The 57,671-nt window shown below is 71.7% G+C and carries 47 protein-coding genes and 1 tRNA gene (2 of these 48 cut by a window edge); 21 read left to right on the forward strand and 27 right to left on the reverse strand.

Annotation, left to right across the window (positions count from 1 at the left end):
• The 3 genes from dacB to tilS all read left to right on the forward strand — a co-directional run.
• Positions 1 to 545, forward strand: partial view of a D-alanyl-D-alanine carboxypeptidase/D-alanyl-D-alanine endopeptidase gene (gene dacB / locus Aru02nite_RS36975; RefSeq protein ID WP_239077030.1) — the 3' end only. 3,292 nt of this gene lie to the left of the window's left edge; the window shows 545 of its 3,837 coding nt (coding positions 3,293–3,837); its start codon lies beyond the left edge, outside the window; it ends in the stop codon at positions 543 to 545.
• Between the two features lie 322 nt (positions 546 to 867).
• A complete protein-coding gene (locus Aru02nite_RS29620) occupies positions 868 to 1,920 on the forward strand; it encodes an Rv3626c family coenzyme F420 biosynthesis-associated protein (RefSeq protein WP_203663215.1) in 1,053 nt (350 codons plus the stop codon).
• Between the two features lie 8 nt (positions 1,921 to 1,928).
• On the forward strand, positions 1,929 to 2,879 hold the full coding sequence (gene tilS, locus Aru02nite_RS29625) for a tRNA lysidine(34) synthetase TilS (protein ID WP_203663220.1): 951 nt from the start codon (positions 1,929 to 1,931) through the stop codon (positions 2,877 to 2,879).
• On the opposite strand, the gene Aru02nite_RS29630 is transcribed toward tilS, so the two are convergent.
• A complete protein-coding gene (locus tag Aru02nite_RS29630) occupies positions 2,869 to 4,335 on the reverse strand; it encodes a sugar porter family MFS transporter (RefSeq protein ID WP_275408746.1) in 1,467 nt (488 codons plus the stop codon). The two genes, tilS and Aru02nite_RS29630, sit on opposite strands and share 11 nt — an antisense overlap.
• Positions 4,336 to 4,531: 196 nt before the next feature.
• On the opposite strand from Aru02nite_RS29630, the gene Aru02nite_RS29635 reads away from it, so the two are divergent.
• The 4 genes from Aru02nite_RS29635 (at position 4,532) to Aru02nite_RS29650 (ending at position 8,851) form a co-directional block, all read left to right on the forward strand.
• A complete protein-coding gene (locus Aru02nite_RS29635; RefSeq protein WP_203663224.1) occupies positions 4,532 to 5,713 on the forward strand; it encodes an ROK family transcriptional regulator in 1,182 nt (393 codons plus the stop codon).
• On the forward strand, positions 5,713 to 7,215 hold the full coding sequence (locus Aru02nite_RS29640) for a sulfatase family protein (RefSeq protein WP_203663226.1): 1,503 nt from the start codon (positions 5,713 to 5,715) through the stop codon (positions 7,213 to 7,215). The genes Aru02nite_RS29635 and Aru02nite_RS29640 overlap by 1 nt, the downstream gene beginning before the upstream one ends.
• 36 nt (positions 7,216 to 7,251) lie before the next feature.
• Entirely contained in the window at positions 7,252 to 7,893 is a 642-nt protein-coding gene (locus Aru02nite_RS29645) for an L-threonylcarbamoyladenylate synthase (protein ID WP_203663329.1), read from the forward strand.
• A 331-nt stretch (positions 7,894 to 8,224) separates the two neighbouring features.
• Entirely contained in the window at positions 8,225 to 8,851 is a 627-nt protein-coding gene (locus Aru02nite_RS29650) for an Rv0361 family membrane protein (protein WP_203663228.1), read from the forward strand.
• 48 nt (positions 8,852 to 8,899) lie between these two features.
• Here Aru02nite_RS29650 and Aru02nite_RS29655 read toward each other — a convergent pair whose 3' ends face one another.
• Both Aru02nite_RS29655 and Aru02nite_RS29660 read right to left on the reverse strand, forming a co-directional pair.
• Complete coding sequence (locus tag Aru02nite_RS29655) at positions 8,900 to 11,059, reverse strand: FUSC family protein (protein ID WP_203663230.1); 2,160 nt, start codon at positions 11,057 to 11,059, stop codon at positions 8,900 to 8,902.
• A gap of 27 nt (positions 11,060 to 11,086) precedes the next feature.
• Positions 11,087 to 12,583: a potassium/proton antiporter gene (locus Aru02nite_RS29660; RefSeq protein ID WP_203663233.1), complete on the reverse strand. Its 1,497-nt coding sequence runs from the start codon at positions 12,581 to 12,583 to the stop codon at positions 11,087 to 11,089.
• 232 nt (positions 12,584 to 12,815) lie between these two features.
• Here Aru02nite_RS29660 and Aru02nite_RS29665 point away from each other — a divergent pair, with 232 nt between their 5' ends.
• Positions 12,816 to 13,475 (forward strand): ACT domain-containing protein, encoded by a 660-nt coding sequence (locus Aru02nite_RS29665; protein WP_203663235.1) that lies wholly within the window; start codon positions 12,816 to 12,818, stop codon positions 13,473 to 13,475.
• 182 nt (positions 13,476 to 13,657) lie between these two features.
• On the opposite strand, the gene Aru02nite_RS29670 is transcribed toward Aru02nite_RS29665, so the two are convergent.
• Together Aru02nite_RS29670 and Aru02nite_RS29675 are read right to left on the reverse strand one after the other, a co-directional pair.
• Positions 13,658 to 15,208, reverse strand: coding sequence for a S53 family peptidase (locus Aru02nite_RS29670; RefSeq protein WP_203663237.1), 1,551 nt, complete (start codon positions 15,206 to 15,208; stop codon positions 13,658 to 13,660).
• Between the two features lie 139 nt (positions 15,209 to 15,347).
• On the reverse strand, positions 15,348 to 16,865 hold the full coding sequence (locus Aru02nite_RS29675; protein WP_203663239.1) for an MDR family MFS transporter: 1,518 nt from the start codon (positions 16,863 to 16,865) through the stop codon (positions 15,348 to 15,350).
• Positions 16,866 to 17,190: 325 nt separating this feature from the next.
• Here Aru02nite_RS29675 and Aru02nite_RS29680 point away from each other — a divergent pair, with 325 nt between their 5' ends.
• Positions 17,191 to 17,748 (forward strand): TetR/AcrR family transcriptional regulator, encoded by a 558-nt coding sequence (locus Aru02nite_RS29680; protein ID WP_203663241.1) that lies wholly within the window; start codon positions 17,191 to 17,193, stop codon positions 17,746 to 17,748.
• An 87-nt stretch (positions 17,749 to 17,835) separates the two neighbouring features.
• Here the strand turns inward: Aru02nite_RS29680 and Aru02nite_RS29685 are convergent, their stop codons facing one another.
• The 3 genes from Aru02nite_RS29685 to Aru02nite_RS29695 form a co-directional block, all read right to left on the reverse strand.
• A complete protein-coding gene (locus Aru02nite_RS29685) occupies positions 17,836 to 20,430 on the reverse strand; it encodes an MFS transporter (RefSeq protein WP_203663243.1) in 2,595 nt (864 codons plus the stop codon).
• Positions 20,427 to 20,963, reverse strand: a complete 537-nt coding sequence (locus Aru02nite_RS29690) for a MarR family winged helix-turn-helix transcriptional regulator (protein ID WP_203663244.1) — start codon at positions 20,961 to 20,963, stop codon at positions 20,427 to 20,429. The genes Aru02nite_RS29685 and Aru02nite_RS29690 overlap by 4 nt, the downstream gene beginning before the upstream one ends.
• 130 nt (positions 20,964 to 21,093) lie before the next feature.
• A complete protein-coding gene (locus Aru02nite_RS29695) occupies positions 21,094 to 22,158 on the reverse strand; it encodes an aldo/keto reductase (RefSeq protein ID WP_203663246.1) in 1,065 nt (354 codons plus the stop codon).
• Between the two features lie 139 nt (positions 22,159 to 22,297).
• Between Aru02nite_RS29695 and Aru02nite_RS29700 the strand changes: the two genes are divergently transcribed.
• Positions 22,298 to 23,788, forward strand: coding sequence for a peptide MFS transporter (locus tag Aru02nite_RS29700; protein WP_203663248.1), 1,491 nt, complete (start codon positions 22,298 to 22,300; stop codon positions 23,786 to 23,788).
• 52 nt (positions 23,789 to 23,840) lie between these two features.
• Here Aru02nite_RS29700 and Aru02nite_RS29705 read toward each other — a convergent pair whose 3' ends face one another.
• The 7 genes from Aru02nite_RS29705 to Aru02nite_RS29735 form a co-directional block, all read right to left on the reverse strand.
• Positions 23,841 to 25,187: an ABC transporter substrate-binding protein gene (locus Aru02nite_RS29705; protein WP_203663250.1), complete on the reverse strand. Its 1,347-nt coding sequence runs from the start codon at positions 25,185 to 25,187 to the stop codon at positions 23,841 to 23,843.
• A 159-nt stretch (positions 25,188 to 25,346) separates the two neighbouring features.
• A complete protein-coding gene (locus tag Aru02nite_RS29710) occupies positions 25,347 to 26,162 on the reverse strand; it encodes a carbohydrate ABC transporter permease (protein WP_203663251.1) in 816 nt (271 codons plus the stop codon).
• Entirely contained in the window at positions 26,159 to 27,115 is a 957-nt protein-coding gene (locus Aru02nite_RS29715; protein ID WP_203663252.1) for a carbohydrate ABC transporter permease, read from the reverse strand. The genes Aru02nite_RS29710 and Aru02nite_RS29715 overlap by 4 nt, the downstream gene beginning before the upstream one ends.
• Positions 27,116 to 27,324: 209 nt before the next feature.
• Positions 27,325 to 28,605, reverse strand: coding sequence for an outer membrane protein assembly factor BamB family protein (locus tag Aru02nite_RS29720; protein WP_203663253.1), 1,281 nt, complete (start codon positions 28,603 to 28,605; stop codon positions 27,325 to 27,327).
• 94 nt (positions 28,606 to 28,699) lie between these two features.
• Complete coding sequence (locus tag Aru02nite_RS29725) at positions 28,700 to 32,617, reverse strand: ABC transporter ATP-binding protein (protein WP_203663254.1); 3,918 nt, start codon at positions 32,615 to 32,617, stop codon at positions 28,700 to 28,702.
• A 76-nt stretch (positions 32,618 to 32,693) separates the two neighbouring features.
• Positions 32,694 to 34,145: an MFS transporter gene (locus Aru02nite_RS29730; RefSeq protein ID WP_203663255.1), complete on the reverse strand. Its 1,452-nt coding sequence runs from the start codon at positions 34,143 to 34,145 to the stop codon at positions 32,694 to 32,696.
• Positions 34,146 to 34,198: 53 nt separating this feature from the next.
• On the reverse strand, positions 34,199 to 34,384 hold the full coding sequence (locus tag Aru02nite_RS29735; protein ID WP_203663256.1) for a hypothetical protein: 186 nt from the start codon (positions 34,382 to 34,384) through the stop codon (positions 34,199 to 34,201).
• 193 nt (positions 34,385 to 34,577) lie between these two features.
• Here Aru02nite_RS29735 and egtB point away from each other — a divergent pair, with 193 nt between their 5' ends.
• From egtB to Aru02nite_RS29760, 5 genes are all read left to right on the forward strand, one after another.
• Complete coding sequence (gene egtB / locus Aru02nite_RS29740; protein WP_203663259.1) at positions 34,578 to 35,873, forward strand: ergothioneine biosynthesis protein EgtB; 1,296 nt, start codon at positions 34,578 to 34,580, stop codon at positions 35,871 to 35,873.
• On the forward strand, positions 35,873 to 36,610 hold the full coding sequence (gene egtC, locus Aru02nite_RS29745; protein WP_203663261.1) for an ergothioneine biosynthesis protein EgtC: 738 nt from the start codon (positions 35,873 to 35,875) through the stop codon (positions 36,608 to 36,610). Before egtB ends, egtC begins: the two co-directional genes overlap by 1 nt.
• Entirely contained in the window at positions 36,607 to 37,584 is a 978-nt protein-coding gene (egtD, locus tag Aru02nite_RS29750; RefSeq protein ID WP_373325013.1) for an L-histidine N(alpha)-methyltransferase, read from the forward strand. The genes egtC and egtD overlap by 4 nt, the downstream gene beginning before the upstream one ends.
• Positions 37,585 to 37,962: 378 nt before the next feature.
• Positions 37,963 to 38,670, forward strand: coding sequence for a hypothetical protein (locus tag Aru02nite_RS29755; RefSeq protein ID WP_203663263.1), 708 nt, complete (start codon positions 37,963 to 37,965; stop codon positions 38,668 to 38,670).
• Between the two features lie 95 nt (positions 38,671 to 38,765).
• Positions 38,766 to 40,085 (forward strand): protoporphyrinogen/coproporphyrinogen oxidase, encoded by a 1,320-nt coding sequence (locus tag Aru02nite_RS29760; protein WP_203663265.1) that lies wholly within the window; start codon positions 38,766 to 38,768, stop codon positions 40,083 to 40,085.
• 8 nt (positions 40,086 to 40,093) lie between these two features.
• On the opposite strand, the gene Aru02nite_RS29765 is transcribed toward Aru02nite_RS29760, so the two are convergent.
• Positions 40,094 to 40,483, reverse strand: coding sequence for a VOC family protein (locus tag Aru02nite_RS29765; protein ID WP_203663267.1), 390 nt, complete (start codon positions 40,481 to 40,483; stop codon positions 40,094 to 40,096).
• Between the two features lie 120 nt (positions 40,484 to 40,603).
• Here Aru02nite_RS29765 and Aru02nite_RS29770 point away from each other — a divergent pair, with 120 nt between their 5' ends.
• Positions 40,604 to 40,831, forward strand: a complete 228-nt coding sequence (locus tag Aru02nite_RS29770; protein WP_203663268.1) for a hypothetical protein — start codon at positions 40,604 to 40,606, stop codon at positions 40,829 to 40,831.
• 207 nt (positions 40,832 to 41,038) lie between these two features.
• Here the strand turns inward: Aru02nite_RS29770 and Aru02nite_RS29775 are convergent.
• A tRNA-Thr gene (locus tag Aru02nite_RS29775) sits at positions 41,039 to 41,111 on the reverse strand.
• Positions 41,112 to 41,324: 213 nt separating this feature from the next.
• Between Aru02nite_RS29775 and Aru02nite_RS29780 the strand changes: the two genes are divergently transcribed.
• Complete coding sequence (locus Aru02nite_RS29780; protein WP_203663269.1) at positions 41,325 to 42,416, forward strand: ABC transporter ATP-binding protein; 1,092 nt, start codon at positions 41,325 to 41,327, stop codon at positions 42,414 to 42,416.
• A 210-nt stretch (positions 42,417 to 42,626) separates the two neighbouring features.
• On the opposite strand, the gene Aru02nite_RS29785 is transcribed toward Aru02nite_RS29780, so the two are convergent.
• The 3 genes from Aru02nite_RS29785 to cysS all read right to left on the reverse strand — a co-directional run bounded on the left by Aru02nite_RS29785 (position 42,627) and on the right by cysS (position 48,215).
• Positions 42,627 to 45,329 carry an Hsp70 family protein gene (locus Aru02nite_RS29785; RefSeq protein WP_203663270.1) on the reverse strand — a complete coding sequence of 901 codons (2,703 nt, stop codon included), beginning with the start codon at positions 45,327 to 45,329 and terminating at the stop codon, positions 42,627 to 42,629.
• Between the two features lie 406 nt (positions 45,330 to 45,735).
• Positions 45,736 to 46,791, reverse strand: a complete 1,056-nt coding sequence (rlmB, locus tag Aru02nite_RS29790; RefSeq protein ID WP_203663271.1) for a 23S rRNA (guanosine(2251)-2'-O)-methyltransferase RlmB — start codon at positions 46,789 to 46,791, stop codon at positions 45,736 to 45,738.
• Complete coding sequence (gene cysS / locus Aru02nite_RS29795) at positions 46,791 to 48,215, reverse strand: cysteine--tRNA ligase (protein WP_203663272.1); 1,425 nt, start codon at positions 48,213 to 48,215, stop codon at positions 46,791 to 46,793. The genes rlmB and cysS overlap by 1 nt, the downstream gene beginning before the upstream one ends.
• Before the next feature lie 100 nt (positions 48,216 to 48,315).
• On the opposite strand from cysS, the gene Aru02nite_RS29800 reads away from it, so the two are divergent.
• Positions 48,316 to 48,957, forward strand: coding sequence for a helix-turn-helix domain-containing protein (locus tag Aru02nite_RS29800; RefSeq protein ID WP_203663273.1), 642 nt, complete (start codon positions 48,316 to 48,318; stop codon positions 48,955 to 48,957).
• Positions 48,958 to 48,991: 34 nt separating this feature from the next.
• Here Aru02nite_RS29800 and Aru02nite_RS29805 read toward each other — a convergent pair whose 3' ends face one another.
• The gene (locus Aru02nite_RS29805) at positions 48,992 to 50,380 is read right to left on the reverse strand and encodes a class II fumarate hydratase (protein WP_275408747.1); all 1,389 of its coding nucleotides are present in this window, start codon (positions 50,378 to 50,380) and stop codon (positions 48,992 to 48,994) included.
• A gap of 163 nt (positions 50,381 to 50,543) precedes the next feature.
• A complete protein-coding gene (locus tag Aru02nite_RS29810; RefSeq protein ID WP_203663275.1) occupies positions 50,544 to 51,011 on the reverse strand; it encodes an Lrp/AsnC family transcriptional regulator in 468 nt (155 codons plus the stop codon).
• A 338-nt stretch (positions 51,012 to 51,349) separates the two neighbouring features.
• Here Aru02nite_RS29810 and Aru02nite_RS29815 point away from each other — a divergent pair, with 338 nt between their 5' ends.
• Complete coding sequence (locus Aru02nite_RS29815; protein ID WP_373325008.1) at positions 51,350 to 51,562, forward strand: BldC family transcriptional regulator; 213 nt, start codon at positions 51,350 to 51,352, stop codon at positions 51,560 to 51,562.
• Between the two features lie 61 nt (positions 51,563 to 51,623).
• Here the strand turns inward: Aru02nite_RS29815 and Aru02nite_RS29820 are convergent, their stop codons facing one another.
• The 4 genes from Aru02nite_RS29820 to Aru02nite_RS29835 all read right to left on the reverse strand — a co-directional run bounded on the left by Aru02nite_RS29820 (position 51,624) and on the right by Aru02nite_RS29835 (position 55,303).
• The gene (locus Aru02nite_RS29820) at positions 51,624 to 52,307 is read right to left on the reverse strand and encodes a UbiX family flavin prenyltransferase (RefSeq protein WP_203663333.1); all 684 of its coding nucleotides are present in this window, start codon (positions 52,305 to 52,307) and stop codon (positions 51,624 to 51,626) included.
• 217 nt (positions 52,308 to 52,524) lie between these two features.
• On the reverse strand, positions 52,525 to 52,704 hold the full coding sequence (locus Aru02nite_RS29825) for a hypothetical protein (protein WP_203663279.1): 180 nt from the start codon (positions 52,702 to 52,704) through the stop codon (positions 52,525 to 52,527).
• A 257-nt stretch (positions 52,705 to 52,961) separates the two neighbouring features.
• Entirely contained in the window at positions 52,962 to 53,867 is a 906-nt protein-coding gene (gene mqnP, locus Aru02nite_RS29830; protein WP_203663281.1) for a menaquinone biosynthesis prenyltransferase MqnP, read from the reverse strand.
• The gene (locus Aru02nite_RS29835) at positions 53,846 to 55,303 is read right to left on the reverse strand and encodes a menaquinone biosynthesis decarboxylase (RefSeq protein WP_203663282.1); all 1,458 of its coding nucleotides are present in this window, start codon (positions 55,301 to 55,303) and stop codon (positions 53,846 to 53,848) included. The genes mqnP and Aru02nite_RS29835 overlap by 22 nt, the downstream gene beginning before the upstream one ends.
• 183 nt (positions 55,304 to 55,486) lie before the next feature.
• On the opposite strand from Aru02nite_RS29835, the gene Aru02nite_RS29840 reads away from it, so the two are divergent.
• Both Aru02nite_RS29840 and Aru02nite_RS29845 read left to right on the forward strand, forming a co-directional pair.
• A complete protein-coding gene (locus Aru02nite_RS29840; protein ID WP_203663283.1) occupies positions 55,487 to 56,218 on the forward strand; it encodes a TMEM175 family protein in 732 nt (243 codons plus the stop codon).
• A 103-nt stretch (positions 56,219 to 56,321) separates the two neighbouring features.
• Positions 56,322 to 57,185 (forward strand): hypothetical protein, encoded by an 864-nt coding sequence (locus Aru02nite_RS29845; protein WP_203663284.1) that lies wholly within the window; start codon positions 56,322 to 56,324, stop codon positions 57,183 to 57,185.
• A gap of 8 nt (positions 57,186 to 57,193) precedes the next feature.
• Here the strand turns inward: Aru02nite_RS29845 and Aru02nite_RS29850 are convergent, their stop codons facing one another.
• Positions 57,194 to 57,671, reverse strand: the 3' portion of a protein-coding gene (locus tag Aru02nite_RS29850; protein ID WP_239077032.1) for a UDP-N-acetylmuramate dehydrogenase. Its footprint extends 590 nt past the window's final position; 478 of the gene's 1,068 nt are visible here — the last part of the coding sequence; its start codon lies off the right edge, out of view; the stop codon is at positions 57,194 to 57,196.

Genomic DNA, 57,671 nt, shown 5'->3' on the forward strand with positions numbered 1-57,671 from the left:
CGCCGCCGCTGCTGCACCTCGTCGAGATGATGCTCCAGCGCAGCGACAACGTCATCGCCGAAGCGCTCGCCCGGCAGGTCGCACTCGCCCGCAACCAGCCCGCCACGTTCGCCGGTGGCGCCGCCGCCACCATCGCCGTCATGCACGACCTCGGCCTGCCCGTCAACGAGATCCGGCTCTCCGACGGCAGCGGACTCTCCCGCCGCAACCGCATCTCCCCCGAATTCCTCACCGACCTCCTCGCCACCGTCACCGACGGCAAACACCCCCGACTGTGGCCCGTGTACACCGGGATGCCCGTCGCCGGATACACCGGCACCCTGTCCGACCGGTACGTCGAAGGCTCCGACCGGTCCGCCGCCGGACTCGTACGCGCCAAGACCGGCTCCCTCAACGGCACCAGTACGCTCGCCGGACTCGTCATGGACGCCGACGGGCGACTGCTGGCGTTCGCGATGATGGCCGAAGGTACCGGCGACAACATCTCGGCCGAGGCTGCGCTCGACGACGCGGCGACGGCACTTGCCGGGTGCGGGTGCCGCTGAGGGCCGTCTCGGGGTGGGGTGTGGCGGCGTGGCGGTGACCGCGTCGGAGTTGATGATCTTGGCGCCGCTGAACCACATTGTTCAACAAGTCACCAATTGAACAATGAGACAATTGACTTGTTGAACAATGACACAATTGGACAATGCCCGAAACGCGGCAAAAGTCGTCCAACCTCGCAGCCCAGCGACACACCCACACCCCCAGACCCCGAGTCCGCATCTGCCCGACAAGCCCAACCATCCCCACACCTCGTCGGGTACCCGACGGGCCCGGCCGCGGCGATGTTGGGCGTGGGCACCCGCCGACACGTACCGTTGGACCATGACGCAGTTTGTGGACTGGGACCTCGCGGTCGCGACCGCCGGGACCATCTCGAAGGCGGGGCCACGGGTCAGCTACGACGAGGCGGCCGAGGTCGTCGGGGAGCTGCGTCGCCTGACGGACGAGGCGGCCGGGCACGTGGTGCGGACGACCGGGTTGGACAGCAAGGTGAGTCATCCGCCGGTGCGGGTGGTGGACCGGGCGGACTGGGCGAGCACGAATCTGTACGGCTTGCGTGACGTGATGACGCCGTTGATGGAGCGGGCGTTGGCGGGTCGTGAGCCGAGTGCGTTGGCGCAGTCGGTGGGGTCGCGGTTGACGGGCGTGCAGGCGGGCACGGTCCTGGGGTACTTGTCGGGCAAGGTCCTGGGGCAGTACGAGGTGTTTTCGGGTGAGCCGGGCAATCTGCTGCTGGTGGCGCCGAACATCGTGGAGGTGGAGCGCCGGCTCGGCGCGGAGCCGCACGATTTCCGGCTGTGGGTGTGCCTGCACGAGGTGACGCACCGGACGCAGTTCACGGCGGTGCCGTGGCTCCGGCAGTACTTCATGGATCAGGTCGGCGAGTTCGTGGACGCGGCGCGGGCGGATTCGGAGCAGCTGGTGGACCGGATCCGGCGCGGGGTGGCGTCGTTGGCGGATGCGGTGCGGTCGCCGGAGAGTCGGGCGAGTGTGCTGGATCTGGTGCAGACGCCGGCGCAGCGCGAGGTCGTGGACCGGCTGACGGCGTTGATGACGTTGTTGGAGGGGCACGCGGACTACGTGATGGACGCGGTGGGTCCGCGGGTGGTGCCGTCGGTGGAGGAGATCCGGAGCAAGTTCAACCGGCGGCGCGAGGCGGCGAATCCGGTGGAGCGGGTGATCCGCAAGCTGCTCGGCATCGACGCGAAGATGCGGCAGTACGCCGAGGGCAACAAGTTCGTGACGGCGCTGGTGGACCGGGTCGGCATGGATGGTTTCAACCGGATCTGGTCGTCGGCGGACACGTTGCCGCTGCTGGCGGAGATCACCGACCCGGACGCGTGGCTGCGCCGGGTGCACGGCGCCGACGCCTGACGGCGGGCATGGCGCGGGTTCCGGGGGCGACGGCTGCGGTCCGCCGTGCCGTACGGCGGGTGGTGGCGGACGCGGACGGCACGGTGCTGGTGGCCTGTTCGGGTGGCGCGGATTCGTTGGCGTTGGCTGCTGCGACGGCGTTCGTGGCGCCCCGGGCGGGGTTGCGGGCGGGCCTGGTGACGGTGGATCACGGCTTGCAGGAGGGTTCGGCGGCGCGGGCCGCGGGTGTGGCGGGGTGGGCGCGGGCGGCGGGTCTGGCGCCGGTCGAGGTGGCGACGGTGGCGGTGGGCCGGGCGGGTGGTCCGGAGGCCGCGGCCCGGTCCGCGCGGTACGCGGCGCTCGACGACGCCGCCGACCGGCTCGATGCCGTGGTGCTGCTGGGGCACACCCGCGACGACCAGGCCGAGACGGTACTCCTGGCGTTGGCGCGGGGTGCGGGTCCGCGGGGGCTGGCCGGGATGGCGGCGGCGCGCGGTCGGTACCGGCGGCCGTTGCTGGATCTGCCGCGGGCGACGACGGCGGCGTCGTGTGCGGAGTTGGGCCTGATCCCGTGGGAGGACCCGCACAACACCGACCCGGCGTACGCGCGATCCCGGTTGCGGTCGGCGATGGACGAGCTGGAGTCGTTGCTGGGCAAGGGTTTCCGGACGAACCTGGCCCGTACGGCGGGGTTGGTGGCAGCGGACTGCGCGCTGCTGGACGAGCAGGCCGCCACCCTTCTGTCCACTGTGGACACCGGTACCGGGTTGGACGTGGCGGCGCTGGCGGCGGCACCGGCGGCGTTGCGTACCCGGGTGTTGCGGGCCTTCGCGCTGCGGTTGGGGGCGCCCGGCTCGGCGCTGACCGCGGCGCACGTCGCGTCGCTGGACGCGCTGCTCACCGACTGGCACGGCCAGGGCCCCGTGTACCTGCCGGGCGCGATCACCGTGCACCGCCGCGCCGGCCTCCTCAGCCCCTGACCGTGGTACGCGGGCGGTCCCAGCGGGCGCCGTTGGTCCAGTACCGGTGGATCTCCTCCAGGGGGCGGCCCTTCGTCTCGGGCGCGAACCGGACGACGAACGCCAGCGCCGCGGCGCAGAGTACGAAGAAGATGCCGAAGGTGGTGGCGCCGCCGAGCGCGGTCAGCGCCGACAGGAACGTCATGGTGATGACGAAGTTGGCGAGCAGGTCCACGGCGAGGAGGGTGGACGCGCCGGTGGAGCGCAGTGGCGCGGGCAGGGCCTCGGAGGCGTAGACCCAGACGAGGGAGCCGAAGCCGGCGGAGTAGCCGATGCGGAAGACGATGACGCCGAGGACGGCGATCGCCGCCGGTACGCCGGGTCCGACGCCGAGGCCGAAGACGAGCGCGAGGACCACGTTCGCGGCGGCCATCAGGCTGATGCCGGTGATGAGGGTGGGCCGGCGGCCGGCGCGTTCGACGAGGAACAGCGCGGTGATCTCGCCGATGATCGCGGCGAGCTGCACCAGCGAGGTCACCAGGATCGCGGACCGGTCGCTGGTGAACCCGACCGCCTTGAAGATCATCGGACTGTACGCGACGATCGCCGCGATTCCGGTGATCTGTACGAAGAAGCCGAGGCCGACGACGAACACCCCGGCCCGCCGGAACGGTCGCCGGAACAGGTCCCGGAACGTTCCGCGGTCGTGGGCGGCCAGCGCGGCGCGGATCTCGGCCAGCTCGGTCGCCGCCTCCTCCGCCGACCGGGTACGCCGCAGCGCCGCCGCCGCGGCCTCGATGTTGCCGCGCATCACCTGCCAGTGCGGGGTTTCCGGCAGCCGCGCGACGAGCAGCGTGACCAGTACGGCGGGGATGCCGGAGACGCCGAGCATCCAGCGCCACGCACCCGCGCCGGACAGCGCCAGATCGGTGAAGTACGCGGAGGCGATGCCGAGGGTGGTGGCGAGCTGGTAGGTGACGAGGAGCCGGCCACGGATGCGTACCGGGGCGGACTCGCCGACGAAGATCGGCGCGGCGACGATCGACACGCCGACCGCGACGCCGAGCAGGAACCGCGCCACCAGCAGCACCGGGTACGTCGGCGCGAAGCCGCTCGCCGCCGCGAACACCGCGTACCCGCAGGCGACGGCGACCATGGTACGGCGGCGGCCGAGCTGGTCGCAGAGGCGGCGAGCGGCGAGCGCGCCGAGGATCGAGCCGACGGTGACGGCCGCGGTCACCATCTCCTGGTCGAGCGTGCTCAGGCCGAAGTCGGTCTTGACGAAGAGCAGCGCGCCGGCCATGGCGCCGGTGTCGTACCCATAGATGAGGCCGACCGCGGCGGCGGCGAGCCCGACGAAGGCGGCGACGAACGTCGGGCGTCGGCCGGGCGGTACGGGCCGGGCGGCGCGCGGTTCGGCGGTCATGGCGTCCTCGATTCGCTCTCCCGGACCACTGTCGCCCGGTCTCCGGCGCACCGTCGAGCCGGCGGGGCGGGGCAGCGACCGACGTCACGGTGTGTGTCTGGGCCAGTGTCGAGGCGGCCTATTTTTCTGACAAGTAGTTGTACATAATTAGTTTGTCATCGCGTCGCCCCATGGTGATCACCCCGTGGTACGGGCTAGATTGGCCGCCAGATTCTGCGTACTGAGTTGACGGAATGGGGGCCGGGGCGTGGACAACCGGGCCCACTTCCTGCGATTGGCGCACACCGAGCGCATCGTCGGCCTGCTCCGGCAGGGGCCGGTGAGCCGGGCCGAGCTGCAGGCGCGTACCGGGCTGTCGCGGGCGACGGTGTCGGCGATCGTGGCGGAGCTGCGCCGGGACGGCGTCGTCGCCGCCCGCCCCGACCCGCACGAACGCACCGGTCCGGGCCGTCCCGCCGAGCTGATCGGCCTCGCCGACCGCAACGCCCGTACGGTCGGGGTCGCGTTCTACCGCGACGGCCTGCGAGTCGCGCTCGGCGACGCGCTGCACCAGATCGTCGGCGTCGCCGAACGACCCTTCGCCCGGAGTACGGGGTGGGCGGAGCGGGGCGCGGTCGCCGTCGAGACGCTGCGCGAGCTGTGCGTGGAGTACGAGGTGACGCTCGCCGGGGTGGACGGCGTGGGGGTGGGGGTGGTCGGCCCGGTGGCACCGGGGCGGCTCGCCGGGCGCTGGCGGGTGGCGGTGGACCGGCTCGCCGAGGCCGTCGGCGCGCCGGTGTACGTGGACAACAACGTACGGCTGGCGGCGCTCGCGGAGACCATCTGGGGCGCCGCCGCCGGCCACGACTCCGCCCTGTACCTGCACGTCGGCGAGGGTGTCGGCGGCGGCCTGGTGCTCGGCGGACGGCTGTACCGGGGGGACAGCGGCGCGGCCGGCGAGTTCGGCCACGTGACCGTCGACCCGGACGGGCCGCGCTGCCACTGTTCCCGCCGCGGCTGCCTGGAGCTGTACGCGAACGTGCCGGCGATCCTGTCCGCGGCGGGGCGGAGGGGCGCGCGGGCCCGCGACATCGAGGCCGGGTACGGGCTGGCCGAGGCGCTCGCCGACCCGGCCGTCGACGCGGCGCTGCGGCGGGCCGCGGAACACGCCGGCACGGTGGTCGCCGCCGCGCTCGCCACCGTGGACGTACACCACGTGGTGGTGGGTGGGTTGTTCGCCGCGGCCGGCGAGCACGTCCGCCGCACCTTCGCCGACACCGTCCGCTCCCGGGTACTCGCCAGCGTCGCCGAACGGCTCCGGGTCGTACCGGCCGCGTTGGGTGCGCCGGGTGGCGCGCTCGGTGCCGTCGCGCTGGTGCACCACAGTTCCCCGCTGCTCACCGGGTACGAGCCGCTTCGCCACTCCATCACCGAAAGGCGTACCACCTGATGCCGCACAACGTGCTGTTCCTGATGACCGACCAGCACCGGACCGACGCGATCGGCTGCTACGGCAACCCGCACGCGCGTACGCCGAACCTGGACGGGCTCGCCGAGTCCGGCACGCTGTTCCGCAACGCGTTCACGCCCACCGCGATCTGTACGCCGGCGCGGGCGAGCCTGCTGACCGGGCAGGCGCCGTTCCGGCACCGGCTACTGGCGAACGCCGAGTGGAACACCGGCTACCTGACCGAGCTGCCGGAGGGTACGCCGACGTTCTCGGAAGCGTTGCGCGGCAACGGATACAACGTGGGGCTGATCGGCAAGTGGCACGTCGGCGAGCGGCTCGGCCCCGACGCGTACGGCTTCGACGGGCCGCACCTGCCGGGCGCGATGAACCCGATCCTGGCCAAGGAGTACAAGGCGTGGTTGGCGGAGCGGGGGCTGCCGGAGCCGGCGATCACCGATCCGGTGCGTGGGACGCTGCCCGGCGGTCGGCCCGGGCACCTGCTGGCCGGGCGGTTGCGGCAGCCGGTGGAGGCGACGTTCGAACACTTCCTGGCCGACCAGGCGATCGACCTGCTCCGCCGGTACGCCGCGGACGGGCGGCCGTTCCACCTGTCGCTGCACTTCTTCGGCCCGCACCTGCCGTACCTGATCCCGGACGAGTACTACGACCTCGTGGATCCGGCGACGGTGGAGCTGCCGGCGTCGTTCGCGGAGACGTTCGCGGGCAAGCCGGAGGTGCAACGCAACTACTCGACGTACTGGTCGGCCGACTCGTTCGACGCGGACGAGTGGCGCAAGCTGATCGCCGTGTACCACGGGTACGGGGCGATGATCGACGCGGAGATCGGCCGGGTCCTGGCCGTGCTGACCGAGCTGGGGTTGGACGACGACACGGCGGTGTTCTTCACCGCCGACCACGGCGAGTTCACGGGCGCGCACCGGCTCAACGACAAGGGCCCCGCCATGTACGACGACATCTACCGGATCCCGTTCCTGCTGCGGGTTCCGGGCGCCGCGGCCGGGCGTACCGACGAGCGGTTCGTGACGTTGACCGACGCGACCGCGACCATCCTCGACCTCGCCGGCCTCGACCCCGACCTGTGCCCCGACGCCCGCCCGGCCGGCTGCCCGCCCGACGGCCGCAGCCTCCTCCCCCTGGTACGCGACGAGCCGGTGGACGGCTGGCGGTCCGAGCTGGTCGCCGAGTTCCACGGGCACCACTTCCACTACCAGCAACGGATGCTGCGGGACGAGCGGTACAAGCTGGTCGTGAACGCCGAGTCGGTGAACGAGCTGTACGACCTGGTCGCCGACCCGTACGAGCTGGTGAACGTGTACCCCGCCCCGCACCTCGCCCCGGTACGCCGGGACATGCTGCGGCGGCTGCACACCGCGCTGACCGAGCGCGGCGACGACGTGTTCGCCCGGTGGATGCTCGCGATCAGCGACCTCGACGTACCGCTGGCGAACTCGTCCCGGTCCGACTTCGGCAGCCTGGAGTGACGTGAGGGCCCACGGCGTGGAAGACTCGCGGTCGTGATGCGCTACGACTGCCGCACCCTGGCCGAGCGGGACCAGGGCATCGCCGCCGCGGTGGAGGCCGTCAAGTCCGGCCAGCTCGTCGTCCTGCCCACCGGCACCATGTACGGGGTCGGCGCGAACGCGTTCGACGCCGACGCCGTCGCCGGGCTCCGTCGCCTCAAGGGCCACGGGCGGGACGTCGCGTCGCCGGTCATGGTCGGCTCCCAGCAGACCCTCGACGGTCTCGTACTCTCCCTGCCCCAGGCGGCGCGCGAGCTGGTCGAGGCGTTCTGGCCGGGCGAGCTCAGCATCATCGTCGAGCACGCGCCGAGCCTGTCCTGGGACATCGGCGACACCGACGGCACGTTCCTGGTGCGGCAGCCGCTGCACCCGGTGGCGCTGGAGCTGCTGCGCGAGACCGGGCCGATGGTCGTCGTCGGCGCGGCGCTCGCCGGCCAGACCCCGCCCACCACCGCCGAGCAGGCGCAGGAGCAGCTCGGCTCCGCGGTCAGCGTGTACCTGGAGGCCGGGCCGCACGGCGAGCCGGTGCCGTCGACGATCGTCGACTGCGCCGAGGACCCGCCGCTGCTGCTCCGGCCCGGCACCCTGACGTTCGAGACGCTGCGCGGCGTCGTACCGGAACTCTCGGAAAGTTCCTGACCCTGGCCTGTACCAGGCGGCACCCGTCGGCGACGATGGGTCCTCGGCCTCCCATCCCAGCTCGCGAACGGCGGAGAACGACGTGACGTACCCACCCGGTCAATACGGACAACCCGACCCGTACGGTCAGCAGCCCGGGTACGGCCAGCCCCAGCAGCCGTACGGCCAACCGCAACAGCCGTACGGGCAGCCGCCCGCCTCCGGCCAGCAGCCGTACGGGCAGCCGCCCGCCTCCGGCCAGCCCGCGTACGGTCAGCCCCCGGCCTCCGGCCAGCCGTACGGTCAGCCCGCGTCGGATCCGTACGGTCAGCCCGCGTACGGGCAGCCGCCGGTGTCGTCGCAGCCGGCCGACCCGTACGGGCAGCAGAGCGCCCCGCCCGGCTACGGCGCCCCGACCAGCGGCGCCGCCGGCTACGGCCAGCCCGGCTACGGCCAGCCGCAGCAGCCGGGCTTCGGCCAGCAGCCGGGGTACGGCCAGCCCGGGATGCCGCCGTACGGTGCGCCGCCGAAGAAGAAGTCCAACCTGCCGCTCGTCCTCGGCCTCGGTGGCGGCGGCGTCGCGCTGGTCATCGTCATCATCGTGGTCGCGGTGGTCGTGTTCAGCGGTGGCGGCGGGGCGAGCAGCCCGACCGACGCGGTCAGCACGTACCTGAACGCGGTGTTCAAGGACAAGGACGCCAGCGCGGCGAAGGACGTGCTGTGCGCCAAGGAGAAGAACACGACCGACGCCGACCCGGAGAAGGTCAGCGGCGAGATCGAGTCCGGCGCCGGTGGCAAGAGCGTCGACGTCACCTGGAGTACGCCGACCGAGTCGAGCCGCAGCGGTGACAACGCCGAGGTGAAGAACGTCCTGACGATGACGATCTCCGGCCAGGGCACCGACTTCGACACGACCTGGAAGGTCGTCAACGAGTCCGGCTGGAAGGTCTGCGACATGAACCTGGAGATGAAGAAGTAGCGGAAGCACCCGACAGCGGGTCCGTCCACACCGGGCGGGCCCGCTTCGTCACACCTGGCCCAGCGAACGGTCCGCCGGGGCCGGGCCGGTCGCGAGCTGCCGCGCCGCGCGTACCTCGGCGGCGATGGGGGCCAGTACCTCGTCGCGCGGGGTGGGGATCTCGTCCGGTGAACGCCGCTCCCGCAGCGCGGTCGCCAGGTCGCGCAGGTCCGCGACCAGCAGGTTCACCGAGTCGCTCGACGGCGGCCGCGGCCCACCGTCCGCGCCCCGCCGACCCGCCGGCGCGCCCTGCCGCGCCACGCCCTCCGCGCTCACCCGCGTACCCCCCGCCGCGGCCTCCGTCGGCTGTTCCCGCCCGTCGTCGTCCCCGGCCCGCTGCTCCTCGCCGGTACGGCGGCGCACGGCGGCCTGCGCGCGGGCCGCGTCCCGGGTACGGATGGCAACCTCGGTGACCGCGTCGACCGCCCGTTCGAGCTGCACGATCATCGGCCACCACGCCGCCGCCCGGGTACTCACCGGCGGTGGCTCGGCCAGCTTCTGCTGGAACGACGTGCGCACGTCCGACAGCGTCCGGTACGTGCGGCGGCGCTGCGCCCGGGCCGCGGACGTCTCCGCGCCGAACGCCTCCCGCAGGTACGTCGCGAGTTCGTCGACCGCGTCGGCGACCTGCGGGCCGAGGTGCACCCGCCACGTCTCCGGCCACAGCAGGTACCCGAAGACGAGGACGATCGCGCAGCCGGTGAGCGTGTCCAGCAGCCGGGTGACGACGATCTCCGGCCCCTGGTTGGCACCGAAGTCGACCAGGAGTACCGCGAGCGGGGTCAGGAAGATGGCGAACATGCCGTAGTTGCGGCCCATCACGATCGGCAGCAGCCCGGCGGCGACCGCGATGAACGGCAGCAGCCACGCGCCCTTCGGCACGACCACCAGCAGCCCGGCGCCGATGAGTACGCCGAGGAGGGTGCCGAGGCCGCGCTGCACCGCGCGGGCGAACACCGAGCCGAAGTCCGGCTTCAGCACGATCGCCACCGTCAACAGCACCCAGTACGAGCGTTCGAGGGGAAGCGCGCCGCGCAGGATCTCGGCGAGCGACATGCAGAGCACCAGCCGCACCGCGTACTGCCAGGTGGTGGGGCCGGTGAGGACCCGGTCGGTGAGGCGGATCAGGCGTTCGCGCGGGGTGGGCGGCAGCAGCGTCGTCTTCGCGGCCTCGTGGTCGGGCTTCAGGCGCTCGCGGACGTCGGCCATCCCGTTCCGCAGCGCCCGCAGCCGGTACGAGTCCGGGCTGCGCAGCGCGGCCGGCATCGGTGGCGGCGGCCGTTCCGCGCTGATCGCGTCCGCCACCGCCCGGATCCCCGCCGGTACGTCGGGCGGCACGCCGCGGCCGGAGTGCGCGATCGCGACGCTCGCCTCCACCACCGGTGTCGCCGCGTTGAGCAGCGCCGTCAGCTGCCGGAACGTCGGGTTGCGGCCGGCCGACCGGGACCGCCCCGACAGCAGCGCGTCGTACGCGGTGTTCATGGTGGTGGTGAGGCGTTGCCGGGCGTCGGCCATCCCGTCGGTACCGGTCGCGTCGAGCAGGTCGGCGACCCCGCGGTACACGTCGGCGACCGCCTCGCGCTCCGGCGTACGGGTGCCGCCGACGAGCGCGACGACCGTCGACAGCAGCATCGCCCACGCCGCGCCCACCAGGTACAGCACCGGCAGCAGCAGCGGCGGGAACGGGACGGTCAGCCCGGACGCGATCGACACGTACACGAGGAGTTGGAGGCCGGCCATCGACGTCGCCGCGTTGATCACCGACAGCAGCGCCGACGCCAGCGACGCCAGCGCCACCACCAACACGGACAACCATCCGGTACCGGCGGCCAGGTGCCCCAGGTACATGCCGACGGCGCCGGCGATCCCCGCACCGAGCTGGCGTACCAGGCGCATGCGGATCGGGCCGCCGCGGTCGGCGATCGACGCGGCCATCGCGCCCATCGCGGCGAACAGGCCGAGCGGCGGCTGGCCCACCGCGATGCCCACGGCCAGCGGGGTGGGGATCGCGACCGCCACCCGCACCACGTCTGGCCACGAGATCGCGGCCGGCTTCAACCGGACCAGTTCGACCATCCAGTCGGGGGCGGCCAGCTCGATCCGCTCCCGTACGCCGCGCACCGGCGCGTCCGCGTCGCTGGCCACGGTGTCCCCTCCGCGGTCGCCCATCCGGTGGTCCTCACCTCCCGTCCATGATCACAGAATCCGGCCGCGGGCGCGCCGCCAGCGGGCGCGCGGACCGTCCCGGCCGACCGCGCGCAGCCGCTGCTCCACCTCCGGCCGTACCCGGTGGGTGGTCATCACGAGCAGCTCGTCGCCGGCGCGTACCGGGGTGCGCTCGTGGGGTACGAACGCGCGGCCGGCGCGGACCACCATCGTGACCACGGCCGGGTCCGGCAGCCGCAGCTCCCAGATCTCCACGTTGCGCAGCCGGGACCGGGGCGAGACGACCACGTGAATCAGGTCCGCGTCCAGTACGTCCAGCGGCGCGGACTCCAGTTGCAGGTCGCGGGTCGGGTCGCGGGACACCAGCCCCAGCGCCCTCGCCACCGGCGCCAGCGTCGGCGCCTGTACCAGCGTGAACGCCACCACCAGGACGAACACGATGTTGAACAGCCGTTCGCTGCCCGACACCGCCGCCACCACCGGGAACGTCGCCAGTACGATCGGCACCGCGCCGCGCAGCCCCGCCCACGACAGCAGCGTCTGCTCCCGCCACGGCACCCGGAACGGCAGCAGCGACACCGCCACCGACGCCGGCCGCGCCACCAGCAGCAGTACCAGGCCGATCAGCAGCGCGGGGACGACCACCGCCGGCAGCTCGCCCGGCGACACCAGCAGCCCGAGCATCACGAACAGCCCGATCTGGGCGATCCAGCCCAGCCCCTCCGCGAACGACCGCACCGCCCGCCGGTGCGGCAACCCCGCGTTGCCGAGCACGATCGCCGCCAGGTACGCCGACAGGAAGCCGCTCGCGTGCACCGCACCCGCCGCCGCGAACGCCGCCAACCCCATCGTGAACGTGGCCAGCGGGTACAGGCCCGACGCCGGCAGCGACAACCGCCGCAGCCCGTACGCCCCGACCACGCCGAGGGCCAGCCCGATCACCGTGCCCGCCCCCAGCTCGTACGCCAGGTCGCGGAGGGCGGTGAGCGGCGTGTGCGCGGTGACCGGCACGCTGAACGCGAGTACCAGGATGACCGTCGGCGCGTCGTTGAAACCGGACTCCGCCTCCAGCAACCCGGACAACCGGGGCGGCAACGGCAGCGCCCGGAGTACGGAGAAGACGGCGGCGGCGTCGGTGGACGCCACCACCGCGCCGAGCAGCAGCGCGATCTGCAGCGACACCCCCAGCAGCAGCCACGCCCCGACCGCCGTCACCACGACGCTCACCACCACGCCGACCGTGGCGAGCGTCGCCGCACGCCCGAGTACGGGGCGGATCGTGTGCCAGTCCGTCGACAGGCCGCCGTCGATCAGGATCACCGCGAGCGCCGCGATCCCCAACGCCTGCGCCACCCGCGCGTCCGAGAACCGTACGCCGAGGCCGGATTCGCCCAACACCAACCCGATCCCCAGGTACGCCAGCAGTACCGGCAGACCCACCCGGCTCACCAGCCGCGCCGCCGCGATGCTCGCCACCACCACGAGCGCCGCGACGAGCAGCACCAGGTACAGCTCGTGCAGCGTCATGGAGGTCCCCTCGCCGTCGCGGTGAACCCACCGTACTGAGCGCGGGCCGTTCGTCCGGACGGAAACGACACCGTGCCGGTATGCGCGGATGGTCCGAACAGACGGTTCCGGACCCTCGTCACCGGCCGTAAATTCGAAGAAGGTCCGGCCGTGTCACGCGGCCGGAACGGCTCCGTAACAGCGCCTGGCGAGCATGCGTACGGCCGACACGGGCAGTGGGGAGGGAGCGTCGATGTTGACCAGGATGCGGATCAGGCTGCCGGACCGCCCCGGTGCGCTCGGCCGGGCCGCGGCCGCACTCGGCACCGTAGGAATCGACATCCACCAGGTGCAGGCCCTCGAACGCGCCGCCAACCGCGCCATCGTCGACCTCGTCGTCGCCCTGCCCGCCGCGATGCTCCCCGGCGCCGTCGCCCGGATCCTCGCCGAGATCCCCGGCGTACGCGTCGAAGGATCCTGGCAGACCAGCGACTCCCTCGACCTCGACACCGACATCGAAGTACTCGCCGAGACCGTCGCCAACCCCGGCCGCGCCCTGCACGTCCTCGTCGACGCCGCACCCAAACTCCTGCACGCCCACTGGGCCGCCGCCCTCGCCGTACCGGGCGGCGACGTCGTCCACGCCAGCTGGCGTACGCCCAAGATTGGGTCCGTCGAACTCGGCACCCTCCGGCCCCGCGCACTCACCGCACCCGACGGCAGCCGACTCGCGCTCGCGCCCCTCGGCAGCAGGTACGCCATCCTCGTCGGGCGGCGCAACGCTCCCCCGTTCCACCCCACCGAGCTGCGCAAACTGTCGGTCCTGGCGGACGCCACCGCCAGGGTACTCACGGGGGTGCCGGAGCAGCGGCGCGGCGGGCTGAGTCTGGTGAGGCCGTCGACGCAGGGGTGAGTGCGGGTCGGCGGGCGGCGGGGTGACGCCGATGGGCGGTACGACCGATCGTTGATCGATTGTCCAATCGTCTCATTGTTCAACTGTTGAATTGTTCAACTGTCCAATTGTTGAACAGTTGAACAGTTGAACAATGAGCCAGTACGAAACCGTGCGATCACCCCAAGCAACCGACCCCGTCGCTACACCGACCCGCCCAGTACGGCCCCCAACGCCGACCCGTCCGGTACTCCGAGCCCCGTGCACGCGTCCCACCCGGGCCCGGCCTGGTAATCGCCGTTGTCTCCGCTGACGACGTCCCGGAATCCGGGCGCGGCCGTACCCGGGGCGGCCTTCGCGTACAGCGCGGGTTGTGCCTGGCCGAACCGCTTTCCGGTCTGTTGTGCGATCCGGGCGAGGAGTGCGGCCCAGAGTGGCGCGACGGCGCTGGTCCCGCCGATGACGTACGACTTGCCGTCGACGAGTACCTGGTATCCGGTGGCGGGGTCGGCGTTGGCGGCGACGTCGGGTATGCCGCGCCCGGTGCCGCCGCCGGCCCCGGTGGGTACGCCGGCGTTGGCCTGCCAGGTGGGCTGGTCGAACGTGTCGCTGATGCCGCCGCCGGTGGCGCCGCCTTGCGCGCCGCCGTTCCAGACGGTTTCGGAGGTGACGGTGCCGGTGGTGGGGTCGGCGGTGAGGCTGGTGCCGCCGCAGGCGAGTACGTGGGGGCTGGAGGCGGGGAAGTCGGTGTGGGGTTTGCCGTCGGTGGCCCCGTCGGAGCTGCCGTTGTCGCCGGAGGCGGCGGTGACGGTGACGCCGAGGGCGCCGGCGTCGGAGAGTACGGCGTCGAAGCTGGTGCGGGCCTGCGCGCTCCAGGAGTCTTCGCTGGCGCCCCAGGAGATGCTGACGGCGATGGGGCTGGGGTCGGCGTGGATGGCCTGGCTGAGCGCGTCGAGGAAGCCCTGGTCGGTGTTGGGCGCGAAGTAGACGGTCTGGTGGGCGCCGGGTGCGAGGCCGCCGACGACTTCGATGTCGAGGAGCACTTCGCCGTCCGCGCCGTTGGGGTCTCCTCCGGGTACGTTCTTGCCGCCGTCGACGCCGACCGCGGTGACGGTGGGTGTGGCGATGCCGAGGCCGCGGAAGTACGTGTCGAGGTCGGTCTGGCCGAAGCCGCCGCCGAGTTCGATGATGGCGACGGTCTGCCCGGTCCCGTCGGTACCGTCGGGGAACTTGTAGATGGCGCCGAGCTGCGGCGGGGTGTACGAGACCTGTCCGGCGGCGGCCGCGGCGACGCGGTGCCGGGTGCGCGCCTGTGGCCGGTCGTCGAGTCCGAGTACGGCGAGGACGACGTCGGCGAGTTCGGCGGGCATCCGCAGTTCGCCTTCCCGGTGCCGGTACTCGACGGTCCTCCCGCCGTACGGTGCGCTCACCTGGGTGAGTTGGGCGCCGAACACGTCGGCGAGGGTTCCGACGGGCCCGCTGACCTTGACCAGCCGGGTACGCGCGTCGGCGGAGTCGACCGTCAGTCCGTGCGCGGTGAGTACGCGGGTGACGAGGTCGATGTCGGCGGGGGCCGCACCGTACCGGTCGGCGAACTCGGCGCGGGAGACGATGCTGGGGCCCTCGACGAGGTCACCGGGCAGGTCGGCGCGCCGGCGCAGGACGAGGGTGATCTGGACGCGGGCGGCGGTGTCGAGGGGGCCGCTGGGTGTGGTGTCGGCCGTGGCGTACCGCCGGCTTCCGGGAACCGTCACAAAGCTCTCATCAGGCATGGATGCATCATGCCGCGGGCTTCGTCACCACGCCATACCCGTATCACCGCGGAGGGTGACCAGACGCCGGTGTGCGGCGACCCGCCCCCACAGGTCGCCGCACACCGCTTTCCGGGAACCGTCAGGCCGCTGCCGGCTCCGGCTCCCGCTCCCGTACCGGCTCGGGGGTCGGCGCCGACCCGCGCAGCGGTACCTGCTTCACCAGCCAGGCCAGCAGGAACACCAGCGCCGCGGCCGGCAGTGCCCACCAGAACACCGACCCCATCGCCCCGCTGAACGCGTGCAGGTACGCGTCGTGCACCGCCGACGGCATCTTCGCCAGTACCTCGGGGGTCAGGCGCGAACCGCCGGACGTCAGCTTCTCCGCGGCGGCCGGGCCGAGCCGGTCGGTGAGCCCGGCGGTCATCCGCGAGGTCAGGATCGCCCCGAACACCGCCGTACCGAACGAGCCGCCGATCGACCGGAAGAACGTGACCGCGCTCGACGCGGCGCCCATGTCCTTCAGTTCGACGCTGTTCTGCGACACGGTCATCAGCGTCTGCATCATCGCGCCCATGCCGAGGCCGAGCGGCACCATGAGCGCGCCGCCGAGTACCCGGCCGGTGTCGAGGCCGAGCTGGGTCAGGGCGAGCAGCCCGACGACCATCAGCGCACCGCCCACGATCGGGAACATCCGGTACTTCCCGGTCCGCGTGATGATCTGCCCGGAGACGAGGCTGACCGCGACCATGCCGAGCATCAGCGGCAGCAGTGCCAGGCCGCTCATCGTCGCCGAGTCCCCCAACACCATCTGCTGGTACTGCGGCAGTACGAGCGTCGCGCCGAACATGGTGAAGCCGACAAGGAAGCCGAGTACGGAGACGACGGCGAAGTTCCGGTTCCGGAACAGCCACAGCGGCACGATCGGCTCGGCCGCCTTCCGTTCCACCAGGACGAACCCGGCCAGCGCGAGTACGGAGACCACGCCGAGCCCGGCGATCTGCGTCGAACCCCACGCGTACTGGCTGCCGCCCCAGGTGGTGATCAGGACGAGCGCGCCGACGCCGAGGGCGAGCAGCGCCGCGCCGAGGTAGTCGACCCGGTGGCTGGTACGCAGCCGCGGCAGCTTCAGGGTGGCGACGATCATCGCGACGGCGACGACCCCGACCGGCAGGTTCACGTAGAACGCCCAGCGCCAGCTCAGGTGGTCGGTGATGAAGCCGCCGAGCAGCGGCCCGCCGATCATCGCGAGCGGCATGATCGCCGCCATCAGCCCCTGGTACTTTCCGCGTTCGCGCGGCGGCACCAGTACGCCCATGATCGACATGGCGCCGACCATCAGGCCGCCCGCACCGAGGCCCTGGAACGCGCGGAACGCGATCAGCCCGGTCATCGACGTCGCCATCCCGGACAGCGCCGAGCCGGCGAGGAAGAGCCCGATGGCGCTGAGGTAGACGCCCTTCTGCCCGTACAGGTCGCCGAGCTTGCCCCAGATCGGCGTGGTCACGGTGGCCGCCAGCAGGTACGCGGTGACGACCCAGGAGTAGTGCGAGAGCCCGCCGAGGTCGCCGACGATCCGCGGCAGGGCGGTGTTGACGATCATCTGGTCGAGCATGGCCAGCAGCATCGCGAGCATGACGCCCGTCAGCACCAGGTACATGCGGCGGCGGGTCGGCGGCCCTCCGTCTCCGGTTCTTGACTGGGCGTGTGTGGCGACGTGCCGGCTGGGGGTGTGCTGCTGAGATTCCACGGGTACGCTCCCTCTCAGAGACCGAGTTTTACTTGCCGGCCGACTAGTGGACCTACTAGCCGTACGGTAAGCTGATTACTAGCCGGCCGTCAAGTAAGCACGTGGGTGAACGGGAGCACATCGGACCAGTGGGCGAGCGTCAGCGAGCGAACCAGAGAGCACAGCGCCTCGTGCCTGGTCGGAGCGAAGCGGAGAGCAGGAATGAGCGCAGCACGGAGCCACCGACGGAGTGCCGATGAGCACGCGTGAACGATCCAGCGGGGACACCCGGACGCGCATCCAGCAGGTGGCGCTCGACCTGTTCGCCGAGCGTGGGTACGAGAAGACCGCCCTGCGCGAGATCGCCGAGGAGCTCGGCGTCACCAAGGCGGCGCTCTACTACCACTTCAAGACGAAGGAAGACATCGTCCGCAGCATCTTCACCGACTCTGCGGAGCAGATCGACGAGCTGATCGAGTGGGCGAAGACCCAGCCGCCCGGCATCGAGACCCGCCGCGAGGTCGTCCGGCGGTACGCGGCGCTCATGGGCAGCAACCACAAGCTCATCCGGTTCATGCACGAGAACCAGCCGGGCCTGCGCGACCTGTCCATCGGCGAGACGATGAAGAACCGGATGCTCGGCCTCTTCCAAGTACTGTCCGACGACGACGCGCCGCTCGCCGACCAGCTCCGCGCCCGCCTCGCCGTGTTCTCCATCGGCGCGAGCTTCTTCGCCCTGCGCGACAAGGAACTCTCCGACGAGGAGCTGCGCCAGGCGTCACTCGACGTCGCGCTCGACCTCATCCGTCGCTGAACCGGCCGCGCCACCGCGCGACGGGCCACGGACACGAAAACGGCGCCCCGGCTGATGGCCGGGGCGCCGCTTCGTTGGGTGCCGGACTCAGTAGTCGTGGCTGAGCCGGACGTCGTGCTCGTACCGCTCGCCGACGGTCAGCGACAGCTTCGACTCGACCGGCGCGTACCCGGAGGAGACGATGACGTAGTCGCCCTCCGGCACCTCGGTGAACGCGTACCGGCCGGCGTCGTCGGTGGTGGTCGACGCGATCTCCCGACCCTCCGGCGTACGCAGGCTGACCCGGGCGTCCGCGATCGGACGCTGGTCCTTGGACCGCGCCGTCCCGCGGAGCTGGGCGCCGCCGGACAGCTCGACGTCCTGCCGCACCCGGCCCGTCTCGGGCACCGACACCAGCAGCGCCAGCGGCTGGTACGACGGCGCGCTCACGGCCAGCGTGTACGACCCCGCGACCAGCTCACCGAACTCGTACTGCCCGGCGACGTCGGTGCCCTTCGAGCCGATGACCTGGCCCTCGGCGTCGGCCAGGATGACCGTCGCGCCGGCGATCGCCTTCCCACCGGTACGCCGGACCGCGCCGACGAGGCCCCCGGAACCGGCCAGCAGCAGGTCCAGATCGACCGGGTTGCCGTTGACCGAGACCATCGTCGCCTGCGGCTGGTGCGCCCGGGCCCGGGCGATCAGCACGTAGTTGCCGGGGTGCTCCACCGCGATCTGGTACGTGCCGTCCTCGGCGCTCTGTCCGCGCCCGATCTGCGATCCGGCCGGGTCGATCAGGGTCAGCGCGGCCGCACCGACCGGACTGCCGCCCTGCTGCCGCACGTACCCCCGGATCGGGGTGCCGATGAGCGGCGTGACGGGCCCCGGCAGCGGTGGCTCCGCGAGCGGCTCCGGCGGTACTGCATCGACAGGCGCCTCCGCCGCAGCGGGCGCGGCGTGCCGGCCACCCTCCGCGGACTCGGCCGCAGCCGCAGCGGGTGCGGACTTGGCGGCCTCGCTGCTCGCCTGCGCGGCGATCCCGGACTGCATCCGCAGCGGAACTTCCTTGGTGAACAGGAACAGGATGAACGCGATCACCGCGACGCCGGCGGCGAGCAGGAACACCAGGTCCATCGAGTTCGAGAAGCCGACCAGGAACGGTCGGGCCAACCGGCCGTCGATCCGGGACAGGAACGACGAGTCCTGCATGACCTGCGACGCCGCCTCCTTGGGGTGCTGGAGCATCCACATCGTGTCCTTGTTGTGGACGATGCTCGGGTCACCCCGCTTGGCGCCCGCGGCGACCTCCGCGATGCCCTGCTGGATCGACTTCTGCTTGAACGCGTTGCCGATCTTGTCGCCGACCGTGCTGAACAGCACCGACAGGAACACCGCGGTACCCAGCGTGCCGCCCATCGACCGGAAGAACGTGCTCGACGCCGACGCGACGCCCATGTCCTTCGGCTCCGCCGCGTTCTGTACGGCGAGGGTCAGGGTCTGCATGCAGTTACCGAGGCCGAGGCCCAGCAGACCCATGTAGATGTCGACCTGCCACAGCGGCGTGTCCGCGCCGATGTAGTGCAGCAGGAACAGGGCGCCGATCATCATCGCGGTACCGATGATCGGGAAGATCTTGTACCGCCCGGTCCGCGAGGTGATCTGGCCGGACACGATCGAGCCGAGCATCATTCCGCCGACCATCGGCAGCATGAGGAAGCCGGACTTGGTCGGCGACGCCCCGTGCACGATCTGCAGGTACTGCGGCAGGATCGCGATCCCGCCGAACATCGCCATGCCGACGACCAGGCCGGACACCGACATCAGCGCGATGACCGGGTTACGGAACAGCCGCAGCGGGATCAGCGCGTCGTCCTTCGCCCACTTCTCGGCGAGGATGAACAGCAGGATGCCGACGCCACCGATCACGTAGCAGCCGATCGACCTCGTCGAACTCCAGCCCCACTCCCGGCCCTGCTCCGCCACGATCAGCAGCGGCACCAGGCCGACGATCAGCGTCGCCGCGCCCGGGAAGTCGATCCGGTGCCGGCGCGCCGCGTGCGGCACGTTCAGCACCTTGGTGACGACGATCATCGCGATGACCGCGATCGGCACGTTCACCAGGAACACCCAGCGCCAGCCGTCGATGCCGAGGATCGAGCCCTGGCCGGCGAAGAAGCCGCCCAGTACCGGACCCAGCACGCTCGACGTACCGAACACCGCCAGGAAGTAGCCCTGGTACTTGGCCCGCTCGCGCGGCGACACGATGTCACCGATGATCGCGAACGCCAGCGCCATCAGGCCACCGCCGCCGAGGCCCTGGAACGCGCGGAACGCGGCCAGCTCGTACATGGAGGTGGCGAACGTGCAGGCGATCGAGCCGACGATGAAGATGACGATCGCGGCCAGGAAGAACGGCTTCCGGCCGTACATGTCCGACAGCTTCCCGTACAGCGGGGTCGCGATCGTGGACGTGATCAGGTACGCCGTGGTGGCCCACGCCTGCTGGTCGAGCCCGTGCAGGTCGTCGGCGATCGTACGGATCGCGGTGCCGACGATGGTCTGGTCGAGCGCGGCCAGGAACATGCCGAGCATCAGGCCGATCAGGATCGCCATGATCTGCCGGTGACTCATTGCGCCACCGGCGACCGGTGGCGCTGTCGGGGACGCCGCCTTCGGCTCCGCGGCGACAGCGGTGTGACTCATCCGACCTTCTCTCCCCGTTGCTGTGTCGTCGTGCCGCCTTCGCCCTGGGCGCGCGGCAGGTAGTCCTCGAAGTCGTTGTTGAACCGGTCGAGCAGCTCGACCAGTTGGTGCCGGTCGTCGGCGGGCCAGCGCGACAGGATCCGCGCCATGTGCTCGTTCCGCCGGTCCCGGATGCGTTCGTAGATGTGCACGCCGGCGTCGGTGGCGGCGAGCAGGAAGGCGCGCCCGTCCTCGGGGTCCTGGGTCCGCTCGACCCAGCCCTGTTTGACGAGCGCCGTGACCTGTCGACTGATCGTCGAGATGTCGGAGTGCACGGCCTCGGCCAGCGCGGTGGTGCGCTGCGGGCCCTCGGTCACGAGCCGCCAGAGCAGCACGTAACCGACCTTCTCGATGCCCTCCTTGTACACCTCGGGAAGGTGGGTGTGGTTGCGGCCCACCAGGCGGAGGAACCGGACGAGCTGATCGCCGAGGCGGTCGGCCAGCGTGAGTTCCTCGTCGTCGGGTGGAGCCGCCGGTGCAGACGAACCGGACACGGATCTCCAAACCCTGCGCAGCGCGCGGTCATCCGAGGATGATTAGTTGGTCCCTACAAGCATGTGTTTTGAACCGGCCGGACGGCAAGTCAGTTTGCTGTGACGAAGACCCCAATTACTTGCCGGCCGGTCAATTCGCCCCCGCCTCACCGTACGCCACGCCCAGGGTCGCGGTGATCTCGGCCCGCTCCGCCGCCGACAGCTCCAGCGACCCGGCCGCCGCGTTCGACTCCAGCTGCGCGATCCCCGAACTCGACGGGATCTGCGGGCCCATCCCCGGCAGGGACAGCAGGTACGCCAGGGTGAGCTGGCTGATCGACACCTCGCGCGCCGCCGCCAGCCGGCCCAGCGCACGCACCCGCTCGACCGTCGCCGGCTCGGGCAGGTCGCCCTCGTCGTGCAGCCGGTCCCCCGACCCGACCCGCGCCGGATCCAGGTACCGGTCGGTCAGCAGCCCGCGCGCCAGCGGACTGAACGGCACGTACGCCACGCCGTGGGCCGCCGCGTACGCCAGGGTGCCGCGGTCGGCGTCGCGCTCGCCGAACAGCGGGTTGTACCGGTTCTGTACGGCGACCGGGCGGACCCGGCGTGACAGCGTGCCCGCCACCCGCAGGTACTCGGAGAGCTCGGCGACGCCGACGTTGGAGACCGCGAGGTAGCGCACCAGACCCTGGCGGACCAGATCCTCGACGGTTTCGAGGCTCTCCTCGACCGGCACCAGCGGGTCGGGGCGGTGGAAGTAGAGCAGGTCGACGTGGTCGGTACGGAGCCGCTCCAGGCTGGCCTGCACCGAGTCGAGGATGTTGGTGCGGGACAGGCCGCAGTGGTTGGGGGTGCGGCCGTCCATCGCTCCGCACAGCTTCGTCGCGAGCACCACGTCGCGCCGGCTGCCCGGGTGCGCGGCGAACCAGCGGCCGATCAGCCGCTCCGAGTTGCCCGACGAGTCGTTGTACCGGTTCGCGGTGTCCCAGAACGTCACGCCCAGCTCGATCGCCCGGTCGAGCATCGCGTACGCCGTGGGCTCGTCGACGCGCGCGCCGTCCCCCGTCGCCGGCAGGCCGAACTTCCACGTGCCGAGGCCGATCGCCGACGCGCGCAGCCCGGACGCCCCCACGTACCGGAAGGGCATGCCGTGGAAGTCGTCGATGCGGAACGGCAGGCCGTACAGCTCGGGGGTGGGGGTGAGGTGGTCCATGACGTCCTCTCGGAGCCGCGACTGGCACCGGCACCGTACCGCCGGGCACCGACAACGCCGCGGCGCCCGTACTGATCTCCGAAACCCTGCAGGGTTGCGGCACCGGTGAGAGCCTGGGTGGAACGACGAGGAGGTGCCGGTGAGCCGGGCAGCGACCGACACGGTCCCGAACGCGCCGCAGACCGGGTTCTTCGGCCATCCGCGCGGGCTGGGCACGCTGTTCTTCACGGAGATGTGGGAGCGCGTCTCCTACTACGGGATGCGCGCCATCCTCCTCTACTACATGTACGCGTCGGTGTCGGACGGTGGACTGGGCATCGCGCAAGGCACCGCGTCGTCGCTGATGTCGATCTACGGCTCGGCCGTGTTCATGGCCGGGGTGGTGGGCGGCTGGCTCGCCGACCGGCTGCTCGGATCCCGCCGGTCCATCTTCGGCGGCGGCGTACTCATCATGTGCGGCCACATCTGCCTGGCCGTACCGAGTGGTGGGCGGGGTGCGCTCTACCTGTCGATGGTGTGCATCGTGCTCGGCACCGGCCTGCTCAAGCCGAACATCTCCAACGTCGTCGGCGACCTCTACCCGCGGTCGGACTCCCGGCGGGACGCCGGCTTCAGCATCTTCTACATGAGCACCAACATCGGTGCGTTCATCGCGCCGATCGTCGTCGGCAGCCTCGCGGCCAACTACAACTACCACGTCGGGTTCAGCTTCGCCGCGTTCGGCATGGCGCTCGCGCTCGTCGCGTACGTGGCGTTCGGGCGCTGGCTCGGGGACGCGGGGCGCGCGGCGCACAACCCGGTGCGTACCGAGGAGCGGCGGCCGCTGGTGTTGCGGTTCGGGATCGGGATCCTCGTGGCCTTCCTCGTACTCGGCGGGATGGCGGTGGCCGGCGTCCTGACCGTGAAGTGGGTCATCGACCTGATCACGCTGCTGTCGATCGTCCTGCCCGTCGGGTACTTCCTGGTCATGCTGCGCAGCCCGCGCACGAACGCGGACGAGCGCTCGCGGGTGCGGGCGTACATCCCGCTGTTCGTGGGGTCGGTGTTCTTCTGGATGATCGAGGAGCAGGGCTCGGTGGTACTGGCGACGTTCGCGCAGAAGCGGACCGACCTCACCCTGGGCGGGTTCTCGATCCCGCCGTCGTGGTTCCAGTCGGTGAACCCGGCGGCGATCGTGATCCTGGCGCCGCTGTTCGCGGTGCTGTGGACGAAACTCGGCGACCGCCAGCCGCGTACGCCGGTGAAGTTCGGCGCGGGCATGGTGCTCGCGGGGATGTCGTACCTGCTGATGACCGGGCCGGGGCTGATCAACGGGACGTCAGTGCCGGCCAGCCCGCTGTGGCTGGTGGGCAGCTTCGTCGTGGTGATCCTCGGCGAGCTGTGCCTGTCCCCGGTCGGGCTGTCCGCGACGACGAAGCTGGCGCCGGTGGCGTTCGCCTCGCAGACGATGGGGCTGTGGTTCCTGTCCGACGCGGCGGCGCAGGGCATCAGCGCGCAGATCGTACCGGTGTTCTCGCCGTCCACCGAGGTCGCGTACTTCGCGGTCGTTGGCGGCATCGTGGTCGCGCTCGGCGTCGTGATGTTCCTGCTGGCGCCCGCGATCACGCGGCGGATGGGCGACGTGAACTGACGCGTGTGGGCCGCGCCGGTCGGGGATCCCGGTGACCCCGACCGGCGGGCGGTCAGTGGTAGTGCTTGTCGTACGCCGCGCGGATCAGGTCGGCGCGCGACCGGAGTTGCTTGTCCAGCCGGGAGAAGACGTCCGCGACGTCGGCGTTGGACGAGTACAGCTTGGTGAGGGCCTGGTCCATCATGTCGCCGGCGTTCGACACCACCGGCCGTACCAGGTCCTGCGGCTTCGTCAGCGGCAGCTGCTTCAGCGCGGTGAGCTGGTTCGGGTCCTTCGCCGCCTTGACGAGCTCGGGCTCCTGCTGCGCGGCCTTCACCACCGGCAGGTACCCGGTGCCGACGGTCCAGTGCGCCGAGTTCGCCGGCCGCCCCAGGAACTTCAGGTACTCCCACGCGGCCTGCTTGCGCGCGCTCGGCGCGTACCGCAGGATGCCGATGCCGCTGCCGCCGGTGGGGCAGCCGAAGTTGCCGTCGTGCTTGGGCAGGAACGCCGTGCCCACCTCGTACTTGCCGCCCTTCGCGAGCAGCTCGGCCTGCTTCAGCCCACCCGTACTGCCGAAGTACGACGCGCAGATGCCGTTGGCGAGGTCCTGGTCCTGCTTGGCCGACAGGTACGCGGCGCCGTCCTTGCGGATGAAGTCGACCATGAACCGTGCCGCCGCAACGCTTTCCGGGCTGTCGAGCGTGACCTCCAGGCCCTTCGAGTAGTGGCCGCCCCAGGACCAGATGTTGCTCTGCAGGTACCAGCTGGCGTAGACGCTGCCGAGGGCGAGGACCTTGGCGTGCCCCGCCTTCGTCTTCTGCCGCATGATGGCCGGCGCCCACTGCTTGAGCTGCTCCCAGGACTCGGGGCCGGCGGCCGGCAGCCCGGCCTTCTCGAACAGCGTGCGGTTGAAGTAGTACAGCGGGGTGCTCCGGGCGAACGGCAGCCACCAGAGCTTGCCCTGCACCGTACCTTCCTGGATGAACTGGTCGATGTAGTTCTCCGGCCGCAGCTCGTCGTCGAAGTACGCGTCGAACGGTTCCAGCGCGTCGGCCAGGTGCATCTTCCGCCACGTGATCTCGCTCAACAGCACCAGATCGGGGATCTGCCGGGCGACGATCGCGGTGGCGAGCTTCTGCATGGTCCGCTCGTAGCTGCCCTGGAACTGCAGCTCGACGAAGACGTCCGACTGCGACTGGTTGAACTTCGTCGTCAGCTCGGTCAGTACCGCCATGTTCGCGCCGCCCATCGAGTGCCAGAACACCAGATGGGCCCGCTTCCTGTACGCCGCCGGCACCGTACCGACCGTCTGCTGGAACGCGCCGCTGCCGCAGCCGGCCAGCGCCGCCACACCACCGAGGCCGGCCGCGGCGAGCAGGCCGCGCCTGCTCCACCCGCGCATGTCACCCCCGCTCATGCGTACTCCTCCACCGTCGGAGCACCCGTGCGGCGCGACACCGCGCCATGCCCATGATTCGCTCGCTCGCGCCGCCTCATGCGCGTTCCTCCTTCGTCGGAACGCTCATGAGGCACGACAGCGCAATGCCCTTGATTCGCTCGCTCGCGCTCGCTCATGTCAGCCCTTCGTCGCGCCGGCGGTGAGCCCGGCGATGATCTGCCGCTGGGCGATGAAGAACACGACCAGCACCGGCACCACGATGAACACGGCGGAGGCCATGACGGCGCCCCAGTTCGTGAAGCCCTCGGAGTCCTGGATCATCAGCATTCCGACCGGCAGGGTGCGCATCGAGTCGGTACTCGTGGACACCAGCGGCCAGACGAAGTCGTTCCACTTCTCCACCACGGCCACCACGATCACGGTGACGACCATCGGGCGCGACATCGGCAGCACGACGTTCCACAACACGCGCAGGTGGTTCGCGCCGTCGACCTTCGCCGCCTCGGTCACCTCGTGCGGCAGCGTCATCATGTGCTGCCGCAACAGGAACATCGCGAACACCGAGCCGACACCCGGCACGATGATCCCCGCGTACGTGTTGACCCAGCCGAGCGCCGCGATGGTCAGGAAGTTCGGCATGAGTACGACGGTGCCGGGCACCATCATGGCGCCGAGGAACAGCATGAACACCAGGTTCTTGGCGGGGAACCGGAGGAACGCGAACGCGTACGAGGACAGGATCGCCACGCACACCTGGATCAGCGCGCCGAGCAGCGTCACGATGACCGAGTTCTTGTACAGCGTGGCGAACGGCGCGGACGCCCAGCTGTCGACGTAGTTCTGCCACTCCACCGACGTCGGGAACCACTGGAACTGGAAGATCTTGTCCGGGCTCGTGACCGACGTGGTGAGCAGCCAGTAGATCGGCACGAACGCGCACACCAGGACGACGACGAGCCCCACGTACTTGAGGGTGGTGGTCAGCGGCTTCATCGGTAGTGCACCCTCCGCTCCATGAACCGGGCCTGCGCGGCGGTGATCGCGATCAGGATCACGAACATCACGAGCGCGCCCGCGCCCGCGTGGCCGGCGTCGAGTGCCTGGAAGGCCTGCTTGTAGATGTACCAGGAGATCGTCGTGGTGGCGTCGCCCGGACCGCCGTTGGTCATGATGGCGATGACGTCGAACGCCTGGAACGTGCCGACGATCGTCACCACCGTCACGAAGAACGTCACCGGCGACAGCAGCGGCAGCGTGATCCGCCGGAACAGCGTCCACGGGCCGGCGCCGTCGAGCCGGGCCGCCTCGTACAGGTCGGTGGGCATGCCCTGGAGGCCAGCCATGTAGACGACGGCGACGAAGCCGATGTTCTTCCACAGGTACACGAGGACGAGGCCCCACATGGCCCAGCTGGAGTCCGTCATCCACGCCGGGCCGGCGATCCCGACCTTCTCCAGGACGACCTTCATCAGGCCGATCTGCGGGTCGAAGATGAACAACCAGACGGTACCCATGGCGACGCCGCTGAGGATGTGCGGCGCGAACGACACCGTACGGACCAGGTTGCGGCCGACGAGCTTCTGGTTCAGCAGCATCGCGACGGCCAGCCCGGCGATCAGGCAGCCGATCACGACCGCGCCGGAGAACAGCACGGTGCGGCCGAGTACCGCCCAGAAGTCGGGGTCGCCGAACATGTCGGCGTAGTTGGCCAGCCCCACGAACGGGATCGTCGGCGACAGCATGTCCCAGCTCGTCAGGCTGAGATAGCCGTTGAAGACGATCGGCCAGTACGCGAAGACGGCGAGGAGCACCGCGTTCGGCGCGATGAACGCGAGGAACAGCAGGTACTCCCGGCGGCGACGGCGGCGCGGGCTCGCCGGCGTGCCGCGGGTCGGGGGATCAGCGGCGTCGGCCGGTGCCGCCGACGAACGATCGGTGACGGTCAAAGGCGCTACTCCTCGCAGGCAGGCCGCACGACGGGCGGGACGACCCGGCACACCGTCGGGGCGCCGACGATGAGAATTCGATGAAGATTTCGGTGAACAGTAGATGTCCAGCAGGTGAACGCGCAATACCTTCGCGTCCACCTAGATCACCGAAAATGTTCGCCACCGACGGTGCCCGCACCACCACCCGGTACTCGTGAAGGCGCAGGTCAGCGCCCCGGCAGCCGATACACCGACAGCGTGCAGTTGTCGTGGTGCACGTCCTCGACCGACGCCAGCAATACCAGCCCGCCATCCGCCGCCTGGAACCAGCCCGGCGCGGTGCCCCGAAACCGCCCGGACCGGTCGAGCAGTACCGGGCCGGCCGGTCCGCAGCCGAACACCACGCCACCCGCAACGCTCTTCGGCACGTACGCCATCCGGCGCGCGGGGCGGCCGACCGTCGCCGGACCGTCCGGCTGGAGGTCGATCGCGCGCAGCGAGTGCCGTTCCACGGTCGGGTTCGCGCCCGTCCTCGTGTCGCACAGGAGCGCGGTGGGGCCGTCGTACCAGCAGTTGTCGACGCCGCCGCCGAGCGCGGCCAGCCGCCGGCCGCTCCGCGCGTCCACCAGCACCGTGCCCTGCCCGTGGGCCGCGTCGACCACGACGGTGCCGGCGCCGCCCGCATCCGCCCCGGCCCGCGTGACCTGGCCGCCCAGCGCCCACCGCCGCCTTCCGGTATGCGCGTCGAGCGCCACCACCGTCGCCGGCGGCTCGTCGTCCATCGAGTACGGCAGGTGGCGGCGGTAGGTGAGTACGGTGTCGCCGACGACCCGATCCGGCGCCACGCCCGGCGCGCGCCACAGCTCGTGCCCGTCGCGCGCGGACAGCGCGATCGTCGTCTCGGCGCGTACGTCGTCGTCATCGCCGTACGTCGTCGCATCGAGAAGCACGGTCCGTTCGTCGGCGGCGAACACGTCCGCGCCGAAGGCGCCGTACCGGCCGGTGGGTACGGACCAGCGCCGGTGGCCATCCCGCGCGGACAGCGCGGCGAGTCCCAGCTCGCCACCGTCGTCGTCGCCGTAATCCAGGAAGACGGTGTCACGGTTCAGCACCGGTGGGAGTGTGCCCATCCGGTACGTGGCGCTCGCCGTCCCGGGCACCCGGTCGCCGGTCGAGCGCGACCACCGCGACACCCCGGTACGCACGTCCGCGACGACCACACGCAGGTGATCACCCGCGGCGGCGTCGCCCTCGTACGCGAGGGTCCCGCCGGACATCGTGACCGTGTCCAGGCGGTCCAGCGCGTACCGCCGGGAGACGGGTGCCGCGCCGCTGACCTGCCGGCGCCACAACGGCTTCCCGAGTGAAACGGGCGTCGGTCGCGCGCTCGACCGCGCTGCCGCCGGTGTCGCCGATCCGGACGGCCGCGCCGCCGCCCGGTCACCGGCGCAGCCGGACAGCCCCACCGTCAGCACACCCGCGACCGCTGCCGCGACCAGACCCCGCACCCGGCCTCCCCCGCCCGCCGGACCGCCCCGCGCGGCCCCGGCGGGACACGATAGGGGGTGCCCGCATCCGTACTGGTCGCGCGGATGTCGGCGGTCAGTCGGGGACGGGGGTGGCGTGGCCGGCGCGGAAGACCTCCCACTGCCGGGCGTACGTGCCGTCGGCGGCGAGCAGGTCGGCGTGCGTACCGGTCTCGACGACGCGGCCGTGGTCGAGTACGACGATGCGGTCGGCGCGGGCGGCGGTGGTGAGCCGGTGTGCCACGACGAGCGTGGTTCGCTTGCCCACCAAGCGTTCCGTGGCGCGGGTGACGTCGGCCTCGGTGGCCAGGTCGAGCGCGGCGGTCGCCTCGTCCATGACGAGGATGTCCGGCTCGACGAGCTGCGCGCGGGCGAGCGCGAGGAGCTGCCGCTGACCGCTGGACAGGTTCCGGCCGCGTTCGGCGACCTCGTGGTGGTAGCCGCCGTCGAGGCGCGCGATCATGTCGTGCGCGCCGACCGCCCGCGCCGCGGCCTCCACCTCAGCGTTCGTCGCCTCCGGCCGGCCGTACGCGATGGTGTCGCGCACGGTCCCCGGGAACAGGTACGCCTCCTGCGGGACGACACCCATCCGGTGCCGGTACCCGGCGAGGTCGTACCGGCGGATGTCGACGCCGTCGACGCGGACCTCGCCGCCGGTGACGTCGTAGTACCGGGAGACGAGTTTGACCAGGGTGGACTTGCCGGCGCCGGTCTCGCCGACCACGGCGACGGTCTCGCCCGGCGCGACCCGGAGGTCCACATCGGACAGTGCGAGCCCGGATCCCTTGCGGGACAGGCCGTCCCGGTCGGCTTCATCGGCGCCGAGCGCGGCCGGGTCGCCGGACTCGGGGTCGTGCGAGCCCGCGCCGTACCCGAAGGACACGCCGTCGAACACGATCTCGCCGCGCAACCGCGCCGGTACGGGCACCGGGTCGGTCGCCTCCGGCGTGCTCGTCGGCGTACGGAGCAGGTCGCGGATCCGGCGCAACCCCACCGCCGCCTGCTGGTACCCGTCGAAGACCTGGGAGAGCTGCTGCACCGGGGCGAAGAACATGTCGATGTACAGCAGGTACGCGATGAGCGCGCCGGCGGTGAGCTTGTCGTCGTGCACCAGCTGGCTGCCGACGATGAGCGCCAGCGCCGACGCCACCGTCGACAGGAACTGCACGAACGGGAAGTACGTGGCGATGTAGCGCTGCGCCCGGGTCCGCGTCACCCGGTAGTCGTCGCTGCGCGCCGAGAACCGCGCCCGGTTGTGCCCCTCCCGCCGGTACGCCTGCGCCACGCGCATCCCGGCCACGTTCTCCTGCAGGTCGGCGTTGACGATGCCGACCTTCTCCCGCGCCTCGTTGTACGCCTTCGACGAGCGGGCCCGGAAGATCAGCGTGGCCACCACCATGATGGGCAGCACGCTGCACACCACGAGCCCGAGTTCGATGTTCAGGTACAGCAGGGCGCCGAGGATGCCGAAGAACGTCAGTACCGAGACGAACGCCTGGATCAGCCCGGTCTGCAGGAACGACGAGAACGCGTCGACGTCCGTCGTCATCCGGGTCATGATCCGGCCGGACATCTCCTTCTCGTAGTAGTCCAGGCCGAGCCGTTGCAGGTGCGCGAACGACTTGACGCGCAGCGAGTAGAGCAGCCGTTCGCCGGTACGGCCGGTGATCCGGGTCTGTCCTATCTGGACGATCCAGTCGACCGCGACGACCGCCAGGCCGAGCAGCGAGACGGCGACGATGACGCCCATCGCGGCCTTCTGCACCCCGTTGTCCACCCCGGAACGGATCAGCGCCGGCAGGATCAGCGTCGCCGCCGCGTCCGCCGCGACCAGCAGCAGCGCCAGTACGAACGGCGTGACCATCGGGCGCAGCAGGCTGGTGAGCGTGAAGTTCCGGTCCGACCGGCGCACCGTGGCCTCGTCCACGTCCGGCGTGTCCGTGGCCGCCGGCAGCGCGGCGACCTGCGCGAGCAGTTCCGGGGTGGGCGGCATGCTCGCCAGCGCGCCGCCCATCGGCCCCATGCCGCGACCGCCGCCGCCACCCGGCCGGGCACCGCGCGGCAGCCCCGTCCCGTCTCCCGCCACCGCCTGGTACGCGTCGGCCGGCGCACGGTCGTCCGCCCACAGCCGCGCCGTCGTACCGTCGGGGTTGCGGGCGTCCACAGTGGACTCGTCGACGGGCAGCTCGCCGGCGTCGATGCCCTCCGCGTCGTCGCCCGGCCCGGACAGCAGCAGCGTGTACAGCGGGCAGCGCTCCGCCAGCTCCTCCTCCGTACCGACGTCGACGACGCGGCCCTCGTCGAGGACGGCGATCCGGTCGGCCAGCGCCAGCGTCGACCGGCGGTGCGCGATGAGCAGCGTGGTACGCCCGGCCATCACGCGCGCCAGCGTCTGGTGGATCTCCGCCTCGATCCGCGCGTCCACCGCAGACGTCGCATCGTCCAGTACGAGGATGCGCGGGTCGGTGATCAGCGCCCGGGCCAGCGCCACCCGTTGCCGCTGCCCGCCGGACAGGGTCAGGCCCTTCTCCCCGAGCATCGTGTCGTACCCGTCGGGCAGCGCCATGATGAACTCGTGCGCCTCCGCGGCCCTCGCCGCCGCGACGATCTGCTCCTCGGTGGCGTCCGGCCGGCCGTACGCGATGTTGGCGGCGACGGACTCGGAGAACAGGAAGCTGTCCTCCATCACCATGCCGATCGAGGCGCGCAGCGAGTCGATGGTCAGCTCGCGGACGTCCCGGCCGGCGACCCGCACTGCCCCACCCTGTACGTCGTAGAACCGGGGCAGCAGCAGCGACACCGTCGACTTGCCCGAACCGGACGCGCCGACCAGCGCGATCGTCTCGCCCGGCCGCGCGGTCAGCGTCATCCCGCGCAGTACCGGCGACGACGGCACGTACCCGAAGGTCACGTCGTCGAACTCGACCGTCGGCGTCCGGTCGTCCGGTACGTCGACGGCGTCGGGGGCCTCGGTGACCAGCGGCCGCGAGTCGACCACCTCGAACACCCGGATCACGCTGGCGCGCGCCTGCTGCCCGATCGTCAGCAGCCCGGACAGCATCCGCACCGGGCCGATCAGCTGCGCCAGGTACGACGAGAACGCGAGGAACGTACCGAGAGTGATCTGGTGGTTGATCGCCAGCCACCCGCCGAGCGCGAGGACGCCGACCTGGCCGAGCGCCGGGATCGCCTGCAGTGCCGGGTTGTACCGGCTGTTCAGCCGTACGGCGCGCAGCCGCGACGCGAAGAGTCGCCGGGCCACCGCCGACAGCTTGCCGAGTTCCTGGTCCTCCTGGCCGAAGCCCTTCACCACCCGTACGCCGGTGACGGCGTCGTCGACGACCGCGGCGACCGCGGCCGCCTGCTGCTGCGCCTCCCAGGTGGCGGGGAACAGCCGCTTGCGCGCGCGGGTCGCGATCCACCACAGGCCGGGGCCGACGGCGAGCGCGATCAGGGTCAGCAGCGGCGACAGCGTGAGCATGATGACCAGCGACATCACGAACAGCAGCGCGTTGCCCAGCATGATCGGGACCATCCCGAGCAGGCCCTGCACCATCGTGATGTCCGAGGTGGCGCGGCCGACGACCTGACCGGTCTGCAACTCGTCCTGGCGGGCGCCGTCCAGGTTCGACAGCGCGGTGAAGATGTCGTTGCGCATGTCGTGCTGGACGTCCAGCGCCAGCCGCCCGCCGTGGTACCGCCGCATGAACGCCGTCACGTACGTGAGGACGGCGGCGAGGATGAGCAGCGCCGCCAACGGCAGCAACGGCATCTTCGTACTGAGGATCGCGTCGTCCACGATCGCCCGCTGGATCAGCGGCACGACCGCGGTCACCGCCATGCCGGCCACGGACGCGCCGAACGCCAGCACCACCCGCGACTTGTACCGCCAGCAGTAGCTCAGGAGGCGCCGGAGCCAGCCGGGACCGTCCGTACCGACATCGACCGGTGTCACCGGCCCGGTCCGTACGTCCGGTTCCCGCGTGCTCGTCATCTGGCCACCAGCTCCTCGGCGTCGTCGGCGCACCCCCACGCTAATACGGAGTCTGACTCATGATCTACGTTGGGACTCACGTCACACGACGCCTCGACCCCAGTACCAGGTCGACGATGCCCACGACCAGGGCCACCAGTACCAGGGCGACCGAGCCGCGCAGGCCGAACGCCGCCGCCCGGTGGTAGTCGCCGTGCGAGCTGGCCAGGGTGCCGAAGAACAGCGCACCCGCCACCGCCGTACCGACCGCTGAGCCGATCCGCTGGCCCGTCTGGAGCACGCCCGCCGCCGTACCGCCCTCGGCCGGGGGCACCTCGTCCAGCGTGAGCGTCTGGTTCGGGGCGATCGTCAGGCCGCTGCCGATGCCGGCCACCGCCAGCGGCAGCGCCGTCGCCAGCGCCACGCCGTCCCCCGCGAACCACCGGATCACCACGTCGGTCGCGGCCAGCCCGACGGCCACCGCGGCGACGCCGACCACGACCAGCGGCCGCCCGTACCGGGAGACGATCCGGCCGCCGACCGCCGCCGAGACCGCCGACCCGACCGCGAACGGCAGCATCGCCGCGCCCGCCTCCAGCGGCGAGTAGCCGAGGCCGCGCTGGAAGAACAGCGTGATCACGAAGAAGATCCCGGTGAATCCCGCGAAGTACGCCAGGCCGAGCGCGGTGCCCATCGTGTAGCTGCGGGTCCGCAGCAGCGCCGGGTTCACCAGCGGCTGGCAGCCGCGCCGGCGGTACCGCCGCTCCCAGGCGACGAAGCCGCCGAGCAGCGCGGCACCCACCGCGAGCAGCCACCACGGCGCGCCGGCCAGGCCCTTCTCGGCGTCGATGAGCGGCAGCATCACGGTGACGACCGTGGCGCCGAGCAGCACCGTACCGACGAGGTCGAGGGTGCGGCGGGCGCCGGCGGCGACGGTGTCGCGCGGCAGCAACCGCCAGCCGGCGTACAGGGCGAAGAGGCCGATGGGGAGGTTGACGTAGAAGACCCAGCGCCAGCCCTCGTGCGTGCCGAACGCCTGGATGAGCAGGCCGCCGAGCAGCGGGCCGATCGCGGTCGAGATCCCGACCGTCGCCCCGAACAGGCCGAACGCGCGCCCCCGCTCCTTGCCCCGGAACAGTACCTGGATCACGCCGATGACCTGCGGGTTCAGCAGTCCGCCGGCGACTCCCTGGAGCAGCCGCGCCACCACCAGCCAGGTACCGGACTGGGCGGCGCCGGCGAGCGCGCTGGTCGCCGTGAACAGGGCGAGCCCGGCCAGGAACATGCGCTTCCGGCCGCGGTCGTCGCCGAGCCGGCCGGCGGCGACGAGTACCAGGCCGAACGTGAGCGCGTACCCGGAGACGACCCAGGACAGGTCGGAGGCGGTGGCGCCGAGGCCGGTCTGCATGGACGGCAGCGCGACGTTCACGATGCTGACGTCCAGCAGGGTCATGAAACCGGCGAGCAGGCACACGGACAGCGCGCGCCAACGGCGCGGATCCGGCACGTACTCCCCGGCCTGGCGGGCACTCCTGTCGACCGATGTCATCACTACATCGTTCAACGCCACCCGGGTCGCCGCAGTTCCACGGGTGGGCGGGCTCACCCGTTCTCGGGTACCTCGCGGGCCATCTCCAGCCAGCCGCTGCCGGTGCATTCGGGGCAGCGGGTGGGCGCGGCGAGCGAGAACGCCTCGCTGCTTCCCCACTGCACGGCCATCTTCGGCGCCCAGACCACCCCGCCGCCGCGGCAGAACTGGCACATGATGCGGGTGACCTGCTCGGACATACGCCGCACCCTACCGGCGGGGGTTTCGTGGCGCGCACGGACATGGCGCTGCGCCCATAGCGAACATTTGGGAAATGTGTTGTGATATCAGGCTGGTTGCCTCGACCCCGCCTGCGGGCCACGCGCCCCGGGTACGGTCCGCAGGAGAGGTGCCGACGGACCGCGTGCCGCCGGATCCCGAGGGGGTCTGCCGATGACCGAGACCGACACCCTGCGGGAACGCGTGGCCGTCGAACTCACCCGCGCACGCGAACGCACCCTCACCCTCGCCGACGCCGTCGACGACCACGACCTGGTACGCCAGCACTCGCCGCTGATGTCCCCGCTGGTGTGGGACGTCGCGCACGTCGGCAACCAGGAGGAGCTGTGGCTGGTACGTGACGTCGGCCGGCGGGAACCCGTCCGCGCCGACATCGACACGATGTACGACGCGTTCCAGCACCCGCGCGCGGACCGGCCCGCGCTGCCGCTGCTCGACCCGACCGAGGCGCGGGCGTACATCCGGACCGTACGGGACAAGGCCCTCGACGTACTCGGGGCGGAGCCGCTCGCGGGTCGGCGGCTCACCACGGACGGCTTCGTGTTCGGCCTGATCGTGCAGCACGAGCAGCAGCACGACGAGACGATGCTCGCCACCCACCAGCTCCGTACCGGCCCGGCCGTGCTCGACGCGCCGCCGCCGCCCGCGCCCGACGTACCGGTGGACGACAGGGCGGAGGTGGTCGTGCCGGCCGGCGCGTTCACGATGGGCACGTCGGTGGAGCCGTGGGCGCTGGACAACGAGCGGCCCGGGCACACCGTCGACCTCCCCGCGTACGCGATCGACGCGGTGCCGGTGACGAACCGCCGGTACGCGGAGTTCGTCGCGGACGGCGGGTACGACGAGCCGCGCTGGTGGACGGCCGACGGCTGGGCGCACCGGCGGGAGGCGGGCCTGACGATGCCGATGCACTGGCACGGCGACGGCACCGCCACCCGGTTCGGCCGCCGCACCGACCTTCCGCCGGACGAGCCGGTCCTGCACGTCTGCTGGTACGAGGCGGCGGCGTTCGCGGCGTGGGCGGGGCGGCGGCTGCCGACAGAGGCCGAGTGGGAGAAGGCGGCACGGTGGGATCCGGCGACCGGCCGCTCCCGCCGGTACCCGTGGGGCGACGACGATCCGACCGCCCGGCACGCCAACCTCGGCCAGCGGCACCTGCGCCCGGCCCGGGTCGGCGCGTACCCGCTCGGCGTCTCGCCGCTCGGCGTACACCAGCTCGTCGGTGACGTGTGGGAGTGGACCGCCACCGAGTTCACCGGGTACCCGGGTTTCACGGTGTTCCCGTACCGGGAGTACTCGGAGGTGTTCTTCGACCGGGGGTACCGGGTGCTGCGGGGCGGGTCGTTCGGGACGGATCCGGTGGCCTGCCGCGGCACGTTCCGCAACTGGGACTGGCCGGTGCGGCGGCAGATCTTCGCCGGCTTCCGGACCGCGCGGGACGTCGCCTGATGTGCCGCCAGCTCGCGTACCTGGGGCCGCCGGTGACGCTGGCGGCGCTGCTGCTCGACCCGCCGCACTCGCTGCTGCACCAGTCGTACGCGCCGGCGGAGATGCGCGGCGGCGGCACGGTGAACGCGGACGGCTTCGGCGTCGGCTGGCACACGGGCGACGGGCCCGTGCGGTACCGCCGGGCGTGTCCACTGTGGAGCGACGAGTCGTTCGGCGCGCTGGCCCGGGTCACCCGGTCCGGCGCCGTGTTCGCCGCCGTACGGTCGGCCACGGTCGGCATGCCGGTCACCGAGACCGCGTGCGCGCCGTTCGCCGACGGTGCGCTGATGTTCGGGCACAACGGGCGGATCCTCGGCTGGCCGGACAGCGTCGCGAAGCTCGCCGAACGGCTGCCCGTCACCGACCTGCTCACGCTCGACGCGCCGACCGACTCGGCGCTGCTCTGGGCCCTGGTACGGCACCGGCTGCGGGCCGGCGCCGACCCGACCGACGCGGTACGCGGGGTGGTGTGCGACGTGCTCGCCGCCGCACCCGGCTCCCGGCTGAACCTGGTGCTGCACACCGGTTCCGCGGTCGTCGCGACGACCGCCGGCCACTCGCTGTCGTACCTGGACACGGGCGACGCGCTCACCGTCGGCTCCGAACCCTCCACAGTGGACAGACCGTGGACCCCCGTACCGGACGGCAGGATCCTGACCGGCACCCCGGACCACCTGGTACTGGAGGAGCTGTGCTGAGCGAGCGACCCACCTTCGACGTACGGCTGACGCCGGCCGACCAGACCCGGGCGCTGCGTACCGACGCGGTCACCGGGCTCACCGCCCGCCCCAAGTGGCTGCGCCCCACCTGGTTCTACGACGCCCGCGGAAGCATGCTGTTCGACGAGATCACCCGCCTCCCCGAGTACTATCCGACCCGGACCGAGCGGTCCATCCTCACCGTGCACGCCGCCGACATCGCCGCCACCACCGGCGCGGAAACCCTGGTGGAACTGGGATCCGGCGCCTCGGACAAGACCCGGCTGCTGATCGAGGCCGGGCTCGACCACGGCACCCTGGCCCGCTTCGTACCGCTGGACGTGTCGGAGAGCGCGCTGCGGGCCGCCGCCGCGACCCTCGCCGCCCGGTACCCGAAGCTCGCGGTGCACGGGGTGGTCGGCGACTTCACCCGGCACCTCGACGCGCTGCCGGACACCGGGCACCGGCTCGTCGTGTTCCTCGGCGGCACCATCGGCAACCTGCTGCCGCCCGACCGCGCCCGGTTCCTCGCCGACCTGCGCGGCGTCCTGCACCCCGGCGAGTGGCTGCTGCTCGGCACCGACCTGGTCAAGGACATCCCGACCCTGCTCGCCGCGTACGACGACCCGGGCGGGGTCACCGCCGACTTCAACCGCAACGTCCTCCGCGTACTCAACCGCGAACTGGCCGGCGACTTCCCCGTCGACGAGTTCGCCCACGTGGCGCGCTGGGACGCCGAGGGCGAACGGATCGAGATGCACCTGCGGGCCGGGCGGGCACTCACCGTCACGCTCGCCGCGCTCGACCTGACGATCGAGTTCGCCGACGGCGAGGACCTGTGCACCGAGATCTCCGCGAAGTTCCGCCCCGCCGGCATTGCGGCCGAACTGTCCGCCGCCGGCTTCGCGGTGGCCGACCTGTGGACCGACCCGGCCGACGCGTTCGCCGTCACCCTGGCGCGCGCCGTGCCGTGACCGTCCCCTGTCGTACGCCTGTGCGAAGGTACTAGGGCGTGTCTGCACAACTCCGCCCGTACGAGCCGGAGTCGGTTCGGCTGCGTCGGCGGGGCACGGATGCACACCGGTGTCGGGTGTGCCCGTGCCGCCACCGCCGAGCGGGGCGAACGACCCGGCCGCGCCGGGCGGGGTGAGCGGACACTCCCTGGGGCCGACCCGCCGATTCCGGTCGGCTGCGGCGTGTCCCCGCCGTACTCCCGCGCGCCGTCGCCGGTGCGCCCGCTCCCGCGCGGGCGTACCGACGGCTGTCGCGGGTGGACGGTCGGGGCCGCCGGAGCCGACCGGTCTCGCGCGGGCCCGGCCCGGTCATTCCGTGAACCTTCGGGAAGGAGCAGCGTGAGCGCAGGTTCGCTCAGCGATCGGGACGTACACGCCCTGGTGAGCGCCCTCGGACGGGGCGAGCAGCCCAGGATCGCCGTCGTCTCGGCACACGCCGAGGTCCCCGCCGGCACCAAGGCCACCCTCGTCGGGTACGAGCCGGACACCGACTCGCCGTTCACCGTGCGGCTCGCCGACGGCAGCGAGGTGGCCGCGCCCGCCACCGTGCTCGCCGTGGTACCGCGCGGCCGCGCCGAGATCATCGCCCGTACCGCGAGCGGCGAGGACACCACCGGCCCGGACTCGCCGGCCCCCGCCGACACCGCGCCGGCCGACCCCGCTCCGACCGGTACGGCACCGACCGGGGCCGACGGGTCCGGGGCCGACCCCGCCCCGGCGAAGCGGGCGAAAGCGGCGAAGGCCGCGCCGAAGAAGCCGGCCAAGGGCGGCGGCGAGGTGGTGATCACCGTGACCGTGGCCGGCGACGGCGCCACCGTCGAGGCCACCCACGGCACCCGCAAGCTGGTCAAGGGAGCGGCGCTGCCGGTCGGCGCCGGCCACGCGCTGGCCCAGCTCGTCAACCTGGAACCGGTGACCGCGGCGGTCGAGGCGGTCATCGCCGAACACCGCACCGCCAAGGAGGCCGAGGCCGAGCAGCTCCGCTCCCGCCTCGCCGAGCTGGAACGCGAGCTCGCCGAGTACCAGGACATCGACGCGCCGGCCTGATCCACGAGTCCCGGGGTACCGATCGTGTGGTGCCCCGGGACACGCCGCCGGTGCTCGGGGCGTAACCGGTGTGTCGGTTGGGCATGATGGTGGCCATGGCGGTCCCTCGGCGAGTCGTGGTGGTGGGCGCGGGCCCGGCCGGGTTGACCGCGGCGCGCGCGTTGACTACGGCCGGCGCCGGCGTCACGGTGCTGGAGCGCGACGCGGCGCCCGGCGGCCGGTCCGGTGTCGACGAACTGCGCGTCGGCGACGAGGTGTGGCGTTTCGACCGCGGCGCCGAGTTCGTCGCCTCCTTCTACAAGGCCACTCGATACCTGGCGCGCCAGGTCGGCCTCGGCCGCAACGACCTGGTACGGCTGCCCGTCGACAGCCGCGTCGTCATCGACGGCCAGCGGTACGAGCTGCCCGCCACGGTCCGCGCCCTGATGCGTACGCCGCTGCTGTCCACGCGCAGCAAGCGGCACCTGATGACCCTCGGTACCCGGCTCGCCACCCACGCGCCGGACTGGCGACGGCTCGACGCCGCCGCCGACCTCGACGACACCGACGCAGCGGCGTACTTCACGGACACCGTCGGGCGGGACTACGCGGAGCGGATCCTGCCGGTCACCATGGACGCGCTGATGCTGTCGCCGGCCGCGCGGACCTCCCGGGTGCTGGGAATGGCCCAGTTCGCCGCCGCGCCCGGCGCCACGCTGCACTGCCCGCGCGGCGGCATCGCCACCCTGTGGGACGCGGTCGCCGGAGCCCTCGACGTCCGGTACGACACGACCGTGGTGGCGGTCCGCCCCGACGGCGACGGCGTACGGGTCGAGACCGCGGACGGCGACACGCTCGCCGCCGACGCGGTCCTCATCGCCGGGCCGCCCGCCCTCGCCGCCGCGCTACTCCCCGACAAGCACCCCGACCGGGAACTCGCCGAGGACGCCCGCAGCTCACCCGCCGTCGCGTTGCACCTGGCGCTCGCCGACGCGGCACCGCTCCGGCGGCCCACCGCACCCGCCGGTCCCGGCCGGCACCCGCTGGCCGGCGTCGAACCGCTGGAACTGCGCGGCACCGGTCAGGTACCGGACGGGCGCGGCGGCCTCACCGTCTGCGCCGCCCCGCACCTCGGCGCCGAACTGCTCGACGAGCCGGACCGGGCGGTACGCACGATGCTGCTCGCCGAGGCGGAGCGGCTGCTCGGCGAGCCGCTCGGCGACATCCTCGGCTGGTCCGTCGTACGGCACGCGGAAGGTGTCCCGCTGTTCACCGTCGGCTGGCTGCGCCGGCTGCGCGCCCGCGCCGCCGCGCTGCCCGGGCGTACCGACGAGGACGCCAGGATCCAGCCGATCGGTGACTGGCTCGGCTCGCCCAGCCTGGAAGGCGCCGTACGCACCGCGTTGCGCGCCAGCGCCCTCCTGCTCCGCCGCTGACCCGCGGCTCAGTCGGCCGGGGTGCCGTGGTGCACGGCCTCCACGTTGTGCCCGTCGGGATCCCGCAGGAACACCGCGTAGTAACCCGGGTGGTACTCCGGGAACTCGCGCGGCGCGTGCAGCACCTCGACGCCGGCGGCGACGGCCGCGGCGTGCACCGCGTCGACGGCCGCCCGGTCCGGCGCCCGGAACGCCACGTGCAGCTCCCGGTCGTCCGGCCGGCGGGCCGGCGACAGCCAGAACTGCGGCGTCCCGTCCGCCCCGGCGAGCCCCACCACGAACGAGTCGCCCACCGGGAACCGGACCGCCTCCGTGATCCCCAGCGGCCCGAACGTCGAGACATAGAACGAGGTGGACGCCTCGACGTCCGCCACCTGTACACCCACGTGATCGAGCATGACCGGGACGGTAGCCCGTGGGTACGACGGTCCGCACGGGTTCGGCGAGCCGCGCGAAACATCCGGTACCGGCACGAACACGGCGTACCCGGGCGGGCGCGCGCGGGCTACGCTCCCGCCATGTCCGCGTTCTCCGTCGTCGTCGCGATCGTGAGCACCGTCGTGTCGCTCGCCGTGCTCGTCCTCGTCGTGATCACCTGCGTGTCCGTCATCCGGCTCTCCGTGCACATCCGCTCCGGCGGCCGGCGCTACGCGATCGACAGCGCCGGATCCGGCGGGTACGACGAGGACGACGACGGCTACCGCCCGGCCCGCTACCGCCCGCGCCGCCCCTCCACCAACCTCTGACCGGCGCGCAGGAGTACCGGAAAGGCTTGCGGGGCAAGGGGAAGCGGTGCCTGGAGGGGGCCCGGCAAAACCGCGTGGTCCCGGCCGATCCGTCTCCGCGGGCGCGGCGGACACGGTCGGGCCGGTCGGAGCCGGGTTGCTGCCAACCCCGCTGCCACGCCCCGAAGAGTTGATCATCAACCGAGCGTTTCCGCAGGTAGAGCACGGAGCCGGCGGCGGGACTCGAACCCGCAACCTACCGCTTACAAGGCGGTTGCGCTGCCAGTTGCGCCACGCCGGCGTACGACCCGGACGACGCGTACGCGCCGGACGAGCCGCCTGGAATGGTACGCGGTCGGCGGGGCGTCACGGGCAGGGCACCGGGCGTGCGAGCCCTGTTCATCCGGCTGGCCAGCGGCTATGTTGGCGGCAGCGCACCCGCCGAGGGCGGGTCGTGCTCGTCTTTCACTCGGATCGTCCGGCACGTACCTGCCGGTGAAAGGACGCCATCACCATGGCAACTGTCACCTACGACGCCGCTTCCCGGATCTACCCGGGTTCGACCAAGCCGGCCGTCGACGCACTCAACCTGGACATCGAGGACGGGGAGTTCCTGGTCCTCGTCGGTCCGTCCGGCTGCGGAAAGTCCACCTCGCTGCGGATGCTCGCGGGCCTGGAGGACGTGGACCGCGGCGCCATCCTGATCGACGGCAAGGACGTGTCGAACCTTCCCCCCAAGGCGCGCGACATCGCCATGGTGTTCCAGAACTACGCGCTCTACCCGCACATGACCGTCTTCGACAACATGGCGTTCGCGCTGAAGCTGCGGAAGACGCCGAAGTCGGAGATCGAGCGCCGGGTCAAGGAGGCGGCCGCGCTGCTGAACCTCCAGGAGTACCTGGACCGCAAGCCGAAGGCGCTGTCCGGCGGTCAGCGTCAGCGTGTCGCCATGGGCCGCGCGATCGTGCGTGAGCCGCAGGTCTTCCTCATGGACGAGCCGCTGTCCAACCTGGACGCCAAGCTCCGTGTGCAGACCCGTTCGCAGATCGCCGCGCTGCAGGCCCGCCTCGGCACCACCACGGTGTACGTGACGCACGACCAGACGGAGGCCCTGACCATGGGTCACCGCGTCGCCGTACTGAAGGACGGTCTGCTCCAGCAGGTCGACACCCCGCGCAACATGTACGACAAGCCCGCGAACGTGTTCGTGGCCGGCTTCATCGGTTCGCCGGCGATGAACATCAAGACCGTGAAGCTCGGCGACAACGGCGCCGTGCTCGGTGGGCTGGCCGTGCCGCTGACCCGCGAGGCGGTGGCGAAGGCCGGCGAGGGCGCCGACGGCAAGGTCACGGTCGGCTTCCGGCCGGAGGACGTGCAGCTCGTGGGCGAGGGCGACGGCGGCCTGTCGATGACCGTGGACCTGGTCGAGGAGCTCGGCTCCGACGCGTACGTCTACGGCCGCGCCGACCTGGACGGTGCCGAGGAGCAGTTCGTCATCCGTACGGACGGGCGGCACACCCCGAACATGGGTGACACCGTCTACCTCAAGCCGCAGAGCACCCCGCACATCTTCAACGCCGCGACCGGCGAGCGCATCGACGGCTGACGGCCCGGGGCACCGCCCCGGCCACGTACGACGAGAGGGCACCGGCTTGCGGCCGGTGCCCTTTCGCTGTTCCTACTCGTTTTTCGCAGGTGCCTCGGCGCGCGCGGACGGCGACCGTACGAACCTCGACACCAACGGGAAGTGCCTGGGCGTCTCCCATTCTGCGACCGGTCCGACCGTTACGGGGCCCGTTCCGGCAAGGTTGCCGCCCTACTTCCGAAACTGCCAGAACTCGTACCCGCCGTCACCGGGGCAGGCCATGTACCGGTCGTTCCACTGGCAGCGGGTCAGGTCCGCGCTGACCTTGTTGAGCGACTTGTTGCTCCCCGACCGGACACCGCCGCCGCTGAGCGTCCAGTCCTGGCTGGTCGCCGAGCCGCCGGTGACCACACCGTTGGCCGTGAGTACGGTCGCGTCGTCGACCCGCGCCGCCTCGCCGCTGAAGTCCACGGCGACCTTGTCGAAGTCGTCGTCGTACACGGTGAGGTCCGGGTTGCTGTCGACGACGGTGTTGACGACGAGCCGGTCCCCCACCGGTACGACACTGTCCAGGCCCGGCAGCGGCAGCGTCTTCACCGGCTTGTTGGCGCCGCTCGCGGCCAGCTTCAGTACGACGAGGCGGTCGGTCTTGGCCTCCGCGCCGCTGTCGGCACTGTCCGACGGCACGTGGTCCTTGACGCAGACCAGCGACTCGTCCTCGCCGCACGGGACCATCCAGTCGACCTTCCGGTTCGACGCCTCGCGGAAGCTCCACCGCGAGTTGCCCATCGCGTCCAGCCCGTACGCCCGGATGGTGTAGCCGGCGCCGCCCGTCGCGTCGATCATCGTGCCGTTGATGACCGTCTGCTGGCTGGCGTCGGTACTCATGCCGTCGCCCGTCTCGACCGTGGCCGGGTCGCCCACCACGGCACCGGTCGCCGGGTCGATCACGCGCGCCACGCCCTTGTCGTTGACCACGACGACCTTGCGGTCCACGTCCGCCCGCTCGAACGGCGACACCTGGCCGTACGGCGCGGCGTTGGCCATGTCCTCCGGGCGGCTCTCCACGTGGACGTCGCCGTACGCCTTCTTGGGGCCCCAGCGGCGCTTGCCGGTCTTCAGGTCGAGCCCGGTGACGGTGCCGTCCTGGTCGCTGTGCAGGACCACGCCCGCCTTCGACAGCACCTGGTACGAGTCGTCGTCGCTCGTCGCCGTGTCGGTCCAGGTCTTCCCCGTCTCCGGACTGACCACCACGTACTTGCCGGGCGTGTCACCGTCCGACTGGTACTCCAGCTCGATGCCGCCGGGGTGCGCGATCGCCCACTCCTTCCAGGTGGCACCGGCGGAGTCGACCGTGGCCAGCGTCCGCGCGCCGGAGACCTTGCCGTCCAACGCGACCGACCGCACCGTCGCCTTGCCGTCGCCGTCGATGTCCGTCAGGTACGCGGTGCCGTCCACGATGCTCACGTACGCGTTGCTCGGGCTGTCCGACGCGTACTTCACCGTGCCGACCGAACGCAGCGCGTCGAACGGCCGCTCCGAGTACTTCGGCCAGAAGGTCGCGAAGCCGGCCACGACCAGCAGCACGACGGCCGCGGCGACCGCCGGGATCAGCACGACCTTCTGCCGGTACCAGCGGCGCACCGGCGGCGGCGCGAACTCCGGCATCGCCCCCGGGTACGGCCCCTGCGGCGGGTACGGTCCCGGCGGCGGGCCACCCGGCGACGTCGGCACCGCGGACACCGGACTCGACTGCCCCGGCAGCGCGCTGACCGGGATCGCACCCGTTGCCGCCGCCATCTCGTACGGCGAGCCCGGCACCGGCACCGCCTCCGTACGGTTCGGGTCGACCGCCGGTACCAGCTCGGCCAGCACTCCCTCCGCCACCGGCAGCTCCGGCTGCTCCAGTACGGTCGGGGCGATGCCGAGCTGGGCGTGCAGCATCCGCGCCACCATCGGTACCCGGCTCGAACCGCCGACCAGGAACAGCCCGGCCAGCTGATCCGGCCGCAGGCCCACCTGCCCGATCGTCGCCTCCGTCGCCGCGACCGCCCGGGACAGCAGCGGACCGGTCAGCCGCTCCAACTCCTCCCGCGTCAGATGCACCGCCTGGTCGACGCCCGGCACCGGCACCGGCGCGGTCGTCGTCCGCGACAGCATCTCCTTCGCGCCGCGCACGTCCTCCCAGAACAGCCGCCGGTACCGCCGGTCGGCCGTCGACGCCGGCCGCGACAGGTGCTGCCAGATCTGCGGGTGCTGGCGGCCGATCAGCTCACCGACGTGCGTCACCAGCGCCGCGTCCAGATCCAGCCCGCCGAGCCGCTCGTCACCGCCCGCGCCGACCACCGAGTATCCGTCGCCGTCGTTGCGGACCACCGCCACGTCGAGCGTGCCGCCGCCGAAGTCGAACACCGCCAGCGACGACCCCACCGGTACCGGACGCCGCATCACCTGCGCGAAGTAGCGCGCCGCGGCGATCGGCTCCGGTACCAGCCGCACCGGTGGCCACCCGGCCTGCCGTACCGCCTCGGTCAGGACGCCGCGCCGGGTCGGCCCCCACGCCGCCGGATGCGTGATCGCCGCCGGCGGCAGGAACCCGACGCTCTCCACCGCCTTCGCCGCGATCTCCCGCAACAGCGCGGCGAGCAGCTGCACCACCGGTACTTCACGGTCACCGAGCAGTACGGACGGCTCGTCCACGCGCCGCTTCGGGTTCGGCTCGCACCGCGCCGGATCCAGCTGCGCCATCCGCTGCGCGTCCCGCCCCACGTGCAGGCGCCCCGCGTCGTCCAGGAACACCGTCGACGGCATGATCGGCTGCCCGCCGAACAACAACGGCCGCGTACGCCCGTCCGGCGACCGCACCACCGCCACCGTGTTCGACGTGCCCAGGTCGACACCGAGCGCGTACCCCTGCTGGTGCGGCGTGCTCACGGCGCTTCCCTCCGTACTCCGCGACTGCGTTGGCCCGTCCGATCGTACGAACGGATCCCAACCACCGCCGCCCGCGCCATCCGCACCCGTCACCGCGGCCCGACCCGCCACGGCCAGCACCCACCGACTCGCGCCCAGTACCAGATTGGTTGGCACAACCCCGAACCCGCTGCACTCGTGCCGACCGGGCGAAGCGAAGCGAGCCCGCAACTCAGGTGCCGGCTGGCAAAGCGAAGCGAGCCAGCACGAGGTATCAGATTGTGGGGTCGAACAGGTTCCACGGCCGGGACGCGAGCGAGCCGGGATCCAGATGTTCGCCGGCAAGGCGGAGCGGAGCCCGTGTGCGGACGCACTCGGGCTTCGCGACAACGCCGCCGGCGGGCATCTGGGCCCGGCGCAGCGCCACCTACGAACCGCGGCGGCGGGAGATTTCGGCCAGGGCGACGGCGGTGGCGACGGACGCGTTGAGCGATTCGATCGCGGTGGCGATCGGGATGGCGACGCGCATGTCGCAGGTTTCGCCGACGAGGCGGGACAGGCCGCGGCCTTCGGAGCCGACGACGAGGACGACGGGGTCGACGGCGGCTTCGAGTTCGTACAGCGGGATCTCGCCGTCGGCGTCGAGGCCGATGGCGAGGAAGCCGGCGTCCTGGCACTGTTTGATCGCCCGGGTCATGTTGGTGATCTGGGCGACGGGGAGCCGGGCGGCGGCGCCGGCGGACGTACGCCAGGCGGTGGCGGTCATGCCGGCGGAACGCCGGGACGGCAGGAACACGCCCTGCGCGCCGAACGCGGCGGCGGACCGCACGATGGCGCCGAGGTTGCGCGGGTCGGTGACCCCGTCGAGCGCGACGAGCAGCGGCGCGGGCGATTCGGTGGACGCGGCGATCAGGTCCTCGAACGGCTCGTACTCGTACGGCGGGACCTGGACGCCGATGCCCTGGTGCAGCACGCCGCCGGTGAGCCGGTCGAGTTCGGCGCGGCTCACCTCCATGATGGCGATGCCCCGGTCCCCGGCCGTACGCACGGCTTCGATGGTGCGTTCGTCCAGCTCGATGCCCTGCGCCACGTACAGCGCGGTGACGGGGATGTGCGCGCGCAGCGCCTCGACGACGGGGTTACGGCCGACGAGCAGTTCGGGTGCGTCCTTCGCGGCGGCGGACCGGCGGCCGGGTGCGACGCGCGGCCCGGACCGGCCGCTCGCGGCGGGCTTGCGCTGGCCGGCCTTGGGCGCGTGGCCCTCGGCCGCGGCCTTGCGCCGCTCCTTCTCCTGCTTCCACGCCGTACGCTTCGGCAGCTCCTCGCCCTCGCCGGGGCTGAACTTCTTGTGCCACGGCCGCTCGTCCGCGGGCAGCGTCCGGCCGCGGCCGGCGAGGGACTGCTTGCCCTTGCCGCCGGAGCCGACGGAGCGGTCCTTCTTCGAGGACGTGCGCCGATTGCGTCGTTGCGAGTTGCCGGGCATCAGGAGCTACCGTCCGTCGTGTCGTCCGCGAGTGTCCACCGTGGACCGTGCGGGGTGTCCTCGATCAGTACGCCGGCCTGTTTGAGCTGGTCGCGCACCGCGTCGGCGGTGGACCAGTCGCGGCCGGCGCGGGCCTGTTCGCGCCGCTCCAGGGCGTGCGCGACCAGTTTGTCCACAGTGGACCGAAGGTCGTCGCTGGCCGCCTCCCGCCACAGCGTGGACAGCGGGTCCAGGCCGAGCAACCCGAGCATCCCGCGTACGCCGGCCAGCGCGCCCGCCACCGCCGTCCGGTCACCGGACGCCAGCGCGGCGTTGCCGTCCCGTACGACCTCGTGCAGGGCGGCGAACGCGCGCGGCGTGTTCAGGTCGTCGTCCATGGCGGTCACGAAGTCGGCGCACACCGGGCCCGGGTCGACCACCCCGACCTGCTCCACGGCGCGCTGCACGAACCCCTCCACCCGCCGGTACGCCGCGGCCGACTCCTCCAACGCCTCGTACGAGAAGTCGATGACGGAGCGGTAGTGCGGGGCGGCCAGGTAGTAGCGCAGCTCGGCGGGGCGGATGCCGTGCGCGGCCAGCTCGGGCAGGCCGACCACGTTGCCGATCGACTTGCTCATCTTCTCGCCGGCCATGTTGAGCGGACCGTTGTGCACCCAGAAGCGCGCGAAGCCGAACCCGGCGGCCTTCGACTGGGCCACCTCGTTCTCGTGGTGCGGGAACTGGATGTCCCGGCCACCGCCGTGGATGTCGAACTCCTCGCCCAGGTACCGCCAGGTCATGGCCGAGCACTCGATGTGCCAGCCGGGCCGGCCGCGCCCCCACGGGGACGGCCAGTACGCGTCCTGCGGCTCGGTCGGCTTGACGCCCTTCCACAGCGCGAAGTCGAGCGGGTTGCGCTTGTCCGGCGCGGGTGGCTCGGACGACTGGCGGCGCATCTCGTCGGGCTTCTGCCCGGACAGCGCGCCGTACTCCGGCCACGAGGAGACGTCGAAGTAGACCTCGCCGGCGTCCGTCACGTACGCGTGGCCGCGGTCGATGAGGCGCTGGATCAGCTCGTGCATCTCCGGGATGTGCCCGGTGGCGCGCGGCTCGTAGGTCGGCAGCTCGACCCCGACCGCGTCGTACGCGTCGTCGAGGAGCCGCTCGTTCCGGTACGCGATCGACCAGTACGGAACGCCCTCGTCGAGGGCACGCTTCAGCACCTTGTCGTCGATGTCCGTGATGTTACGAATGAACCGGACGGCCAGCCCCCGGTACTCCAGCCACCGGCGCAGCACGTCGTAGTTGACGCCGGACCGGAGGTGGCCGATGTGCGGTGGGCTCTGCACGGTGACACCACACAGGTAGATCCCGGCCTTGCCGGGTTCCCGCGGGACGAAGTCCCGCACCGAGCGGGTCGCGGTGTCGTAAAGCTGCAGGCTCACCCTGAAAGCGTAACGGCACGTGCGCGCGCTGCCTGCCCTGCCCTGTGGACAACGCCGCGGGAAGCGACGCCGGCCTGTGGACAACCGGTAAGGTCCCGCTGTGGACAAGCCCGCGGAGACGGCGCAGACCCTCGACCGGGGGCTGCGGCTGCTGTCGCTCGTCGCCGAGCACCCGGAGGGCGTGTCGGTGTCCAGCGCCGCCGAGTACCTCGGGGTCGGCCGTACCGTCGTCTACCGGCTGGCCGCCACCCTCGCCGCGCACGGCCTGCTCCGCCGCGAACCCGGCGGCCCGCTCCGCCTCGGCATCGGCGTACTCGCGCTCGCCCGGCACGCGCAGCCGCTGCTCGCCGGCGCCGCCCTGCCCGTACTCCGGCTGCTGGCCGACGACCTGGGTGCCACCGCGCACCTGACCGTGGAGGACGCCGGGGAGGCGCTGGCGCTGCTCGTGGTCGAGCCGTCCTGGACGACGCTGCACGTCGCGTACCGGACGGGCTCACGGCATCCGCTGGACGCCGCGGCCGGCGGGCTCGCCATCCTCGCCGGCCGCCGCGGCGAACGCGGCTGGACCACGTCCGCCGGCGGCTTCCAGTCCGGCGCGTACGGCGTGGCCGCTCCCGTACTCGACATCGACGGGCTCACCGCCAGCGTCGGCGTGGTCACCCTCGGCCCGCTGGACGAGAACACCGCCGGCCCCCGCGTACGACGGGCCGCGGACGACCTGGCCGCCGCGCTCGCCCCGTGAGGGCGGCGCGCACCGGCACGCCGCCCGCCACCAGCTACGGGTGCGTCATCGACAGGACGTCGAGTACCTGGTCGAGCTGCTCCTCGGTGAGCTTCCCGGACGCCACGTGCCCCCGCTCGATCACGACCTGCCGGATCGTCTTGCGCTCCTTGAGGGCCTGCTTCGCGATCGCCGCCCCCTCCTCGTACCCGATGTAGCGGTTGAGCGGGGTGACGATCGACGGCGACGACTCCGCGTACTCCCGGCACCGGTCGACGTTCGCCGTGATGCCGGCGACGCAGCGGTCGGCGAGCAGGCGCGACACGTTCGACAGCAGCCGGACGGACTCCAGGATGTTGACGGCGATGACCGGAAGCATGACGTTCAGCTCGAAGTCGCCGAGCGTCCCGCCGAACGCGACGGTCGCGTCGTTGCCGATCACCTGGGCGACGACCTGGCGTACGGCCTCGGGGAGGACCGGGTTCACCTTGCCCGGCATGATCGACGAGCCGGGCTGGAGGTCCGGCAGCGCGATCTCGCCGAGACCCGCGCGCGGGCCCGAGCCCATCCAGCGCAGATCGTTCACGATCTTGTACAACCCGGCCGCGATCGTACGCAGCTGGCCGGACGTCTCGATCAGGCCGTCCCGCGCGCCCTGCGCCTCGAAGTGGTCGCGCGCCTCGGTCAGCGGCAGCCCGGTCGCGGCCGCCAGCTCCTCGATCACCCGCGCCGAGAACCCGGCCGGCGTGTTGATCCCCGTACCGACCGCGGTGCCGCCCAGCGGCAGCTCCGCCAGCCGCGGCAGCGACGCGTTCAGCCGCTCCACCCCGTACCGCACCTGCGCCGCGTACCCGGCGAACTCCTGGCCCAGGGTCACCGGCGTGGCGTCCATCAGGTGCGTCCGGCCCGACTTCACGACCTCGGCGAACTCCTTCGCCTTGGCCTCCAGCGTCGTCGCCAGGTGCTCCAGCGCCGGTACGAGGTCGCCGGTGACGGCGGCGGTCGCGGCGACGTGGATCGACGACGGGAACACGTCGTTCGACGACTGCGACGCGTTCACGTGGTCGTTCGGGTGTACGGGCCTGCCCAGGCGCTCGGTGGCGAGCGTGGCGAGTACCTCGTTGGTGTTCATGTTGGACGAGGTGCCGGAGCCGGTCTGGAACACGTCGATCGGGAACTCGGCGTCCCACCGGCCGTCGACGACCTCGGCCGCGGCAGACCGGATCGCCTCGGCCACGTCGGCGTCGACCACGCCCAGCTCGGCGTTGACCGTCGCGGCGGCGGCCTTGATCTGCGCCAACGCCGCGATGTGCGCGTGCTCCAAGGTACGGCCGGAGATCGGGAAGTTCTCCACCGCGCGCTGGGTCTGCGCCCGCCACTTCGCCCGGGCCGGCACCCGGACCTCGCCCATCGTGTCGTGCTCGATCCTGTACTCGTCACTCACGGCCGGCCTCCACTCCGCTGCGGCCAGCCGCGGGGCACGAGGACCCTGTGTCCCCGAACCGCTGCACTCCGCTGCGCTGCATTCCGCTCATGCCGCCATCTTCCCGCGCGTGGGAATCGCCCGGACGCCGCCCCCTGCGTACCCACGGCACGAACGGAAACGGTCAGTCCTCGGACTCCGGCGGCTCCCGCAACGGCTGCGGCCGGTTCTCCCACTTCGTCGACAGCGCGATCGTCGAGTGCGTACGCGCGATGCCGGGCACCCGGTTGAGTCGCCCGATCAGCGCCTCCAACTCGGCGATGGTGCCCACCCGTACCTTGCAGAGAAAGGACTCCTGGCCGGCCAGGAAATAGCAGGACTCGACCTCGGGAAGTTCGGAGAGCGCGGCGGCGATGTCGTCGGCCTCGCTCGAATCCGTCTGCACGATCCCGACGAGTGCGGTGACGCCGAGCCCGACGCGGTCCGCGTCCACCGCCGTCCGGTACCCGAGGATCACGCCGGTGGACTCCAGCTTCGACACCCGGTCGTGCACGGCCGGCGGCGACAGCCCGATCTGCCTGCCCAGCTCCGCGTACGTGAGGCGGGCGTTGGTCCGCAGCAGGTCGAGGATCTGCCGGTCGATCTTGTCCACCGCGACAGTTTAGAGGTGCAGAGAGTACGGCGTCGGATGGCGAGGGCTCGTCCGGTCGAGTGGGTGATGAGTTGCCGTTCGCCGCTCTGAGGACACCTGACCTGTCACGATAGGCAACGGGCGGTCGGTTCGGTGTTGTAACCCGGTAGCGGATACCGACCGGCAAAAATCCCAACATCCGCCCACGTCAACAGCTCGGAGTGACAATATTCCTACAGACTGTCTAAGAAGTGTGCGTCGCCACAACACCCCATCGGGTGTCGTTCCGTTCATTTCCGGGACGCCGGAGGACGTCGGTGCTGTAATGGGTTCAGGGGAGTATGTACAAAGGGGGGGTCGTGGAAAGTTCCGATCGGCTGCTCACACCGGGTGAGGTGGCCTCGCTGTTCCGGGTTGACCCGAAGACCGTGACACGGTGGGCTGCCGCCGGGCGCATCGGAAGCATCCGTACGCCTGGTGGTCACCGCCGGTTCCGCGAGTCTGAGGTCCGTGCGCTGCTCAGCGGCGACGAGGCCGGGTTCGCCGAGGAAAGCCAGCCAACGTCACGCTAGGCCGGCAGCAACATCACAGACAGGAATCCGGCGGGCAGGCCGGACGCGGCACCGGGGTGTTTCACTCCGGGTCCGACGAGCCCGCCGGATTCCCGTTGTCCGGGTACGTCGCGTCCGCGTCGAGGCGCGCGGCGCCGAGCGTGCCCGACCACCGCTGGTAGAGGGTGTGCGGGACGTCCATCGCGTCCAGTACCCGACCGGCGACGAAGTCCACCAGCTGCTGCACGTCCCGCGCCCCGGCGTAGAACGCCGGACTGGCCGGCAGTACGGTCGCGCCCGCGTCGTGCAGGGCGAGCAGGTGTACCAGGTGGCTCCGTGACACCGGCGTCTCCCGCGGGACGACGACGACCGGCCGGTGCTCCTTCAGGTTGACGTCCGCGGCGCGCTGGAGCAGGTCCTTCGACAGGCCGAGCGCGATCCCCGCACACGCCGCCGTACTCGCCGGCACCACCACCATGCCCCGCGCCGGGTACGAGCCGGAGCTGGGTCCGGCGGCCAGGTCCGAGGCCGGCCAGTACGCGACGTCGGCGGTGGCGAGCTCGCGGCCGAGGAAACCGGACAGGTCGTCCTTCCAGCGGGCATCACGGACGGCGAGGCCGGTCTCGTCGAGGATCGTCAGCCGGGCCGCCCGGGACACCACCAGGTCGACCGGCAGGCCCGCGTCGAGCAGCGCGGTCACCACGGCCCGCGCGTACGGCGTGCCGGAGGCGCCGGAGATCCCGACGATCCACGGCCGTCGCGCCACCCGTTCCACCGCCTGCACGCCTTCACTCTGCCGCACCGACCACCCCGCCGTACGCGGGCCCGGCGTACGCGTGGCCGCGGACACGAAGCGGGCACGGCAAGGCCCGGCGCGCGGGATGCGCACCGGGCCTGGTCGGTTCCGGTCCTTCGGCGACCGTACGGCCGGGGCGTGTCAGGTTCGGTCGAGCGAGCCGGCCGGCAACCTGTGACGACACGCCCTAGGGTTCCACCGTCAGGAACTCGTCGGTGTCGGTCCACCCGTCCACCGGGCCGTCACTGGCGCCATGCCCGCCGGCATGGTCTGCGACATGGTTCTCGTGGTCCTCGTCGGCGGGACGGCGGGGTGCCGGGGGCGTCGTTGCCGCGTCCAGCTCCCGCCAACTCGTTGATCTGGTCATGAGCACCTCCCTACCCCCAAGGCCGCCGGGCGCCGGGGTGAGTCCGGCGCCGTCAACGGGAAACGGGGGCAGACTTCCAGGATCGCGGAATGTGAATCTACCGTCCACCGTCCGTACGGCCGACCGCGCTCCGCGAGAATGAGGCCGCCACCACAGCCCTGACTCCGACCAGTGAAACCGAGCCACGAGTCGCCCCGGTTGTCGCCGGGTACGTTTCCGGTACCGAGCGGGTTTCGGGCCGGTTGCGCGCCGACCGGTCAGGGGCGAAGTCCTTGCAGGACAACGAGATCCGCCACGGCGAAGACGAACAGGACGATGCCGACGACACCGTTCGCGGTGAAGAAGGCGCGGTTCATCCGGGACAGGTCGGTCGGCCGTACGATCACGTGCTCGTACGCCAGCACCACCGCGGTGACGGCGAGCCCGACCCACCAGATCACCCCGAATCCGGCCAGTACACCGAACCACGCGTACAGCGCGAGGGTCGCGACATGGGTGACGACGGAGGCGCGCAGGGCGTTGGCCACGCCGAACCGGACCGGCACGCTGCGTACGCCGATGCGACGGTCCACGTCGACGTCCTGGCAGGCGTACATGAGGTCGAAGCCGCCGATCCAGGTGCCGACCGCGAGCCCGAGCGCGAACGCCGTCCACGACCAGTGCCCGGTGACGCCGATCCACGCGCCGATCGGCGCGATCGCCTGCGCCAGGCCGAGAAACACCTGCGGGAAGTCGGTGAAGCGCTTCGCGTACGAGTAGATGATCAGGAAGAACAGCGCGATCGGCGACAGCACCAGGCACAGCCAGTTCAGCAGGGCGGCGCTGGCGAAGAACACCACCAACGACACCCCGAGCCCCGTGTACGCGGTGCGCAACGACAGCGCGCCGGTGACCAGCTCGCGCTGCGCGGTACGCGGGTTCTGCGCGTCGATGTGCCGGTCGATGATGCGGTTGGCGGCCATCGCGACCGTACGCGCGGACACCATCGCCACGGTGATCACCAGCAGCGTCAGCCACTGTACGTGCGGCGTCATCGCCGTCAGCGCCGCGATGTACGCGAAGGGCAGCGCGAAGACCGAGTGCTCGATCATCACCAGCCGCAGGAACGACCGGACCTTGCCGTGGCTCTCCGCGGTCGCCGTCACAGGCCGTACTCCGACCATCGTTTGTCCACTGTGGACACTGTCGCCGGGTCCATCGTCATCATCTCCGGCCACTCCCGCGTGTAGCCCTCGCTCGGCAGCTTCCGCGTCGCGTCCACGCCCAGCTTCCCCCCGAAGAACTGGTGGTACGACGAGTGATCGAGGTGGTCGACCGGCCCCTCCGACACCACGATGTCGTGCAGGTAGTCCACGTTCCCGAACGCGCGGAACGACACCTCGCGCAGGTCGTGCACGTCGCAGTCGGCGTCCACCACGACCACCAGCTTCGTCAACGACAACAGGTGCGCGCCCCACACCGCGTGCATCACCTTCTGCGCCTGCTTCGGGTACCGCTTGTCGATGGACACGATCAGGCAGTTGTGGAAGACGCCCGGCTCCGGCATGTTCATGTCGACGATGTCCGGAATGAGGATCTTGATCAGCGGCAGGAAGATCCGCTCGGTCGCCTTGCCCAGGCCGAAGTCCTCCTGCGGCGGCTTCGACGTCACGATCGACTGGTACACCGGGTTCCGTTGCGTCGTCATGCATTCCACGTGCAGTACCGGGAAGGGCTCGACCGGGGTGTAGAAGCCGGTGTGGTCGCCGAACGGACCCTCCGGGGCGCGCTCCCCCGGCTCGATCCAGCCCTCCAGCACCACCTGCGCGTTCGCCGGTACCTGGAGCGGCACGGTCCGGCAGTCGACCATCTCGACGCGCTCACCCCGCAGGAACCCCGCGAACAGGTACTCGTCGATGTCGCCCGGCAGCGGTGCGGACGCCGCGTACGACACGGCGGGGTCGCAGCCGAACGCGACGGCGACCGGCAGCCGCTGGCCGAGCCGTTCGGCGACGGCGTGGTGCGCGGTGGAGTCCTTGTGGATCTGCCAGTGCATGCCGAGCGTGTTGCGCGAGTGCTGCTGCAACCGGTACAGGCCGAGGTTGCGTTTGCCCGTCTCGGGATGCTTCGTGTGGGTGAGCCCGAAGTTGTGGTAGATGCCGCCGTCGCCGGGCCACACCTGGAGCCCGGGCAGCCGACCCAGGTCCACGTCGTCGCCGGAGTACACGACCTCCTGGCAGGGGGCCGCCTTGACGTGCTTCGGCGGTACGGCCTTGAGCTGGGCCAGCTTGCCGAACGCCTCGCGCAGGCCGCCGAACCCGACCGGCAGTTCGAGCTTCACCAGTTCGGCGATCCGGGCGCCGATCTCGTCCACGTCCCGTACGCCGAGGGCGAGGGACGTGCGCCGCCGCGTACCGAAGAGGTTCATGAGGATCGGCATGTCGCCGCGGGTCGGGCGCTCGAACAGCAGGGCCGGGCCGCCCGCCCGGACGACCCGCTGGGTGATCTCGCTGATCTCCAGCGTCGGGTCGACCGGCACCCGCACCCGCTTCAGCTCGCCGGCCTTCTCCAGCCGGCGCAGGAAGTCGGGCAGATCCTTGTACGGGTAGCCATGAGCCATGCGTCAAGTCTCGCAAGCCCCGCCGGCGACCCGACGGCGGCCGTCCCGCGACCGGGGTCACCGCCCCCGGGCGCCGGTTTGGCAGACTTCTCGCGCCGCCCCGGCGCCGGACCCCGCACCGCCTCGACGGCGGGCCGCCGGGCCAGGTACGCCACGATCCCCTCACCGACCGTCAGGACCCCGATGGACAACGATCCGAACACCCCCGAGACTCCCGCCGAACTCGCCGCGCGCGTACGCGAGGAGGAGCGCCTCACCCGGGTCGAGGTCGAGTTCGCCGCCGCGGAGCGGTTGACGTTCTTCTCCGACGCGGTGGTCGCGATCGCGATCACGCTGCTCGCCATCGAACTGCCGGTCCCGCACGGCAACACCGTCGCGCAGCTGCTGCACGGCATGCACGAGGACCTGATGGAGTACATCGCGTTCTTCATCAGCTTCACCGTGATCGGCATGCACTGGGTGGGCCACCACACCGTCTTCCGCTGGCTGCGCCGGCTGGACGGGCGGCTCCGCCAGTTCAACCTGCTCTGGCTGCTGACGATCGTGCTCACGCCGTTCGCCACGAAGCTGCTGATGGAGGACAGCGAGCACGGCTTCCCCCTCCAGTTCGGGGTGTACGCGGCGGTCCAGGCGGTGTCCGGCGTGCTGTTCGTCCTGATGGCGCGGGAGATGGCGAAGTACAAGCTGCTGCGGGACGGCGCGCCGGCCACGCTGATCTCCAACTCGTACCTGCGGTCCGGCGTGATGGCGTCGGCGTTCGCGGTGTCGATCCCGATCGCGTTCGTCAGCCACGAGTTCTCGTACGCGGTGTGGATCCTCATGCCGGCCGTCATGCGGCTGGCGAAGGTACTGCGGGACCGCCGGCAGGCCACGGCGGACGCGTCGTCACCTCACCCGCAGGACGACGTTAAGTAGTCACGTAAACACGTGACGTCGCGTACGGGTGGTCGGGCGGTCGCGTGCCGCCCGCGGCGCGTACCAGCGGCACACCGGCGACCACCTGCCGGAGGTACATCGGATGGCGCCGCGTACGGCCGCCCTGTTCACCCTGCCGCTGCTCGGCCTCGGCTGGCTCGTCGGCGCGCACCCGACCGCGCCGGCGCTGCCCGACTGCCCCGCGCACGCCGCCCGCCCCGACCGCGCGCCCGAGTCCGGCCCGCCGACCGGCCCCCACCCCGGGAACGCCTGCCGCGCCGTCCCCACCGAGGTACGCGACGGCGCGCCCAGTACGCCCGCGGTGTCGCCGCCGACCGAGGACGCCACCGGGTACCGGCACCTCGGCGCCATGACCGACGGCACGTACTCCGCGGTCACCGGCGGCCTGACCGTCCGCGACCCCGGCGTACGGCAGGGCACGCACGACTTCCTCGCCACCCGGTTCATGGCACGCGGCGACGTGTCCGGGAGTACCAGGTGGTTGGAGGCGGGGTGGTCGGAGAACGGGTGGAAGGACGGCGCCCAGCACGTCTACACGTACGACACGACCACGATGACGTGGTCCTGGTACGGCCAGTACGAAATCCACGACGGGGACCGGATCCACCTGGCGCTCGGTTCCGGCGCGACCGGCCGCGACGGCACCACGTGGCGCGCCTGGCTGTGGTGGGGCGACCGGTGGAACCTGCTCGCCGCGCCGACCCTGCCGTTCGGCCCCCGCACCCAGATCGAGCAGTACGTCGAGGTCTACGTGGACCCGGCGCGCGGCGGCAGCTACCCGGTGCCGGCGGTCGACGTGGACGACGTGACCGTGCAGCCGCGGCCCGGCGACGGCTTCACCCCGTGGCGCGACCCCGCCGTCCCCACCACCACGTCCCCGCCCTACTACGGGTACTGCGTCGACTGGCGTATCCGGTGGTCCGACTGGTCGGCGCGCAGCTGCTGAGCCGGCGGTCAGAACTCGACGCCGACCAGTATCGGCTCGGGGTGCAGGACCACGTCGAACGTCTTCGCCACGCCGTCCCGGATCTCCCGGGCCAGGTCCAGCAGCTCCGCGGTGGTGCCGTGGTCGGAGTTCGTCAGCGCGAGCGTGTGCTTCGACGAGATCGCCACCCGGCCCCGCCGGTACCCCTTGGTGAAGCCGGCGCGCTCGATCAGCCACGCCGCCGGCACCTTGCGGTCGTCCCCCGCCGGCCACGACGGCACCGGTACGTCCGGGCCGAGCAGGTCGGCGCACCGCGTCACGAGCCCCTCGTACGCCGCGGCGGACAGCACCGGGTTGGTGAAGAACGAGCCGACGCTCCGGGTGTCCGGATCGTCGGCGTCGAGCACCATGCCTTTGCCGCGCCGCAGATCCAGCACGGCGTCCCGGACGAGCGGCAGCGGCGCCCGGTCACCGGTGTCGACGCCCAACGTCCGGGCCAGTTCGGCG

The organism is Actinocatenispora rupis, assembly GCF_016861975.1.
GTDB classification, from domain to species: domain Bacteria; phylum Actinomycetota; class Actinomycetes; order Mycobacteriales; family Micromonosporaceae; genus Actinocatenispora; species Actinocatenispora rupis.

Coding starts and splice junctions, on each gene's coding strand:
- Aru02nite_RS29835 (WP_203663282.1), bottom strand. CDS start 55,303: ATGGCTCATGGCTACCCGTACAAGGATCTGCCCGACTTCCTGCGCCGG.
- mqnP (WP_203663281.1), bottom strand. CDS start 53,867: ATGGTCGGAGTACGGCCTGTGACGGCGACCGCGGAGAGCCACGGCAAG.
- Aru02nite_RS29725 (WP_203663254.1), bottom strand. CDS start 32,617: ATGACGAGCACGCGGGAACCGGACGTACGGACCGGGCCGGTGACACCG.
- Aru02nite_RS29840 (WP_203663283.1), top strand. CDS start 55,487: ATGGACAACGATCCGAACACCCCCGAGACTCCCGCCGAACTCGCCGCG.
- Aru02nite_RS29645 (WP_203663329.1), top strand. CDS start 7,252: ATGCGCTACGACTGCCGCACCCTGGCCGAGCGGGACCAGGGCATCGCC.
- Aru02nite_RS29675 (WP_203663239.1), bottom strand. CDS start 16,865: ATGTACCTGGTGCTGACGGGCGTCATGCTCGCGATGCTGCTGGCCATG.
- Aru02nite_RS29770 (WP_203663268.1), top strand. CDS start 40,604: ATGTCCGCGTTCTCCGTCGTCGTCGCGATCGTGAGCACCGTCGTGTCG.
- tilS (WP_203663220.1), top strand. CDS start 1,929: ATGGCGCGGGTTCCGGGGGCGACGGCTGCGGTCCGCCGTGCCGTACGG.
- Aru02nite_RS29685 (WP_203663243.1), bottom strand. CDS start 20,430: ATGAGTCACACCGCTGTCGCCGCGGAGCCGAAGGCGGCGTCCCCGACA.
- Aru02nite_RS29760 (WP_203663265.1), top strand. CDS start 38,766: ATGGCGGTCCCTCGGCGAGTCGTGGTGGTGGGCGCGGGCCCGGCCGGG.
- Aru02nite_RS29845 (WP_203663284.1), top strand. CDS start 56,322: ATGGCGCCGCGTACGGCCGCCCTGTTCACCCTGCCGCTGCTCGGCCTC.
- Aru02nite_RS29660 (WP_203663233.1), bottom strand. CDS start 12,583: ATGACGCTGCACGAGCTGTACCTGGTGCTGCTCGTCGCGGCGCTCGTG.
- egtB (WP_203663259.1), top strand. CDS start 34,578: ATGACCGAGACCGACACCCTGCGGGAACGCGTGGCCGTCGAACTCACC.
- Aru02nite_RS29655 (WP_203663230.1), bottom strand. CDS start 11,059: ATGGGCGACCGCGGAGGGGACACCGTGGCCAGCGACGCGGACGCGCCG.
- Aru02nite_RS29620 (WP_203663215.1), top strand. CDS start 868: ATGACGCAGTTTGTGGACTGGGACCTCGCGGTCGCGACCGCCGGGACC.
- Aru02nite_RS29730 (WP_203663255.1), bottom strand. CDS start 34,145: ATGACATCGGTCGACAGGAGTGCCCGCCAGGCCGGGGAGTACGTGCCG.
- Aru02nite_RS29765 (WP_203663267.1), bottom strand. CDS start 40,483: ATGCTCGATCACGTGGGTGTACAGGTGGCGGACGTCGAGGCGTCCACC.
- Aru02nite_RS29780 (WP_203663269.1), top strand. CDS start 41,325: ATGGCAACTGTCACCTACGACGCCGCTTCCCGGATCTACCCGGGTTCG.
- Aru02nite_RS29705 (WP_203663250.1), bottom strand. CDS start 25,187: ATGAGCGGGGGTGACATGCGCGGGTGGAGCAGGCGCGGCCTGCTCGCC.
- Aru02nite_RS29825 (WP_203663279.1), bottom strand. CDS start 52,704: ATGACCAGATCAACGAGTTGGCGGGAGCTGGACGCGGCAACGACGCCC.
- Aru02nite_RS29640 (WP_203663226.1), top strand. CDS start 5,713: ATGCCGCACAACGTGCTGTTCCTGATGACCGACCAGCACCGGACCGAC.
- rlmB (WP_203663271.1), bottom strand. CDS start 46,791: ATGCCCGGCAACTCGCAACGACGCAATCGGCGCACGTCCTCGAAGAAG.
- Aru02nite_RS29665 (WP_203663235.1), top strand. CDS start 12,816: ATGTTGACCAGGATGCGGATCAGGCTGCCGGACCGCCCCGGTGCGCTC.
- Aru02nite_RS29710 (WP_203663251.1), bottom strand. CDS start 26,162: ATGAAGCCGCTGACCACCACCCTCAAGTACGTGGGGCTCGTCGTCGTC.
- egtC (WP_203663261.1), top strand. CDS start 35,873: ATGTGCCGCCAGCTCGCGTACCTGGGGCCGCCGGTGACGCTGGCGGCG.
- Aru02nite_RS29695 (WP_203663246.1), bottom strand. CDS start 22,158: ATGGACCACCTCACCCCCACCCCCGAGCTGTACGGCCTGCCGTTCCGC.
- Aru02nite_RS29680 (WP_203663241.1), top strand. CDS start 17,191: ATGAGCACGCGTGAACGATCCAGCGGGGACACCCGGACGCGCATCCAG.
- Aru02nite_RS29735 (WP_203663256.1), bottom strand. CDS start 34,384: ATGTCCGAGCAGGTCACCCGCATCATGTGCCAGTTCTGCCGCGGCGGC.